Raw genomic sequence first — 57,671 nt, 5'->3', positions numbered from 1 at the left:
CAGCGGCTTGAGATCGGAGAACCGGCGGTCCCCGATGCCGTTGACGTCACGCAGCTGCTCGACGGAGGTGAAACCGCCGTGCCGGCCGCGGTAGTCGATGATGTGCCGGGCGAGCACCGGCCCCACACCGGGCAGGGCGTCCAGCTGCTCGGCGGTGGCGGCGCTGAGGCTGACCGGACCGCTCGCCGCGGCGGTTGACTGGACCCCGGTGGCCGGTTGCGGGGCGGCACGGCCCACGACGATCTGCTCCCCGTCGGCCAGCAGGCGGGCCAGGTTCAGGGCGCTGGTGTCCGTACCGGGCAGCGCTCCCCCGGCGGCGTCCACGGCGTCCGCCACGCGGGCCCCCGCGGGCAGCCGGCGCAACCCCGGCCTCCTGACCTTGCCGGCGACGTCCACGACCAGCACCGGCTTCGCCCCGGGCGCGGGGCTCGGCGCCCGTGGCCCGGCCGCCGCGGAAGCCCGCGCGGCGACGGGGGCCTCGGCCGCGGCGGGCAGCGCCGCGGCGACCGGCGGCACCGCCACGGTGCGCGGCCGGCCGGTCCAGAAGTGGTGCACCGCGAAGGCGAGGGCGACGAGGAGGACGAGGGCCAGGGCGGCCGCCGTCTTCGCCTCGATGCCGCAGCGGACGGAGAGCCAGGTGGGGAGGCGCTCGGTGAGCGCCAGGCGCCAGGCGCCCGCGGCGCGGCGCCCCGGCGGATCCGGCGCCCCCGGCGCAGCCGCTCGTTCCGGCACGGCCAACCGCTCCGGCCCATCCGGTCGTTCCGGTGGATCCGGAGCCGCCGCGCCCGCCCCACCCCGTGGCGCGGGACGGGTCGGCGGACGGTCGAAGAGGGCGGCGGCCCGTTCCCGGACCGCGCCGGCGGCGGGCCCGGGTGCGGGCACGCGTGCGGACGGGTGCCTGCGGTGGCGAGGAGTTGCGGTGGTCGATCCCATGTCAGGGACGGTAGGCGGACCGGCGCCAACGAGATGATCTTGCTCAAGTCCTGTGGATCGTCCAGAGGTTGTGGATAACCCCGTCACTCGAAGGAGGTCACAGCGGGGAGACGACCGCCCCCAGCAGCCCGGGCCCCGTGTGGGCGCCGATCACCGCCCCGACCTCGCTGAGGACGAGGGTGTTGAGCCCGGGGACCCGCGCCCGCAGCCGCTCCGCCAGGGCGGACGCGCGGTCCGCGGCGGCCAGGTGGTGGACGGCGATGTCCACCGGACGGGTGCCCGCCCGTTCGACGACGATCTCCTCGAGCCGCGCCAGCGCCTTGGAGGCCGTACGCACCTTCTCCAGCAGCTGGATGCGGCCCTCGTCCAGCTGCAGCAGCGGCTTCACCGCGAGCGCCGACCCGAGCAGCGCCTGCGCCGCGCCGATGCGTCCGCCCCGGCGCAGGTAGTCCAGGGTGTCCACGTAGAAGTACGCCGACGTGTCCGACGCCCGCTTCTCCGCCGCCGCCACGATCTCGTCCGCGGAGCCGCCCGCCTCCGCCGCCTCGGCGGCGCTCAGCACCGGGAACCCGAGGGCCATGGCGACCATCGCGGTGTCCACGACGCGCACCGGGACGGGCGCGTCCGCCCCCGCGAGCAGCGCGGCGTCGTAGGTGCCGGAGAACTCCGCCGACAGGTGCAGGGAGACGATCTCGGTCGCGCCCGCCTCCGCCACCGTGCGGTAGGCGGCGGCGAATTCCTCGGGGCTCGGCCGCGACGTGGTGACGGGCTTGCGGCGTTGCAGGGCGCGGGCGACCGCGGGCGCCGACACCTCGGTGCCCTCTTCCAGCGCTTCGTCGCCGATCACCACCGCCAGGGGGACCACGGTGATCCGGTGCCGGGTCAGGGCCTCCTGCGGCAGGTAGGCCGTGGAATCGGTGACGATAGCGACATGGGACGACATGTGCGGGAGGTTACCCGCGCCGAAGGCCGGGCGACAGTACGGCTCCGTCGAGGTGAACCCCGGTGAACGTCCCCGCGGCCCGTCCCGGCCCCGCCCGGCCCCTCACAGCGCCTTGGGCGGCTGTCCGGTGCCCGGCTCGGGCATCCGCCCGCGCCGCGTCCCCGGCTGAGTGCGCGGTTCCGGTTCCGGCTCCGGCAGCGCCGAGGGCGCCCAGTGCCGCAACGCCCCGGCCTCCAGGTCGATGTCGCGGCCCAGCGCCGCGAGGTCGTCGTCGGCGAAGCGACGGGCCCGGTCCTGGGCGGCCCAGCGCAGCGAATCCGCGGAGTGGGTGATGCGCCGCGTGCGCTCCTCCAGCTCGCCGATCCGGGCCGCGATGCGGGTGCGGTCGGGCTCGCGCTCCAGCAGCCGCAGCTCCGCGTCGAGCTCCCGGGCGTGGGAGCTCAGCCTGGCGAGCAGCGCCACGGCCTCGCTCAGCGACGGGTCGACGGCGGCCTGCCCCTCCAGTGCCGCTTCCGTGCTCGTGACGGACGTACGCAGCGCCAGGCGCAGCTCGGCGAGCTTCCCGGCGGGCCCGGGCCTGCTGTACCGGCGGGCCTTCAGGCCGGTGTCCTCGACCACGCGGCGGGCCTCGATGCTGGTGCGCTCCACCCCGCGCTTGACCGCCCGCGCCGTCTTGACCGCGGCGACGACACCGAGCGCCACGAAGGAGGCGAAGAGCAGCAGGATCACGGCGACGGCGACATCCACGGCGGCTCCTCTGCCCGGTCGGCCCGGTCCGTCCGACCGGCCCGATCTGCTCGATCGGTTGTATGCCCACCGTAAACGGACGGGGGCGGGCGAGGGTTCCGGGAGAACCCCCACCCGCCCCTTACACCGAGTGCGCCGACCTGCTCCGGCCTGCTCCGGCCTGCTCCGGCCTGCTCCGGCCTGCTCCGGCCTGCTCCGGCCTGCTCCGGCCTGCTCCGGCCGGACGATCAGCCGCGCATCAGGCGCTCAGGCCATCACGCGGGGACGATGTTCACCAGCTTCGGCGCCCGCACGATCACCTTGCGGACCCCTGCGCCGTCCAGCGCGGCCACGACCGCAGGGTCGGCCAGGGCCTGGGCCTCCAGGTCGGCGTCGGAGATCGTCGGCGGCACCTCCAGACGGGCCTTGATCTTGCCCTTGATCTGGACGACGCAGGTGACGGTCTCGTCCACCACGTACGCCGGGTCGGCCACCGGCAGGTCCTCGTGCGCCAGGGAGCCCTCGTGCCCCAGCCGCCGCCACAGCTCCTCGGCGATGTGCGGGGCCAGCGGCGCGATCAGCAGCACCAGCGGCTCGGCGACCGAGCGCGGCACCGGACCGCCCGCCTTGGTCAGGTGGTTGTTCAGCTCGGTGATCTTGGCGATGGCGGTGTTGAAGCGCAGGCCCTCCAGGTCCTGGCGGACGCCGTCGATCGCCTTGTGCAGGGCGCGCAGGGTGTCCTCGTCCGGCTCGGCGCCGGTCACCGTGACCTCGCCGGTCGTCTCGTCCACGACGTTGCGCCACAGCCGCTGCAGCAGCCGGTACTGGCCGACGACCGCGCGGGTGTCCCAGGGCCGGGAGACGTCCAGCGGGCCCATCGCCATCTCGTACAGGCGCAGGGTGTCGGCGCCGTACTCGGCGGCGATCTCGTCCGGGGTGACGGCGTTCTTCAGGGACTTGCCCATCTTGCCCAGCTCGCGCTTGACCTGCTCGCCGCCGTACCACCAGCCGCCGTCGCGCTCCTCGACCTCGGCCGCCGGGACGGGGAAGCCGCGGCCGTCGCGGTAGACGTAGGCCTGGATCATGCCCTGGTTGAACAGCTTGTGGAACGGCTCCACCGACGACACGTGGCCCAGGTCGAACAGCACCTTGGACCAGAAGCGCGCGTACAGCAGGTGCAGCACCGCGTGCTCGGCGCCACCGACGTACAGGTCGACGCCGCCGTGCGGCTGACCCTCGCGCGGCCCCATCCAGTACTGCTCGATCTCGGGGTCGACCAGCTTCAGGTCGTTGTGCGGGTCCAGGTAGCGCAGCTCGTACCAGCAGGAACCGGCCCAGTTGGGCATGGTGTTGGTCTCGCGGCGGTAGCGGCGCACGCCGCGGCCGTCACCCAGGTCCAGCTCGACGTGGACCCACTCCGCGTTGCGGGACAGCGGGGTCTCCGGCTCGGTGTCCGCGTCGTCCGGTTCGAAGGTGCGCGGGGAGTAGTCCTCGACCTCGGGCAGTTCCAGCGGCAGCATCGACTCGGGCAGGGCGTGGGCGACGCCGTCCTCGTCGTAGACGATCGGGAAGGGCTCGCCCCAGTACCGCTGGCGGCTGAACAGCCAGTCGCGCAGGCGGAAGTTGATGGTGCCCTCGCCGATGCCGCGCTGCTCCAGGTACGCGATGACCTTGCGCTTGGCGTCGGCGACCTCCAGGCCGTTCAGGTCGATCTCGTCATTGGCGGAGTTGATCGCCGGGCCCTGGCCGGTGTACGCCTCGCCCTCCCAGCCCTCGGGCGGCCGGACGGTGCGGATGATGGGCAGCTCGAAGACGGTGGCGAACTCCCAGTCGCGCTCGTCCTGCCCGGGGACGGCCATGATGGCGCCGGTGCCGTAGCCCATCAGGACGTAGTCGGCGACGAAGACCGGGACGCGGGTGCCGGTCAGCGGGTTCACGGCGTACGCGCCGCTGAAGACGCCGGTCTTGTTCTTGCCTTCGGTCTGCCGCTCGACGTCCGACTTGGACTGGGCCTGCTTGCGGTACTCCGCGACGGCCTCGGCCGGGGTGGCCGCGCCGCCGGTCCAGGCGTCCTTGGTGCCCTCCGGCCAGGCGGCCGGCACCACGGTGTCGACCAGCGGGTGCTCGGGGGCCAGCACCATGTAGGTGGCGCCGAACAGGGTGTCCGGACGCGTGGTGAAGACGGTGATCGGGCTCTCGCCGTGGCCCTCGACCGCGAAGTCGACCTTGGCGCCCTCGGAGCGCCCGATCCAGTTGCGCTGCTGCAGCTTGATCGCCTCGGGCCAGTCCAGGGCGTCCAGGTCGGCCAGCAGGCGGTCCGCGTAGGCGGTGATGCGCATCATCCACTGGCGCAGCTTGGCCTTGAAGACGGGGAAGTTCCCGCGCTCGGAGCGGCCGTCGGCGGTGACCTCCTCGTTGGCCAGCACGGTGCCCAGGCCGGGGCACCAGTTGACCGGGGACTCCGAGGCGTACGCCAGGCGGTAATCGCCCAGGACGGCGTCACGCTCGGCGGGGCTCAGCTCGGCCCACGCCCGCCCCCCGGGTGTCTGCCGCTCGCCCTTCTCGAACTGCTCGACCAGCTCGCCGATGGGGCGGGCGCGGTCGGCCTGGGGGTCGTACCAGGAGTTGAAGATCTGCAGGAAGATCCACTGGGTCCACTTGTAGTAGTCCGGGTCGATCGTGGCGAACGACCGGCGCTTGTCGTGGCCCAGGCCCAGCCGGCGCAGCTGGGACTTCATGTTGTTCATGGCCGCCTCGGTGGTGACCCGAGGGTGCTCGCCGGTCTGCACGGCGTGCTGCTCGGCGGGCAGGCCGAAGGCGTCGAAGCCCAGGGTGTGCAGCACGTTGTGCCCGGTCATCCGCTGGAAGCGGGCGAAGACGTCGGTGGCGATGTAGCCCAGGGGGTGGCCGACGTGCAGTCCCGCACCCGAGGGATACGGGAACATGTCCATGATGAACTTCTTGGGCTTGGCCAGCTCGCCGTCCCCGGCCAGGTCACCGGTGGGGTTCGGGGCGGCGAAGGTCTGGTGCTCGTCCCAGAAGTCCTGCCAGCGGCTCTCGATGTCGGCGGCCAGGGCGGCCGTGTAGCGGTGGGGCGCAGCCGCCTCCGCGGCGGGGGTGGTCTCGCTCATCGTCCTTCGTACTCCATCGCTGTCATGACGGCCTGCGGCCCGGCCGCCGTACGGACATCTGCCTGCTCACTGCGGAAACGAAAAAGCCCCTCGCACAGGAGGGGCGCCGCACTGACATCGATCGTGGTCAGCGCGGCTTGCTAAGCAGAAGGCGTACGGCACGCATGCGGTCAGGGTACCCCAGAGCGGGAAGGGCCCGCACCGAGGTTCCCCCCGGTGCGGGCCCTTCCGTGCCGTTTCCGGACCTGATCAGCGGTGGTGCGGCCGGTACGAGTCGAGGTAGCCGCGTGCCGGGGTGCCGACGCCGGTCACGTCGTCGTAGCCGACGACCGCGGACAGCGAGCTGTCCTTGCCGAGGCTGCGGAGCGAGGTGATCGTGCCGTCCGCCGCGTCGAAGCCGTTGGCGTAGTCCACGCGGACGACCGCGAGGTCCTTGCCGCGGCCCAGCGGGTGGTCGGTCACGTCGTGGTACGCGCCGGTGCCGTAGCGGTCGTAGATCAGCGGGTTGGCGAAGCCGATCGGCACGCCGTGCCGGGCCTGCTGCGCCAGCGCCTGGACGCCCGCGATCACCGGTGCGGCGAGCGAGGTGCCGCCGATCCGGTACTCGCCGTACTGGAAGGACCCGTCCGGGAAGGCCTGGGTCTGGCCGACCAGGAAGCCGGTGTTCGGGTCGGCGACGGCCGAGATGTCCGGCTCGACGCGCTGCTTGACCGTGCCGCCGTTGGCCAGCGCGAGCGAGTTGGGAACCACGCCGCGCTGGTAGAAGGGCTGCGCGTAGAGCTTGCTGGTGCCGCCGCCGGCGCCGGAGGTGTAGGCGCCGGGGAAGGCCGTCCAGCTCGAGCCGTCCTCGGCCAGCGTGGCCTTCAGGGTGCCCCAGCCGGTCTCCCACTGGTACTTGTCGCCCTTGCCGACGGCGAGCGAGGTGCCGCCGACGGAGGTGACCCAGGGGGAGTTCGCCGGGGTGTCGACCTGCTTCGCGCCGTGCGCCGCGACGTTGTCGCCCGCGTCGCCGGAGGAGAAGTAGAAGCCGATGCCCTCGACCGCGCCGATCTGGAAGATCTGGTCGTACGCGGCGGCGATGTCCGGGGTCTCGTTGCTCTCGATGTCGCCCCAGGAGTTGGAGACGATGTCGGCGAGCCGGTGGTCGACGATCTTGCCGAGCGCGTCGAGCAGGTCGTCGTCGGTGCAGGAGGAGGCGCCGACGTAGGTGATGTCGGCGGCCGGGGCGACCGCGTGCACCGCCTCGACGTCCAGGGTCTCCTCGCCGTACCAGCCGGAGGCGTCGCACTCGTCGGGGCTCGTGTAGCGGTAGTCGGCCGGCAGCACCTGGGAGAGCTGGCCGCGCTTGTAGGCCGCGTCGCCGTTGCGGGCGGCGTACTTCTTGGCGTCGGCGACGATCGTCGGGGACGCGAACGCGTCGGTGATGGCGACGGTGACGCCCTTGCCGTTGTACGAGCCCGCGCCGTAGGCGGCGCGCAACTGCTTGCCCGTGTAGCCCTTGACGGCGTACGGGGCGCGCGTGCCGTAGGCGACCGGCAGCTTCTTGTTCGTGTTCGACCCGTAGTAGGTGGAGAAGGGGCCGGAGTTCTTGAAGACGGCGCCGGGCGGCGGCAGCGTGTCCTGGTGCTGCGCGCGCCGCGGGGAGTTGTCCAGGCCGGTGACGGTGAGCACCGCGCCGCCCAGGGAGGCGGGGACGGAGGCGGTCCCGGTCGGGGCGTGGTAGGTCTTGGCGCCCTTCGCGTAGTTGTGGAGCTGGGTGCCGAACGCCTGCTCCGCGTCGGCGACGTCGCCGGTCACGGTCAGGTAGTGCTCGTCGACGCCGGTGACCTTCAGCCCGGAGGACTCCAGCCACTGCCGCGTCTGCGCGATCTGCTGCGCGGAGGCGCCGAAGCGGGCCTTGGCCTGCTTCGCCGAGAGGAACGTGCCGTACGAGGCGGAACCGGGGTCGGACACGGCCTGGGCGTAGGCGGCCAGGCCCTGGGCGTCACGGCCGGCCAGGTACACCCGGAGGGTGACCTTGGCCGAGTCGGCGGTGGCGCCCTTGTCGGCCTTGGCGGTGGCCCAGGCCGGCTTGCTTCCGGCGAGGCTGTGACGTCCGTGCGGTGCGTCGGCCTGGGCGGTGGGTATGCCCATCGCCAGCGCACCGGCGACCAGAGGCAGTGTCGCTGCCAGGGCCAGGCCGGCCCGCCTTCTCGAGCGGGTTGAGCTCATGAAACCCCCTGCTGTGTGAAGTTCGCGCGGAGTGGCGGCGCGCCGGAGACGGCAGCGCGCGTGGACCGCCACGCCACTCTCGCGGTGAACAGCTCATGCCAGGGACATGTGTTCGCCAAGAAGGACTCAAGGAAGGCCCACGAAAGGGCAATTGGGACGGCAATCCGATCCGGAATGCGGACATATGGTGCCGGAGAGCGGACGCTCCGGTGAAGGACCGATCATCCTTGCCGAACGGAGCCCGAACAAACCAACGTTAGCAGTTCGTAATGATCCTCATCCCGGGTTGTCGAAAGACGATCGTTCAGGCCACCCGTACGAGTTAGCGTCTGCCGCATGCGCACCAACCGACAGTCCCCGGACGGTCGCCGGACCCCCCCGATACCGGCGAGCGACATCCTGTCCGGGGCCCTTCGCGCCGCACGGTCGCCCCGCGCCTGGGCGATCGCCGGCACCGCCGCCGCCCTGCTCGTCCTCGCCGTCACCGCGGGTCCGTACCTGCGGGCGTTCCTGGACTTCGGCGCCGGCGTCCTCACCCTCGTCTCCCTGAGCTGCACCGTCATCTGGGGCCTGGTGTCCACCGACACCGTCTTCCTCGGCCCCCGCGAACGCCTGCTCACCCAGGGCATCCACCGCGGTCTGGGCGTCGCCGCTATCGGATTCCTGGTCCTGCACGTGACGACGAAGGTCGTCGAGGTGCGGGTCACCACCGCCGGCGCCTTCCTCCCCCTCGGCGTGACCGGCCGGGACGGCCTCATCGCCCTCGGCGTGCTCGCCGCCTACCTGATGATCCTGGCCGCCGCCACGGGCGCCATGCGCAGCGTCTTCGCCGCCAACCGGCACCCCGTGCGGTGGCGCATCCTGCACAGCACCGCCTACGCGTCCTGGTGCATGGCGCTGATCCACGGCCTGCAGTCCGGCCGCTCCGCCAAGTCCTGGATCATCGTCGCCTACGGGATCTGCCTGGTGGGTGTCGCCATCGGGCTGATCTACCGGCTCCGCAGGACCCGTGGCGAGGCGCTCTTCCCCGAGACGCGGGAGCGCTCGGCCTCCTTCCGCAAGCTCGGCGGCGAACGGGCCGCGTCCCGGGGCGGTTCCGGCCGCCGGCGTGCCGTGCCCCGGGAGGAGAACGGGCCCAGCCTGGCCAGCGCCTACAGCGAACCGCTGCCGCCGCTGCCCAACTTCCCCACCGCCCAGCAGTACACGGCTGTTCCTCCCCCGGCCCCGGACCGTACCCTCGGCATGGATCCCGCGGCCGCCACGATGCAACTGCCGCAGGTGCCCGCCGACCCCCAGGCGACGTACCAGCAGCAACCGCAGGTGCCGTACCAGCAGCAACCCCAGCAGACCGGCTGGGACGGCACTCCCGCATGGGGCACCCCGGTGCCGGACGGCAGGCAGGGCGCGGATCCGCTGGGAGCCGACAGGCTCCAGCCGATCGCCTGGCAGCAGTCCACGCCCGGACCCTATGAAGGACAACGATGAGCGTTCCCGCCATACCGGACCGGTCACCCGCCCCTCGCCCGGGGGCGGGTGATGTGCTCCCCGACGTGCGTACCGTCGGGCTGCCCCGGATCACCGCGGGGTTCGACGAGGTGGAGCGCCTGGACCGGGTGACCCACCTCAATGTGCACGGTTCCATGCCGAGCATGACCGAGGGCGAACTGCTCGACCTCGCCGAGCTGATGGGCCTGCGCGGCCGTGGCGGGGCGGGCTTCCCCTTCTACAAGAAGCTCAAGGCCGTCGGTGAGGCCGCACGCCGGCGCGGCTCGCCGACCGCGGTGATGGTCAACGGCTGCGAGGGCGAACCGGCCTGCCGTAAGGACGCCGTCATCCTGCGCCGCGCCCCGCACCTCATGCTGGACGGGGCCCTGCTGTGCGCCGAGATCCTCGGCGCCCGCGAACTGGTCATCAGCGTCACGCGCGACACCAACGAGCAGTCCGTGCGCGACGCCCTGGCCGAGCGGGGCCTGGGCACCAAACGGGGCCGCCAGCTGAGGGCCCGGATCGTGCGCATGCCGGAGCGCTTCGTGTCGGGCGAGTCCTCGGGCATCATCTCGGCGGCCAACGGCGGCCTCCCCCTGCCGCCCGGCAAGAAGGTGAGCGCGAGCGAGTCCGGCCTCGGCGGCATGCCGACGCTCTTCTCCAACACCGAGACCTTCACCCAACTGGCCATCGGCGCCCGCATGGGGGCGATCCGCTTCGGCTCCGCGGGCGCCCCGGGCGAGCCCGGTACGGCCATGCTGACGGTGTCCGGCTCGGTGCCCCGGCAGACGGTCGTGGAGACCCCGACGGGTGTGCCGATGTCGTACATCCTGCAGATGTGCGGCGGGAACCCGGGGCAGGGCGTGCTCGTCGGCGGCTACCACGGCAACTGGATCGACCCCAGCGTCGCCTCGATGGTGACCATCGCCCGCGAGAGCCTGGAGGCCCACAAGGCCACCCTGGGCGCGGGCGCCCTGCTCCCGCTGGACCCGGGACTGTGCCCGCTGGGCGAGTCGCTGCGGGTCGCGCAGTGGCTGGCCGCCGAGACGGCCGGGCAGTGCGGGCCGTGCCGCCTCGGGCTGCCTCGTATGGCCGGACTGCTGCAGGACGTGCTCAACGGCGGCGGGCAGGCCGCGCTGGAGCAACTGCGGCAGACCGCGGTCGCGGTGAAGGGGCGCGGGGTGTGCAAGCACCCCGACGGCTCGATGCGCTTCGTGATGTCCACCATCAACGCCTTCACCGACGACCTCGCCGCCCACGTCCTCGGCGGCGGCTGCGGCCGCCCCACCGTGGGCGTGCTGCCGCTGCTGAAGTCCGACCCGCCGGCGCCGCGGGGTGGCGCCCCCGTCGGCGCCGCCGCGCAGACCAGCAACAAGCGGCTGAACGTCGACTGGACGCTGTGCAAGGGCCACGGCCTGTGCGCCGGCGTCCTCCCGGAGATCGTACGGCTGGACCGGGACGGCTACCCCGACATCGCCGGCACGCCCGTCCCGCCGCACCTGGACGCGGCCGCTCAGCGCGCGGTGGCCCGCTGCCCCGCACTGGCGCTGCGCATGGAGGAGGGCGGCCGCCGCTGACCCCGGCCACACGCGGGAGGGCCCGGCGCCGTCGCGGTGCCGGGCCCCTCCGGCGTACGGACCGCGGTGCGCCGGGGCATACGAAGAACCCGCCCGGTCGTGACGACCGGACGGGCAGTGTCCGCGGTGGGAAGTGGAGCTACGGGGATTCGAACCCCGGACCTCTTGCATGCCATGCAAGCGCTCTACCAACTGAGCTATAGCCCCGCGATGCCGTTCTCCCGGGTTCCCCCGGCGACCTGGGATACATTACACGGCCCCGGGGCAGGTACGCCAAATCGATTCCTGGCCCGCGGGCACGGCGCCCGGTACTGTCGGCTGACCCCGCCCCGGAAGAATCTGGAGAAGGCCGCAGTGACCGCGACGCAGCCGATCGCCGACACCGCGGCGCGCAGCTCCCGGGTCGGCAGGCCCACCCTCGTCGCGGCGCTGGTGTGCCTGGTGTCCTTCGCGGCGTTCTGGGCCGCCCAACGCGCGGCACACGTCTCGATGATCGACCTCACCGTCTACCGGGCCGAGGGCTGGTCGGTGCGGGGCGGGGACGACCTGTACGCGATGCGGGTCACCCACGCGCAGCTGCCCAACACCTATCCGCCGTTCGCCGCGCTGCTCTTCACGTCCCTGACACTGCTGGGCCCGGGTGCCGCGCGGATCGCGGCGACCGCGGTCAACCTCGGCCTGCTGGTCGTCCTAGCCCATCTGTCGCTCCGGCTGGCCGGGCTGCCGCGGCGGCTGCCCGCGGCGGCAGCCGCACTGGGCGTCGCGGCGGGCGCGGTGTGGTGCGAGCCGGTCTGGACGACGCTGCGGTACGGCCAGATCAACCTGCTGCTCGCGGTGCTCGTGCTGGGGGACCTCGCCGGGCGCAGGGGCCGGGTCGCGGGCATCGGCATCGGCATCGCAGCGGGCATCAAGCTGACACCGCTGCTGTTCGTGGCCTTCCTGGCCGTCGGCGGGGCGGTGATCGCCTGGCGGCGGCGGGAGCGCTGGAACACCTGGCTGCGGACGGCCGCCGTGGCGTCCGTCACCTTCGCCGCGACCATCGGCCTTTCCGCGCTCGTCCTGCCGCGCGACTCCCGGCGCTTCTGGACGGAGGTCGTCCTCTCCGCCGACCGCGCCGGCAACGGCGAGGACACGGCCAACCAGTCGCTGCGGGGCGTCCTCGCCCGCGCCCTGCACACCGGCGATCCCGGCACCTGGTGGCTCGTCGCGGCACTCCTCGTGGGCGCCGTGGGCGTGGCCGTCGCCACCGCCCACCTGGCGGCCGGGGAACTCGCCTGGGCGGTCCTGTCCTGCGCCGTCACGGCACTGCTGGTCAGCCCCGTCTCCTGGTCGCACCACTGGGTGTGGGCGGTCCCCCTGGTCGTCCTGCTGGCAGGCCAGGCCCTGCGGCGGAGCCGTCCCGCACGCTGGTGGGCCGGCGCCGCCGCGTACGCCGTCCTCTTCTGCTCGTACGCGCTCTGGCTCGCCCCTCACGGCGACGGCGTCTCGCGTCCCGAACTCCACCAGTCCTCCGGGCAGATGGCCCTCTCGGCGGTCTACCCGGCCGCCGGGGCCGCGTTCTTGTGCCTGTCGGCGGCCGTCGCCGTCGCCCGGCGCCGCCCTCGCGCACCGCGCAGGACCCCCGTGGCGGCGGCCTGAGCGGCGCTCAGGCCCTCCGCCGCCGCAACACCGCCACGAGCGCTCCGGCCGCCGCGGTGGCCGCCAGGGCGGCGGAGGTGACCGCGACGGCGTGCGCCGAGGAGTGGGCGGCGCTCAGCCGGCCCAGGAACAGCGTGCCGAAGGAGGCCACCCCGATCAGCTGACCGAGCTGGGTGACGGTGGCCAGCAGGCCACTGGCGTCCGCGGCGTCCTCGGGACGGACCTGCCCCAGGGCGAGGGTCAGGGTGGGGCTGAAGGAGGCGCCCAGCCCCAGGCCGACACCGAACAGGGCCACCAGGAAGGCCGGTTCGTGCTGCTGCCCGTCGCGCAGCAGCAGGCCGATCGCCGCGAAGGACGCGCCGGCCACGATCAGTCCGCCCGGCGCCAGCCAGGCGTGGGCACGCGCGGGCAGCCGGCGCCAGGTGAGCCCGGTGCCGCCGAAGGAGACGGCCGCGGCGCTGAAGGTGAGCCCGGTGTGCAGGGCGCTGAGGCCCAGCCCGCTCTGCAGGTGGAGCGCGATGGCGAAGAGGAACCCGGCGTTGAGGGCCATGGCGACCCCGATGACGGCGACGGAACGGAGCATGCCGGGTGCCCGCAGGACCCGCGAGGAGACCAGCGGCGCGCCACCGCGCCGGGCGAGCCGGGTCTCCAGCACGGCGAAGACCACGCACAGCACGACGCTGAGGCCGAGGCAGACCCAGCCCCACGCCGGCCAGCCCTCCTCCTGCCCCAGCACCAGGGGCACGGTGAGCAGGGTCACGGCCGCGCCGAGGGTGACCAGCCCGGGCAGGTCGAGACCGCGGCGGCGCTCGGCGGCGCCCTCGGGGTCGCGCGGGACGACCCGCGGGACCAGGACGAGCAGGACGAGCCCGATGGGGACGTTCACCAGGAAGGCCGGGCGCCACCCGGTGCCGAACAGGTCGGCGCTGACCAGCAGCCCGCCCAGGGACTGCCCGGCGGCGGCACCGGTGGCCAGGACGGCCGCGTAGACGCCGAGGGCACGCACCCGCCGTTCGCCGGAGAAGTTGCGCTGGATGAGGCTGAGCACCTGCGGGATCATCAGGGCGGACCCGGCCCCCTGCACCAGTCGGAACGCGGTCAACTGCCCCGTCGACCCGGCGAGTCCGCAGGCCAGGGAGGCGGCGGTGAAGACGGTGAGCCCGGCCAGGAACGCCCTGCGGTGGCCCCACAGGTCACCGGTCCTGGCACCGGTGATGAGCAGGACGGCGTAGGAGATGGTGTAGCCGGCCACGATCATCTGCAGCCCGGCACCCGAGGCGTGCAGGTCGGTGCGGATGGTGGGCGCGGCCACGTTGACGATGAAGACGTCCAGCAGGGCCATGAACTGACCGGTGAGCAGGACGCCGAGCAGCTGTCCGGCACGCGGTCCGCGGCGGCCCGGAGGGCCGGCCGGGGCACGGCGTGCGGTAACGGTGGGATTCGCCATGGTCCGAGGCTGCGGGCGGTCCCGTACCGGTAACGAGAGCCCCCGGATCCTGGTACCGACAGCACCTGGCAGCCCAGCGTGGACGGGCGGACGATGGGCGCATGGCCGTACCGTCCCCGCGCCGCACCGAGCTCGCCGCCTTCCTGCGCAGCCGCCGCGCGCGCATCCGGCCGGAGGACGTCGGCATGCCGCCCGGCCTGCGCCGCCGTACGCCCGGGCTGCGGCGGGAGGAGGTCGCGCAGCTCGCCGGGGTGGGGGTGACCTGGTACACGTGGCTGGAGCAGGGCCGGCCGATCAACGCCAGCGTGCAGGTGCTGGACGCGGTGGCGCGCATCCTGCGGCTGGACGTGGCCGAGCGCAAGCACCTGTACCGGCTGGCGGGCGTGCCCTTCGTCCGCGAGCCGGTCTCCGACGCCGAGGCGGTGGGCGAGGAGGTGGAGGGCATCGTCGACGCCCTCGACCCGCTCCCGGCGGTGGTCTACAACGCCCGTTACGACGTGCTGGCCTGCAACTCCGGTTACCGGCGGCTCTTCCCCCAGGTGCGGATCGCCTCCCGCGCCGACCGCAACGTGCTGCTGCGCCTGTTCACCGGCCCGCCGTGCTGCTCGGCGTACGTCAACCGGGACGCCGAGCTGCCCCGGATGGTCGCGCAGCTGCGCGCCTCGTACGGCCGGCACGTGGGCGAACCGGCCTGGGAGTCCTTCGTCGGGCGGCTGGTCCGGGAGAGCGCGGAGTTCGCGCAGATGTGGGCGAGCGGGGACGTGGCGGCTCCGGGACAGCGGATCAAGGTGATCCATCACGCCTCGGTCGGCAGGATCCGGCTGACCTCGACCTCGCTGGCGGTCCAGGCGATGCCGGAGCACCGGATCGTGGTCTACACGCCGGCCGACGAGGAGAGCCGGGAGCTGACGGCGCGGCTGCGGGAGCTGGACGACCCGCTGGTGGGCTGCCCCCGGCACGCGCGCCCGCTCTCGGCGCTCGCCGCGGAACAGGAGCCGGCCGCGGAACGGACCGGGTGAAACGCGAGGATCCCGCCTCCCCTGGGGGAGACGGGATCCGATACCGCTGTGGAGCTACGGGGATTCGAACCCCGGACCTCTTGCATGCCATGCAAGCGCTCTACCAACTGAGCTATAGCCCCGCTGTCCTCGGGCTTTCCGCCCGGCGAACGAGAAGAAGCTTAGCCGGTCAGGGCCGGATTCCTGAAATCGGCTGCGCCCCGGCCCCGCCCCGGCTCCCGGCCCCGTCAGTCGTCGTCGCCGAGCACCGGCTCGGGCAGGGTCCCGGCGTTGTGCTCCAGCAGCCGCCAGCCGCGGGCGCCCTCGCCGAGGACCGACCAGCAGGTGTTGGACAGCCCGCCGAGCGCCTCCCAGCTGCGCGGGTCCAGCCCGAGGAGCCGGCCGATGGTGGTGCGGATGGCGCCGCCGTGGCTGACGACGACCAGCACACCGCCGTCGGGCAGCTTGTCGGCCGCCGCGAGCACCACCGGGGCGGCCCGGTCGGCGACCTCGGTCTCCAGCTCGCCGCCGCCGCGCCGCACGGGCTCGCCGCGCTTCCAGGCCGCGTACTCCTCGCCGTAGCGCTCGGTGATCTCGTCGTGGGTCAGGCCCTGCCACACGCCCGCGTAGGTCTCCCGCAGGCCCTCGTCGTACGAGATGTCCAGCTCCGTGACCGCGGCCAGTTCGGCGGCGGTGTCGGCGGCGCGCTGCAGGTCGGAGGAGATGATCGCGTCCGGCTGCAGCGCGGCCAGCAACCGGGCGGCGCGCTTGGCCTGCGCGACGCCGGTCGAGGTCAGCGGGATGTCCGTGGAGCCCTGGAAGCGGCCCTCCACGTTCCAGGAGGTCTGTCCGTGCCGCCAGAAGACGACGCGGCGGCCGCGACCCCGCGTGTGGCCGTTCAGATCAGCTCTCCGTCCTCGTCGGCGGCCGCGGTGGCGCGGGCGTGCTCCTCGGCCTTGCCACGGGTGGCGACGGCGTCCTTGGGGAGCTCGAGCTCGGGGCAGTCCTTCCAGAGCCGCTCCAGCGCGTAGAAGACCCGCTCCTCCGAGTGCTGGACGTGCACCACGATGTCGACGTAGTCGAGCAGGACCCAGCGCCCCTCGCGCTCCCCCTCACGGCGCACCGGCTTGACGCCGAGCTCCTCCTGCAGCCGCTCCTCGACCTCGTCGACGATGGCCTTCACCTGGCGGTCGTTGGGCGCGGAGGCCAGCAGGAACGCGTCGGTGATGGAGAGGACGTCGCTGACGTCGTAGGCGATGATGTCGTGCGCGAGCTTGTCGGCGGCCGCCTGGGCGGCGGTCTGAATGAGCTCGATGGAGCGGTCCGTGGCGGTCACAGGTAAGGCTTTCCGGTCGGGGACGTCGTACGTCCAGGGTCTCACGGACCGCGCTCGGTCCCCGACCGGTTATGGACCGCGCCGGGTCAGTTCTTCTCCGGCGGGCTGTAGTCCTGGCCCAGGACCACCGTGATGTCGGCGTTGGAGGCCACGCCGCCCTTCTTGGCGGCCTTGGCGGACAGGCCCAGCGTCTTGGCCAGCTCCTCCGCGTTCGTCTTCTGGTCGGCGTCGGCGTACAGGACCTGCGAGGTGGCCCGGGTGTCCGCGGTGGCGCCGGAGACGAAGGTGTAGCCGCCGCCGACGATCTGCACCTGGGCCTCGCCGGTGTTGGCGGCGACGCCGGTCGCGTTGCGCAGGGTGACCCGGGGGATGCCGTCGGAGTCGGTGTTGGTGACGGTGCCGCCGAGCACCTTCTTGACCACGTCCTCGGTGGCCTTCTCGCTCAGCGTGCCGTCGGGCTCCACCGGCAGCGCCTCGGTGGTGTAGTCACCGCCCTTGGCCTCCTCCGACAGGGCCGCCAGGCTGCTGCCGAGGTCCTTCTCGGTCAGCGGGGGCTCGATGACCTGGTTGAGCCCCTCGACGGTCTTGGTCGCCAGGTCCGGGTCGCTGTACATCTTCTTCAGCACGGCCTGGACGACCTGCCCGAAGCGGGCCAGCTGCTTGTCGGGCCCCTCGCCCGGTCCCCGGTAGACGGCGTACGCGACGGCGGCCTGGCCGCCCAGCTCCTGCTGCTTGCCGGGCTTGACGAGGGTCTTGCCGTCCTGCTTCTTGCCTGCCTTCACCGTGGCGTCGGTGTCGACGAGGACTCCGCCGAGGGACTCGACGAGGTTGTCCAGGTACGGGGTGTCCAGCCGCCAGGTGCCGCTGATCTTGGTGCCGAGCAGACCTTCCAGCGCCTCACGGGTGGGGGCGGAACCGTTCTCCACGACGGACTTGCCGAGCGTGGTGCTGCCGCCGTCGTCGCTGCTCACGGCGAGCGAGTTCGGCAGCAGGACGGTGGTGCCCTTCTTGGTGGTCGAGTTGCTGACCAGCAGCGCGGTCGAGGTCGCCTCGCTGCCGACCGGGCGCAGGTGCAGCACGATGACGTCGCGCTTCTGGCCGCCCGCGGCCTGCTGGGCGGTCCCGGAGTCCCCGCCGAGGCCGGGGATCTTGCCGGCCTTCCACAGGTAGCCGACGCCGCCGACGGCGGCCAGCACCAGGACGACGACCGCGGCGACCACGCGGTTGCGGCCGCGGCGCCTGGCCTCCTCGCGCCGCTCGGTGCGGGACTCGGTGAACTTCAGCCAGTCGATGACCTCTTCCGACTCCTCGGTCTCCTCGTCGACGAAGGAGAACTGGCCGGTGTGGTAGTCGGCTTCGGCCGCGGCGGAGCGGCCGGCGGCGGGCCGGGCCGGCGGCTCCTCGAAGGCGGGCTGCCGCTGGGCCGGAGGGGCCTGCGGCGGGGTCTGCGGGGGTGCCGGCGGCTGCTGTCCGTACTGCTGCTGCTCGTGGTACGGCTCCTGGTACTGCGGCTGCTGCGGGATCCACCCCTGGTACTGCTGCGTCTGCTGGGGCTGTTGGGGGTGCTGGGGTTGCTGCTGCGGCGGCTGCGGTTGCTGGTACTGCTGCTGCTCCTGCGGGTAGTACGGCTGCCCGGAGTACCCCTGCTGGTCCTGGTAGGACTGCTGCCGGCCGGTCTGCTCACCGGTCTGCTGGGCGTACGGGTCGTACTGGCCGTACTCGTTGCCGTAACCGTTTGCGTAGTCGCCTTGCTGCTGTGCGTAGGGGTCTTCTCCGTAGGGATCCTGACCGCCCCGCTCGGGTGTTCCCTCGGCGTATTGCCATCGGGGGTAGTCGTTCACTGGGGACCCCTCCAGTTGCCGATCAGCCGCTGATCACTTACCGGTACAGCCTGCGTTTGTCGATGTAGCGGACGACGCCGTCGGGCACGAGGTACCAGACCGGCTCCCCCTTGGCGACCCGCTGACGGCAGTCGGTCGAGGAGATCGCCAGGGCGGGCACCTCCACCAGGGAGACCCCGCCGGCCGGGAAGCCGGGGTCGGACAGGGTGTGCCCGGGGCGGGTGACGCCGATGAAGTGCGCCAGCGAGAACAGCTCCTCGGCCTTGCGCCAGGAGAAGATCTGGGCCAGCGCGTCCGCACCCGTGATGAAGAACAGCTCCGCCTCGGGGTGCTCGGCCCGCAGGTCGCGGAGCGTGTCGATGGTGTACGTGCGGCCACCGCGCTCGATGTCGCTGCGGCTGACCGAGAACTGCGGGTTCGACGCGGTGGCGATCACCGTCATCAGGTAGCGGTCCTCGGCCGCCGACACCTTCTGCTCGCTCTTCTGCCAGGGCCGGCCGGTGGGCACGAAGACCACTTCGTCCAGCTGGAAAAGGTGCGCCACCTCGCTGGCCGCCACGAGGTGACCGTGGTGGATGGGATCGAACGTCCCACCCATCACACCGATTCGCTCCTTCATGCGGATAGACCCTACCCGCATCGCCTGATCGAGCTCAGCGGTCGCGGTTGAAGCGGGTGGTGATGAAGAGCAGCAGCAGCAGCGCGAACAGCGCGCCACCGCCCGTGAGGTAGGGGCTCAGGCTCTCGTGGTTGCCGCCGCCCTCGCCCTCGGCGAGCGTGGTCAGAACGGCGGCGGTCGCGTAGGAGGTCATTCGGCTGTCCCTTGGTGGCTTCGGGGTCTGTCGACGGGCGGAGGACTCGGCAACATCGTACGGGCGGCCGGGGTGGAACTTCGCGGTGGCTCCGCGCGTCCTCACTAGGTACCCAACGGCCGAACAGGGGGGCGGGGACATATGTCCGGTCCGAACGATTCGAGTGGTGCGAACGGCGGCACGAGCGGCGGTGAGCGGCTGCCCGGACGCAACCGGCGGCGCTTCGAGGGCATCTCCTCGCGCGCGTACGAGCACCCGGCGGACCGTTCCGCGCTGGTGGCACTGCGCAAGCTGAGCGGCTTCGACACCGTCTTCAAGGCGCTCAGCGGCCTGCTGCCGGAGCGCTCGCTGCGGCTGCTGTTCCTCTCGGACTCGGTGCGCGTCGGCGACCAGCAGTTCGCGCACCTCAACGACATGCTGCGGGACGCCTGCTACATCCTCGACCTGCCCAAGGTCCCGGCGATGTACGTCACCCAGGACCCGCAGCCCAACGCGATGTGCATCGGGCTGGACGAGCCCATCATCGTCGTGACCACCGGGCTGGTGGAGCTGCTGGACGAGGAGGAGATGCGGGCCGTCGTGGGCCACGAGGTCGGCCACGCGCTGTCCGGCCACTCCGTCTACCGCACGATCCTGCTCTTCCTGACCAGCCTGGCGCTGCGGGTGGCGTGGATACCGCTCGGCAACCTCGCGATCATGGCGATCGTCACCGCACTGCGCGAGTGGTTCCGCAAGTCGGAGCTCTCCGCGGACCGTGCCGGACTCCTGGTCGGCCAGGACCTGCAGGCCTCGATGCGCGGCCTGATGAAGATCGCCGGCGGCAACCACCTGCACGAGATGAACGTGGACGCCTTCCTGAAGCAGGCCGAGGAGTACGAGGAGTCCGGCGACCTGCGCGACTCCGTGCTGAAGATCCTCAACGTCCTGCCGCGCAGCCACCCGTTCACCACGGTGCGGGCCGCGGAGCTGAAGAAGTGGGCGGCGAGCCGCGACCACCAGCGCATCATGGACGGCCACTACCCGCGGCGCAGCGAGGACAAGGACACCTCGGTCTACGACTCGTTCAAGGAATCCGCGAGCCACTACGCCGAAACGGTGAAGACGAGCAAGGACCCGCTCATGAAGCTGCTCTCCGACATCGGGGCGGGGGCCGGCGACGTCGGCGGCCGGCTGCGCGACCGCTTCACCGGGACGCCGGGCTCGGGCTCCGGCCCGTCGGGGCGCCCGCCGAAGGACTCGCAGGACCCGCCGCCGGAGGGCTGATCCCCGGTCCGGCCGCCGGGGCCGGGGCCAGCACCCCGCACACCGAGCCGATCTCGTGGCGGTGGTCGTAGGGGTCGACCCCGGGCTCCACCGGCGGCCGCTGCCCGGCCAGCAGCGGCAGGAAGTGCGCCACGGGGGCGGTCACGCAGGACAGCGGCCCGGCCTCGACGGCGGCCCGCAGCAGTTCCACGTGCTTGTCGCGCAGGTCCGCGCGGTCGAAGCGCAGCCGCAGCTCACGCCGCACGGTGAACAGCGAGGCCTGGCCGCTGCCCCCGGTGGCGGCCTGCACGACGTAGACCAGGGTGTGGTCCGTGACGACCTCCAGGGCCTCCTCCCCCGCCTCGGACACGGTCATGGTGCCGCGCACCTTGACCTCGTCGTCGGCGAGGGCGACGCGGGCGGGGTCGAAGCGCACCAGCCAGCCGGTCGCCGCGTGGCGCCCGTCGTCGGCGGGCCGCTCCAGGCTCCGGTCGAACTGGTCGAGCTGCCCGGGGTCCAGCATGGTGCGCACCGTGCGGATGTCCCCGCCGGTCAGCGCGTCGGGATCGGCGGAGGAGGCGACCAGGTAGTCCTTGGCGGAGACCAGGGCCTGCATGACCTGGCTCTCGCTGAAGTGCGCGGTGCGGCGCGCCGGCGGCAGGGCGTACCCGGTCCCGCCGGCCCGGTAGTGCTCGGCGCGCTGCCCGGCGAACGGCCGGGACCGGTCCACGGCGGCCACCGCGGCCGTGGGGGCGAGCGGCAGCAGGGTGATCTGCAGCGACTGCGCCACGGGAGGGGCGGGCTGGTCGTAGGGATTGCGTATGCCCAGGTAGACGGCGGTGCCGAAGGCCACGGCGATCAGGAGGACGAGGACCAGGGCCTGGCGCGGGGCGCCGCCACGGGCCCAGAGCCGACGGGTGCGCACCGAGCGGGCCGATCCGTCCAGCCGCTCCCGCGCGGAGAACTCCTGTATCCGGGCAGCGCGGACGAACGATTCGTCGAAGACGACGGATCGGTACTCGTCCTCACCACCTCCCGGGGAGCCCTCGGGGTTCCCCTCCGGTGGGTCTCCAGGCCCGGCCATACAACAAGCGTAGGTCTGTCAGGGCCCTTTAAAACGTCCTGGTACGAGACAAGTTCGCCAGGCGCTCAGGGGGTGTGGCTGACCGCCACCGGGGGTAGCGACGGGGCTCCGATCCGGCCCGTCGGGGAGGGCGGTACGGAGGGCTGGCGGGCCCCTCCGGCGCCCCGGTAGACCGCCGCGAAGGTCAGGGCGACGACACCGATGCCCATCACCACGGCGAGCACCCACGCCACGGTCCGGTGCCAGCGGCCGTGCCCCCGGTACGGGCGGCGCTGGGCGTAGAGGTCCTCGTACTCCTCGTCCTCCGCGGAGTGCTCGGTCTCCTCCTGGTCGTACGGACCGCTGCCGTCCTCCGCGCCCAGCACACGCGGGCGGGACGCCTCTGCCTCGGCCTGTGCCGTGGCGGCGGCGAGCATGCGCTCGTGGGCGCTCGGTTCGTGGAAGGCAGCCGCCCGTATGAAGGCCTCATCGAGCACCACGGACGCGAATTCGTCATCCGCGCCACCGTGGTCCTCGCCGTCCGGGAACGGCTTGCCCCCCAGTTCGTCCGGCACCCGTCCAGAATAGGGCCGATGACGCGGATTGGGCAGGCCGCTCGGAAACTCCGTCCGTCCGCCGGGGCCGGTCAGCCGCGGACGTGGCCGTCCCCGGTGTAGACGTACTTGGTCGAGGTCAGCTCCGGAAGGCCCATCGGCCCCCGGGCGTGCAGCTTCTGGGTGGAGATGCCGATCTCCGCGCCGAAGCCGAACTGCCCGCCGTCGGTGAACCGGGTCGAGGCGTTGACGGCGACGGCCGCGGAATCCACCAACCGGGTGAAGCGCCGGGCGGCCGGCTGCGAGGTGGTGACGATGGCCTCGGTGTGCCCGGAGGACCACAGACGGATGTGCTGCACGGCTGCGTCCAGCGAGTCCACCACGGCTGCGGCGATGTCGAGGCTCAGGTACTCCGTCTCCCAGTCCTCGGCGGTGGCCGGGACGACGGTGGCCTTGGTGCCGCTCTTCTCGGCCAGTTCCCGCACCCGCTCGTCGGCGTGCACGGTGACCCCGGCCCCGGCCAGCGCGTCCAGGGCGCGCGGCAGGAAGTCGGCGGCGATGTCCCGGTGCACCAGCAGCGTCTCGGCGGCGTTGCACACGCTCGGGCGCTGCGCCTTGGAGTTGAGCAGGACCGCGACGGCCGTGTCGAGGTCGGCCTGCGCGTCCACGTACACATGGCAGTTGCCGGTGCCGGTCTCGATCACCGGGACGATGGACTCCTCGACCACCGTCTTGATGAGGGAGGCGCCGCCGCGCGGGATGAGCACGTCGACCATGCCGCGGGCGCGCATCAGCTCGCGCACCGACTCCCGGCTCTCCCCCGGCACCAACTGGACGGCGTCGGCGGGCAGTCCGGCGCCGCCGACCGCGTCGCGCACCACCGTCACCAGCGCGGAGTTGGAGTGGCACGCGGAGGAGGAGCCGCGCAGCAGCACCGCGTTGCCGGACTTCAGGCACAGCGAGGCCGCGTCCACGGTGACGTTGGGCCGGGCCTCGTAGATGATGCCGACCACGCCCAGCGGCACGCGGATCTGGCGCAGGTCCAGCCCGTTGGGCAGCGTGGAGCCGCGCACCACCTCGCCGACCGGGTCGGGCAGGCCGGCCACGTCCCGCACGTCGGAGGCGATGGCGCGGACCCGCTCGGGGGTCAGCGTCAGCCGGTCCACGATCGCCTCGCCGGTGCCCGCCTCACGGGCGCGGGCGACGTCCTTGGCGTTGGCCTCGACGATCTCCCGCGTGCGGACGACCAGGGCGTCGGCGATGGCCAGCAGCGCGTCGTCCTTCACCGAGCGCGGCAGCGGCGCGAGGTCTTCGGCGGCCGCACGGGCGCGGTAGGCGGCCTGCAGCACCGGGCTCTTCGGCCACGGCGAGGGCAGGGAGGCGGCGAGGTCGTCGTTGCTGTGGCTGCGGCTGCTCATAGCGGCCAGGGTACGGCGTGGGCGCCGGCCGGCGGGACGGCTTTCCGGCCGGTGAGACCGTGCCGCGCACGGCGGCCCGGCCGGTGCGGCTCAGTAGGGGTGCACGCCGAGGGGCGCCGCCGGGGGCGGTCCGTAACCCTCCGCGAGGCGCTGGTGGTAGGTGTCCCGGTCGATGACCTCCAGGCCCACCGTCTCCCAGGGCGGCAGGTTGGCGGAGGAACGGTGCTCGCCCCACAGCCGCAGCGCGATCGCGGCGGCGTCGTGCAGGTCGCGGGCCTCCTCCCAGTACCGGATCTCGGCGTGGTCGGCCGCGTACCGGCTGGTCAGCAGGAAGGGGTGGTCGTTCGCGAGCTGCTCCAGCGCGCGCCGCACCTCGGCAAGCGGGGCCTCGGGCCCGCAGACGCTGAGCGTCACGTGCCAGAGCCGGGACACGGGGCGCTCCCGCGCGGGCGGGGCGGTGTCGTCGCTCGTCACGCTGACCAGTGTCCGCTCCGCCGTCCCTCGGGACGACGATGCCCCTGGGCGCCCTCGTCTCACCGGCGGCCTCCCTGTCGTCCCTGTCGTCGCGTCCCTGGCCGGATTCCGTGCTCCGCCCTCAAAGTCCAGCAGCCCGGAAGCGGGCGCGGGGCGGTTTTCACGAAGTAACCACGAAGGAGGTCCGCCTCAGTGGTGCAGGAGTACGAGGTCGTCCCGGTGCACGACCTCGCGCTCGTAGGCGGGGCCGAGCTCCCGCGCCAGTTCACGGGTGGAGCGCCCGAGCAGCCGGGGCAGCTCCTTGGCATCGAAGTTCACCAGGCCCCGCGCGACGGCGTGGCCGGAGGTGTCGCGCAGTTCGACCGGGTCGCCGGCGGTGAAGTGGCCCTCGACCGCCGCGATGCCGGCCGGAAGCAGCGAGGTGCGGCGCTTGACGACCGCCTGCACGGCGCCGTCGTCCAGGATCAGCGCGCCAAGCGGGGTGGAGGCGTGGGCCAGCCACAGCAGCCGGTCGGCGGAGCGCTTGCCCGTGGCGTGGAAGAGGGTGCCGGTCCGCCGTCCGGCCAGGGCGTCCGCGGCCTGCGAGGCGGAGGTGAGGACGACCGGGATGCCGGCGCCGGCGGCGATCCGGGCGGCCTCGACCTTGGTGACCATGCCCCCGGTGCCGACGCCGGCCTTGCCCGCGCTGCCGATGGAGACGCCCTCCAGGTCCCGCGGCCCGTGGACCTCCTCGATGCGCGAGGTGCCCGGGAGGGCGGGGTCGCCGTCGTAGAGCCCGTCGACGTCGGAGAGCAGGACGAGCAGGTCGGCACGGACCAGGTGGGCGACGAGGGCGGCGAGGCGGTCGTTGTCGCCGAAGCGGATCTCGTCGGTGGCCACCGTGTCGTTCTCGTTCACGATCGGCAGGGCGCCCATGGCGAGCAGCTTGTCCAGCGTGCGGTAGGCGTTGCGGTAGTGCGCCCGGCGGCTCATGTCGTCGGAGGTGAGCAGCACCTGCCCGACCCGTACGCCGTACCGGGCGAAGGAGGCCGTGTACCGGGCGACGAGCAGGCCCTGGCCGACGCTGGCGGCGGCCTGCTGCCGCGCCAGGTCCCGGGGCCGCCGGGTGAGCCCGAGCGGTGCCAGGCCGGCGGCGATGGCGCCGGAGGAGACCAGGACGACCTCCTTGGCTGCCGCGCCCTCCTGGGTCCCGCGCGCCTTAGCCAGCACGTCCACGAGGGCGTCCACCCGGTCGGCGTCCAGGCCGCCGGCCGCCGTCGTCAGCGACGACGACCCGACCTTGACCACGACCCGCCGGGCCTCCGCCACGTCCTGCCTCGCGCTCGCCACGTCCGTCCCTTCCCTCTCCCTGCTTCGCAATCTACGGCAGTGGGGCGACCGGGCGCTGCCGCCTTCCACCCACCGGACGGCGACTGGGACAACGCGTACGGGGCAGACGCGCCGTGAAGCCCGCGCCCGAACACCCCTTGACGAGATATGAAATTCATATAAGGGACTCTTCACTCCGTAAGTAAAAAAGTCACAAGAGAACCACCTCAATGGGAACGATTTGCCTGCGGATTCGAACACGGGGCAGCGTGCACGGGTACGGCGAACCGGCACCCCGGGCGGCCCAGCGCACGCTCGCGCGTCCGGGCGGTTCCGCCGGGCCGCCGAACGTACGACGATGGGAAGTTGCCGCTGTGAAACGTGCCGTGGGGAAACGGCCGGGAGTCCACCACTTCGGCCTCCTTCTGGCCCAGATGTGCGCCCTGATCGCGCAGGTGGTGGGCGTGGCCCTGCCCAACGGGGCCCTGATGGCGGGCGCCGCCCTCGCCGGTTGCGCCGCCGACGTCTGCCTGCACGCCGGCAAGCGCCCGCCGCCCAAGGCACTCGGGCTGCTCCAGGCGGAGGCGGTCACCCGGCAGTCCCTGCGCGACCTGCTGCTGATCGTCGGACTGCTGCGCCTGGACCAACGGGAGTCCGTGCTGTTCCACCTCGTGTGCCTCGGCGGCCTGTTGTACGTCCACGGCGCGCACATCGCCCTCCAGGGCGGGGCGGCGCTGGTGCAACGCGCACGCCGGCTCCCCGTCGTCACACGCAACATCGACACGTCCGAACTGCCGCTGCCCGCCCCGCCACCGCCCCTGATCACCCGTCAGCCGGGCCTGCGGCTGCTGCTGGTGGGGAGCCCGGCGACCTTCGGGCTGAGCGTGGCCGCGGCGACCGGGGCCACGGCGTACGCCGCCGACGGCGTCGCCCTGTCCGCGCTGCTGGCCACCGTGGCGCTGGCCCTGCTCGCCCGGTCCTTCATGCCCGGCAGGCGGCCACCGGGCGCGGACGAGGTCCTCGAGTGGTTCGACCGCTGGCTCGAGCGCTACCAGCCCACGGTCGGCATGTACTTCTCCGGGGGCGCGAGTTCCGCTTACCAGGCGAACATGTGGCTGGCCCCCCTGGCCGAGCTCGACGGGCGGCCGGTGATCCTGCTGCGCGAGCGCGGGATGGTGCCGCGCATCGGCCCGACCGATCTCCCCATCGTGTGCCTGCCGAAGGTCGCCGACCTCATGCGGCTCGGCGACTCCAGCCTCAAGGTGCTGCTCCACCCGGCCAACGCGCCCAAGACCTCACAGGTGCTGCGCATCCCGTCGATCATGCACGCCTTCGTCAACCACGGCGAGAGCGACAAGCTGTCCAGCTGCAACCCGTACGCGAAGGCGTACGACGAGGTCTGGGTGGCGGGCCCCGCGGCCCGGGAGCGTTACGCGCTGGCCGAGGTGGGCGTGGCCGACGAGGACGTCGTGGAGGTCGGCCGTCCGCAACTGGCCGGGATCCGGCCACATTCGGGCCCACCGGCGCCCGGGAGCACCCTCACGGTGCTCTACGCGCCCACCTGGGAGGGGTGGACCGACGACCCCGGCAACACCTCGATCACGGTGGCCGGTGAGGCCATCGTCCGCCGGTTGCTCGCCGAGCCCGCCGTCCGCGTGCTCTACCGCCCGCACCCGCTCACCGGCAGCGTCGACCCGCGGGCCGGTGCCGCCCACCGGCGGATCGTCGAACTGATCGAGGACGCCAACCGCCGGCGCCGTACGGACTCCGCCCTCCCCGGGCAGCGCGACCTCCTCCGGCACAGCGAGCGCGAACTGGCCCGGCTGACCGCCGCCTGGTCGCTGCCCGACGCCGACGACCTGGAGCGCATGGCCGACCGCGGCACGACGGGGGACGAGAGCGTCGCAGGCGCCGTACGACGGGCGACCGCGGCCTGGGAGGCCGCGTACTGGGCGGCGCATCCCGCGGACGAGCACCTGGTGATCGTCGAGGAGCGTCCCGGCCTCTACTCCTGTTTCGACCACTGCGACCTCCTGATCACCGACGTGTCCAGCGTGATTTCCGAGTTCCTGGTGAGCGGCAAGCCCTACGCGGTGACGAACACCACCGACCGGAGCGAGGCGGGATTCCGCGCGTCCTTCCCCACCGTGCGGGCCGGGACGGTACTGACCCCTGACGCGGCGGGACTGGGCGAGCTGCTGGCCGTGGTGCGCGGCACGGCCGAGGACACGCTGGCCACCGCGCGCGCGAACCTGAAGGAACACCTGCTGGGCCCGGCGGCGCCGTCCTCCGCGGAGCGCTTCCAGGAGGCCGTGCACGCCCTGGCGGCCCGGGTGGACGAGCGGCGGGCCAGGACGGCGGCGCGGAGCGCCCCCCAGGCCGTCCCACGGCAGCGCGCCGGGGTCGCGTGACCGGCACCACGGACGCGGGAGGGGGGCTGCGACGGAACGAGATCGTTCCGTCGCAGCCCCCCTCCCGCGGTCTTGGGGACGGAACTCAGTGCCGGGGCTGCTCCGGGTGGCGCAGGCACCAGCCGGCCCAGGCGGAGGCGACCATCTCGCGCACCTCGTGGCGGGCCGTCCAGCCCAGCTCCTCCTCGATCCGCGAGGCGGAGGCGACGACCCGGGCGGGGTCGCCGGGGCGGCGCTCGATGACCTGCGCCGTCGCGTCGGTGCGGCCGGTGACCGAGCCGATGATGCCCACCATCTCGGCGACCGAGACGCCCTCGCCGCGGCCGATGTTCAGCACCAGGGCGGCGGTCGGGTCCTCCGCCAGCCGGCGCGCGGCGGCGACGTGGGCGGAGGCGATGTCCTCGACGTGGATGAAGTCGCGCACGCAGGTGCCGTCGGGGGTCTCGTAGTCGTCGCCGAAGATCAGCGGGGGCTTCCCCTGGGAGAGCCGTTCGAAGACCATCGGCACGAGGTTGAAGATCCCCGCGTCACCCAGCTCGGGCGTGGCCGCGCCGGCCACGTTGAAGTAGCGCAGGCAGGCGGTGGCGATGCCGTGGGCGGCACCCGTCGCCCGGACCATCCACTCGCCGACGAGCTTGGTCTCCCCGTACGGGCTCATGGGCGCGCACGGGGTCTCCTCGGTCACCAGGTCGACGTCGGGCATCCCGTAGACCGCGGCGGAGGACGAGAACAGGAAGCTGGTCACCCCGGCGCGCACCGCGGCGTCCAGGACGGTCTGCAGGCCCTGGACGTTCTCCCGGTAGTAGTGGAGCGGACGCTCCACCGACTCCCCGACCTGCTTCTTCGCCGCGATGTGCACGATCCCGCGCACCGAGTGATCGCGCAGCACCCGGTCCAGCAGCTCCGCGTCCAGCACAGAGCCCTTCTCCAGGTGCACCCCGGCGGGCAGCCGCTGCGGGTCGCCGGTGCTCAGGTCGTCCACGACGACGACCTGCTCGCCGCCGTCGACCATGGCCTTCACCACATGCGACCCTATGTATCCGGCACCGCCAGTAATCAACCACGTCATCCGACGCATCCTAACGGCTCTCCAACGGCGGCCCCGAACCCCCTGCGGGACGGGCCCCGCGGTACACTCCGCCGACTTTTTGTTTACTATCCATTCATCCACACAACCGTTTGCCGTCGCCCCGCGTCGTAGGAACGGTTGGAGCGGGCCCCACCGCGGGACACCGCTCGCCCGACGGCCCGCGCAGCATCGCGGACGCGTCCCAGCCTCAACCGATCCGCTGCCCCGGTTCGGTGCCTGATTCGCCTCGAAAGGGTTCTGGTCCATGGAAATACCGCCGCTCGCGGAAGTACGGCGCCTCACCGAGAAGAAGCGGGACGCCTGGTGGACCGTTTTCCTGGTCGACCCCGTGGCGACCCCGTTGGTGCGCTGGACGGCCAGGTGGACCCGACTCACCCCCAACCAGATCACCTGGGGCGCCCTCTTCCTCGGCCTGGGAGCCGCGGCCTGCTTCGCGCTCGCCGACTGGAAGTACCTGATCATCGGCGCCGTGCTGTACCACTTCAGCTTCATCCTGGACTGCATGGACGGGAAGCTGGCCCGGCTCACCGGCAAGGGCTCCGAGTTCGGCGGCTGGCTCGATTACATCTTCGACCGCATCCGCGTGGTGTGCTGCGCCGCGGCCCTCATGGGCGGCCAGTTCTACCGCACGGACAACCCCGTCTACATGTGGCTCGCCCTCGCGGTGATCTTCCTCGACGCGCTGCGGTACCTCGACGCGCTGCAGATCTTCAAGGTGCGGCACGGCATGCGCAAGAAGATCCAGAAGCGCCTGCAGGAGCTCGACTCCGCCAAGCCGCACGCCTTCATGGAGGACCTGCTGCGCGAGCGCTCGGAGGACGAGACGCAGGCCGAGGCGGAGGCCAGGAACGAGGCCGAGGCCGAGACGGAGGCGGACGCGTCCGTGCGGACCGTCCCCGCGCAGTGGACCGGTCCTGACGCCGCCCGGCCGGCCGCCACGGTCGCGGCGGACGCCGCCACCCCGGCCGACCAGGCTTCGGACGCCGCGCCCGGACGGGTCATCGACCTTCAGGTGACGTTCAAGGACCGTTTCGGCCCCTACGCGGCCTTCCGCGACTTCCTGATCCGACACCGGGTCCGGCCGCACCTGATCAGCGGCATCGAGTTCCAGATGGCGGTCTTCATCATCGCGCCGCTGACCGGTGCCATCATCGGGACCACGATCGCCGCGGCCGCGCTGCTGCTGATCTTCGAGTTCGCCATCATCTACAAGCTGCTGCTCTCCACGCGCGACTTCGAGCGCGTGATGGCCGACCTCGACGAGGAGGCCCGCTCGTACCACGAGAGCGACAGCGCGACGCCTCTGCAGACGTCCATGAGCTGAACCGCTCGCCGGCCGGTCCCCCGGCCGGCAGTGCACGGACAAGGGCCGGCCCCCTCGGTGAGGGGGCCGGCCCTTGTCCTTCGCGGTCGCGGCTCAGGAGTCGAACGGGTCGAAACCCTCGAACTCCTTCTGGACGTCGTCCCGTTCGGCGTCCCGGTCCTTGCGGCGCTGCGCGGCCGGCCGGGGCTCGTCGAAGCGGTGGTCCTCGCCGCGGCGTCCGAGCATCTCCGCGCCGGCCGCGACGGACGGCTCCCAGTCGAAGACCACGGCGTCGTCCTCGGCGCCGATGACGACCTCGTCGCCCTCACGGGCGCCGGCCTTGACCAGCTGCTCCTCGACACCGAGGCGGGCGAGCCGGTCGGCGAGGTAGCCGACGGCCTCGTCGTTGGCGAAGTCGGTCTGGCGCACCCAGCGTTCGGGCTTCTCACCGCGGACGCGGTAGAAGCCGTCCTCGGCGGTGACGGTGAAGCCGGCGTCGTCCACGGCCTTGGGCCGGATGACGATACGGGTGGCCTCCTGGACCGGCTGGGCGGCGCGCGCCTCGGCAACGATGCCGGCGAGGGCGTAGGACAGCTCGTTGAGGCCCTTGTGGGCCACCGCCGACACCTCGAAGACCCGGTAGCCGCGCGCCTCGAGGTCGGGGCGGACCATGTCGGCGAGGTCCTGGCCGTCGGGGATGTCGACCTTGTTGAGGACGACGATCCGCGGACGGTCCTCGAGACCGCCGTACGCCCGCAGTTCCGCCTCGATCACGTCGAGGTCGCTCAGCGGGTCGCGCTCGGACTCCAGGGTGGCGGTGTCCAGGACGTGCACCAGGACGCTGCAGCGCTCGACGTGCCGCAGGAACTCCAGGCCCAGGCCGCGTCCCTCGCTGGCGCCCGGGATGAGCCCGGGGACGTCGGCGACGGTGAAGACGGTCGAACCGGCCGTGACCACGCCCAGGTTGGGGACGAGCGTGGTGAAGGGGTAGTCCGCGATCTTCGGCTTGGCCGCCGAGAGCACGGAGATGAGCGAGGACTTGCCCGCGCTCGGGTAACCGACCAGCGCCACGTCGGCGACCGTCTTCAGCTCCAGGACGAGGTCCCGGCTCTGCCCGGGCTCACCCAGCAGCGCGAACCCCGGCGCCTTGCGGCGCGCCGAGGCCAGCGCCGCGTTGCCGAGGCCGCCGCGGCCGCCCTGGCCGGCGATGAAGGTGGTCCCGTGGCCGACGAGGTCCGCGAGCACGTTGCCGTGCCCGTCCATGACGACGGTGCCGTCCGGGACGGGCAGGACCAGGTCCGTGCCCTCCTTGCCGGAACGGTTGCCGCCCTCGCCGGGCTTGCCGTTGGTGGCCTTGCGGTGCGGGTGGTGGTGGTACTCGATGAGCGTGGTGACCGACTGGTCGACGACCAGCGTCACATCGCCGCCACGGCCGCCGTTGCCGCCGTCCGGGCCGCCCAGCGGCTTGAACTTCTCCCGGTGCACGGAGGCGCAGCCATGGCCCCCGTTACCCGCGGCGACGTGCAGCTCGACGCGGTCCACGAAGGTGGTCATGCGGATGTTCCTCCAGATGCGTACGGGAATGTCTGTGGGTTAACGCGCCGAGGGCGGACCTGCTTCCCGGTCCGGGAAACAGGGTCCGCCCTCGGTGAAGTCGTATCGCGGCCGATCAGGCGACCGGGACGATGTTCACGACCTTGCGACCACGGCTGGTGCCGAACTCGACCGCACCGGCGGCGAGGGCGAACAGCGTGTCGTCCTTGCCACGGCCGACGCCCGAGCCGGGGTGGAAGTGGGTGCCGCGCTGGCGGACGATGATCTCACCGGCGTTCACGACCTGGCCGCCGAAGCGCTTGACGCCGAGCCGCTGGGCGTTGGAGTCGCGACCGTTCCGGGTGGACGATGCGCCCTTCTTGTGTGCCATCTCTCCTCAGTCCCTTACTTCGCAGCGGCGGGGATGCCGGTGATCTTCAGGGCCGTGTACTGCTGACGGTGACCCTGACGACGGCGGTAGCCGGTCTTGTTCTTGTACCGCAGGATGTCGATCTTCTGGCCCTTGTGGTGGTCCACGATCTCGGCCTGGACCTTGATCCCGGCCAGCACCCACGGGTCGCTGGTGACGGCGTCGCCGTCGACGACGAGGAGCGTCGAGAGCTCGACCGCGTCGCCAACCTTGCCAGTGGAAATCTTGTCAACCTCGACGATGTCGCCGACGGCCACCTTGTGCTGGCGGCCACCGCTGCGCACGATTGCGTACACGCGGAACTCACTCTCTCGCTCGGATCGTCACTCCTGACGCCAGCCGTCCCTGCGGTGCTGGGGGGCCTCTGCCGGCCGTGGCCGGTAGGAAGATGCTCAGGAATGGGCGTCAAAACGCCGAAGGTCAAGGTTACGGGGCGTCCCCGATGGGGTCAAACCGGGGCCTGCCCGACCCCGCACGCGCCGCGGGCCGTCCCCCGGTGGGGAACGGCCCGCGGACGGTGACGCGGGGTCAGGACGCCTCGGTGGGCGCCTCGGCCGTGGCCTTGGCGGCGGCCTTCTTCGCCGTCGTCTTCTTGGCCACCGTCTTCTTGGTGGCGGTCTTCTTGGCGACCGTCTTCTTCGCGGCGGCCTTCTTCGCCGGTGCCTTCTTCGCGGCCGTCTTGCGCGCGGCCCGCTTCTTCGGCTCCGCCTGCCCGGCCTCGGCGGCCTCCGTCCCAGCCTCGGCCGCCGGGGTCTCCTCCGGCTGCGCCTCGGTGCCGGGGACGACCACGACCGCGGCCTCCTCGCCGGCGGACGGCGCGCCCGCGGGGGCGGACACCCTGCGCGTGGCGCGACGGCGCACCGGCGCGGCCGGCGCCTGGACCTCCGCCACCGGCTCCGGCTCGGGGGCCGGGGCCGGAACGGCCGGCTCCGCCGCGGGGACGACCACGGTGGCGGCCTCACCGGCGGGGGCGCTCGGCGCGGTGGCCTTGCGGGTCGCCCGGCGCCGGCCGCGGACCGGTGCGGCGGGCTCCTGCGCCGTCTCGGCGGTGCCCACGACGGCGGGCGCCTCGGGGGCGGTGGCCGTCGCGGCCTCCGCCGCCTGGGGCTCGGTGACCGGGGCGGCCGACGGGACGACGGTGACGATCTCGGCCGTGGCGTCCGGCGAGCTCACGGGGGCGGTGACCCGCCGCGAGGCGCGCCGCCGGGAACGCCGGCCCGCCGCCGCCTCGGCCTCGGCCGGGCTGCCGTACCAGTCCTCGTCCCCGCCGACGGCGGGCACCAGCTCGGCCTCGGTGACCGCGACCGGCTCCAGCTCGGGAGCCTCCTCCGCGGCCTCCTCGGCCTCGGTGAGGGCGGCGGTCTCCGCGACCGCCGGCTCCTCCGCCGCGCCGCCACGACGGCGCTTGCGCTTGCCGCCGCCACCGGCCGCCGTGGCCTGGTCCATGTGGACGATGACGCCGCGGCCGTTGCAGTGCACGCAGGTCTCGGAGAAGGACTCCAGCAGGCCCTGGCCGACCCGCTTGCGGGTCATCTGGACCAGGCCCAGCGAGGTGACCTCGGCCACCTGGTGCTTGGTGCGGTCCCGGCCCAGGCACTCCAGCAGCCGGCGCATGACGAGGTCGCGGTTGGACTCCAGCACCATGTCGATGAAGTCGATCACGATGATGCCGCCCAGGTCGCGCAGCCGCAGCTGGCGCACGATCTCCTCGGCCGCCTCCAGGTTGTTCCTGGTGACCGTCTCCTCCAGGTTGCCGCCCTGGCCGGTGAACTTGCCGGTGTTGACGTCGATGACGACCATCGCCTCGGTCCGGTCGATCACCAGCGAGCCGCCGCTCGGCAGCCAGACCTTGCGGTCCAGCGCCTTCAGCAGCTGCTCGTCGATCCGGTACGTGGCGAAGACGTCGACCTCGGAGGTCCAGCGGCCCAGCCGCTCGGCCAGGTCCGGCGCGACGTGCGAGACGTAGCCGTGGATGGTCTCCCAGGCGGTGTCACCGCTGACGATGACCTTGCCGAAGTCCTCGTTGAAGATGTCGCGGACGACCCGGACGGTCATGTCCGGCTCGCCGTAGAGCAGCGACGGGGCGTTGCCGCTCTTGGCCTTCTTCTGGATGTCCTCCCACTGCGACTGCAGCCGCTCGACGTCACGGCGCAGCTCGTCCTCGCTCGCACCCTCGGCGGCGGTGCGCACGATGACGCCCGCGTCCTCGGGAACGATCTTCTTGAGGATCTGCTTCAGCCGGGCGCGCTCGGTGTCGGGCAGCTTGCGGCTGATGCCGGTCATCGAGCCCTCGGGCACGTAGACCAGGTAGCGGCCGGGCAGCGAGACCTGGCTGGTCAGGCGGGCGCCCTTGTGGCCGATCGGGTCCTTCGTGACCTGGACCAGCACCGACTGGCCGGACTTGAGGGCCGCCTCGATGCGCCGCGGGCCGTTGCCCATGCCCAGCGCCTCGAAGTTGACCTCACCGGCGTACAGCACCGCGTTGCGGCCCTTGCCGATGTCGACGAACGCGGCCTCCATGGACGGCAGCACGTTCTGGACCTTGCCCAGGTAGACGTTGCCGACGTACGAGGTGGCCTGCTCCTTGTTGACGTAGTGCTCGACGAGGACGCCGTCCTCCAGCACGCCGATCTGCGTCCGGTCGCCGTTCTCACGGACGACCATGACGCGCTCGACCGCCTCACGGCGGGCCAGGAACTCGGCCTCGGTGATGATCGGCACACGCCGGCGGCCCTGCTCGCGGCCCTCGCGGCGCCGCTGCTTCTTGGCCTCCAGACGGGTGGAGCCCTTGATGGACTGCACCTCGTCGACCGGCTCCGCCGGCTTGCGCGGCTCACGGATCTTGACGACCGTGCGCTCCGGAGCGTCCTCGCCCAGGCTCTCCTCGGCCGTCCCCTCGCCACCACGGCGACGGCGACGACGACGGCGGCGGCTGGTGCTGCTGCTCTCGGCCGACTCCTCGTCCTCCTCGGACTCGTCCCCGGCGTCCTCGCCCTCCTCGTCCTCGCCGACCGCGCCCTCCTCGCCGTCGAGGGCCTCGCCGCGACGACGGCGGCGGCCACCGCGGCGGCGACGGCGGGACGGCCGCTCGCCGCCCTCACCCTCGTGCTCGTCGGCCTCGTGCTCGTCGGCCTCGTCCTCCGCCTCGTCCTCCTGCGCGGGGGCGGGCTCCTCGGGGGCGTGCTCGGTCACGACCGCCTCCGCGGCCTCCACGGGCTCCCCGCGCCGGCGGCGGCGACGACGGCGCCCACCGGTCTCGGCGGCGTACTCGTCCGCCTCGGGCTCCTCCTGCTCCTCGCGCTCCTCGCGCTCGGCGGGCTGCTCCGCCTGCACCACACCGGGGGCCTGGAACACCGGAGCCTGGAACACGGCCATGGGCGGCCGTACGACCCGGCGGCGGCCCCGCGCGGGGGCGGGCTCCGCCTCGGGCTCGACCTCAGGGGCGGCCTCGGCCTCGGGGACCGCGGCGGGCTCGGCGCCCTGCGCCTCCTGGACCTCGATGACGATCGTGTCCGCGGGGACGCCGAACGCCTCCGCGACGGCCGCGACCGCGGCGACGCGGGCCTCCTCGACGGTGTCGCCGTAGCCGCGGATCTCGTAGGCGTCCTCGACCTCGACGGCCCAGCCGGAACCGTCCGGGACGGCCTTGGCGGTGTAGGTGCGCTGCTCAGGGGCGGCGCCCTCGGCGGCCTCGTCCCCGGCCTGGGCCGCTGCCTCGTCACGCGGCGCGAGAGCGCCCGGCTTCAGACGGCGGGAGCCGTCGTCGGCGGCGAGGAAGGAGGCGGCCGGAGCGGTACGCCGCCGCGAACGGGTCGTCCTGGACTTCTCGGCCTGGGGCTTCTCGGCCCTGCCCCGCTTCGGCTTCTCCGCGGGCTCCTCCTGCAGGGCCTTCGCGGGCGCGTCGGCGGCGGCCACGTCCTCGGCCGGGGCCGGCTCGGGGCTGGTCACCTTGCGCGTGGCACGGCGCCGGCCACGGGCCGGAGCCACAGGCTGCTCGGCCTGCTCCGCCCCGGGGGCGGCCTCGGCGTGCAGCGGCAGGTCGGCCTGGAGCTCCTTGGCCTGCGTGTCGGCGGCGGCCGTGGGGCCGGCCGTCTCCTCGCCGCCCGCGACCGGCTCGGGGCTGGTCACCTTGCGCGTGGCACGGCGCCGGGTACGCGCCGGAGCCGCAGGCTGCTCGGCCTGCTCGGCCCCGGAGGTCTCGGTGGCAGGGGCCTCCACGGCAGGGGTCACCGCGGCGGGGGCCTCAGGGGCGGCCGCAGGAGCGGTGGCCTTCCGCGTCGCGCGGCGACGGGCCGGGGCGGGGGCGGCCTCGGCCGCCTCCTCCGCGGACCCGGCCGGCTGCGGCTCCGGGGCGGAGGACTTGCGGGTCGCCCGGCGCCGGGTGCGCACGGGGGCGGGTTCGGCCTCGGAATCGGCGGATGGGGCCTCGGCCGGTATGGCCGGCGGCTCGGCGGCCCCCGCGGGGGCGCCGGACGTCAGGTCCTGACCGGCCTCACCGGCCGCGGGCGGTCCCGCGGGGCGGCTGGCCGCGCGGCGACGGCGGCGCGGAGCGACCGTCGCCTCCGTGTCGGTGCCGCCGGAGGCGGCTTCGGTGGCGCCGTTCTCGGGCGCCTCGTTCGGCTCGTTGGTCTCGAGCATGCGGGCATTTCTCCCGTCGCGTTCCCGGGCGCCGCGTCCTGGTCCGGTACGCGGCGGCCCGCGTCTCAGCGGGGCCGCCGCCCGGGGGCGCGGGCGCCACACGGGAACTGTCGTGTAGCTCGTCGGCACCGCACTGACGGACCGACGAAAGTCTCGTCTGATGTGTGCTGCCGGACCCGGGTTTCCCCGGATGCGTCGGCCGCACGACGACGACGGTCCTAGGCGGATCCCTCCGGCGCCGCCGCGACATCGCGGTCAGGCGCGAGCGGATCGTTCACCGTGCCGGTCTCCTCATCGAGCGGCCCCTGCGCCAGCCTGGTCACCGCAGCGGGGACCGGCGGCGCGAGGTCGGCCACCGCGCGGAGGCCGGACAGGACGTCGTCGGGTCGTACAGCAGGTGTCACATGCCGAACAACCAGCCGCAGTATCGCACAAGCTCCTGGTGTCGGCCTATCGGCATCCCGTTCGAGAATGCCGTCCTGGGCCCCGGCCACCTGCGGATCGACCGCTTCGAGCCGGGTCACGGCCTCGCGCGCGTCGAAAGTCCGCACGCCGTTCTTCGTCATCCGCTGGACCTCGACGGTCCCGGCGGCGAGGAACGCGGCCACGGCCCGCTCGGCCTCGGCGTGCTCCACACCGTCCAGCCGCAGCTGCCACACGGACGCCTCCAGCCGCTCGGCGAGCCCCGACGTGCGGGCCTCGACGGCCTCGACCACGTCGAGGCCGGCCGGCAGTGACTCGTCCAGCAGCAGGCGCAGCTTCTCCGGCTCACGTGCCTCCGCGAGCGCGATCTCCAGGTACTCGGCCTCGCTTCCGACGCCGGTGGGTGCGGCGTTGGCGTACGACACCTTGGGGTGCGGGGTGAAACCCGCCGAGTAGGCCATGGGCACCCCGGCGCGGCGCAGAGCCCGCTCGAATGCGCGCTGGAAGTCGCGGTGGCTGGTGAACCGGAGGCGGCCGCGCTTGGTGTAGCGCAGTCGAATGCGCTGCACCGCGGGTGCGGGCGGCGGGCCTTCGGGCTGTCGCTTGCCCAGTGTCGTTCAGTCCTTCGTACGTCTGGTCACCCCGGACGGGGTTGCTTGTGCCTTCCAGATTACTGGGGGTTCCGGCCTTCCGGTTCCGGACGGCTCGCCGGGGCCGTCCGGACCGGGCCCGTCCACGCGGTCCTGGACGCGCCGAGGGGCGCGCCGGGTGACCGTCCGCACCCCGCGCGCCCCTCGGGCCGCTTCCGCTCAGCGCTCCATGAACGCGAAGAGCTCCTCCCAGCGGTCGGTGATCCGCTCCGGCGAGTACCGCTGGACGTTGACCCGTGCCCGCTCGCCCATGGTGTCTCGCAGGTCCTGGTCAAGGATCATCCGCACGAGCTGACGCGCCAGCTCGGAGACGTTGCCCGGCGCGGCGAGCAGGCCGTCGACCTCGTCCTGCACGATCTCGTGGACGCCGGGGGCGCAGTCGAAGGCCACGCACGGCAGCCCGCAGGCCATCGCCTCCATCAGCGCCAGCGGGAAACCCTCGCCGCGGGAGGACTGGACGAACAGCGAGGCGCCGTGGAGCGCCCCGACGACGTCGTCGGTCTGCCCCATCCACTCGACGCTGTCGTCCAGACCCAGTGCGGTGCACTGCGCGCGCAGCTCGGCCTCCAGCTCGCCGGTGCCGTACAGCCGCAGCCTCCAGCCGGGCACCTGCGGAGCCGCTTCCGCCCAGGCGTCGAGCAGCATGTCGATGCCCTTCTGGTCGTCGAGCCGCCCGACGCTGGCGACGACCTTCTCGGTCCGCGGGGAGGACGACCCGGGCATCATCGGCAACGGGTTGGGCATGAACCCGACGTTGTTCAGGCCCCGCCGGATCCAGCGGTCGGCGTCCTCCTGCGTCAGCAGCAGCAGGCGGTCGGCCTCGGCGTAGTACTCCTCCACACGCCGGAACCGGGAGGACATGCGGGAGTACTCGTACGACTCGTGGCTCATGCCGATCACCGTGTGCCCGGCGGTGTCCGCGAGCCGGACCCATTCCATGGCCCACACCTGGGTGACGATGATCACCGCACCGGGACGGGCGGCGCGGAACAGCTCGGACAGCCGGTCCACGGCCTTGCGGACCTCGGCCTTCCGCCGGGCGTCCCGCCACAGGCCCACGACGTCGAGCACTCCGAGGGGCCGTCCCTTGCGGCGCTTCGGCCTCGGCCGGACGGCGTGCAGGGTCTCCGTCCCGAAGCCCGGGTCCTGACCGAGGTCCATCGGGTTGCGCGCCGGCGCGATGCCGATGACGCGCACCTGGTGGTCACGGCCTGCCAGCAACCGCGCCATCTGGGTCTGCCAGCGGGCCACGCCGCCGAGTTCGTCGACCTCGTTGGCGACGAAGAATATGTCCCGGCCCGTCATCGGGGCTCCCCTTTCGCACCGAAGAAGCGGTCGACGATCCGAGCCGCGGCGTCGCCCTGGTCGTACTCCCCGTAGGCCTCCACGAACTCCTTGAGCCGTGCCGAGTACGCCGACGCGGTGCCGTCCAGGTCGGCGAGGGCCGCGAACAGCCCGTCGGCGTCCCGCACCACCGGGCCGGGCGCCTGCTCGAGGAGGTCGAAGTAGGTGCCGCGCGCGTCCTTGGCGTACTCCTCCCAGTCGTAGGCGAAGAACACCATCGGCCGTTGCAGCAGCGCGTAGTCGAACATCACCGACGAGTAGTCGGTGACCAGTGCGTCGGCCAGCAGGTAGAGCGGCGTGATGTCGTGCTCGTCGGAGACGTTGACAACCCGGTTCCCGACGGACGGCGGGAGGGTCACCTGGTTCAGGTAGTGGGTGCGCACCAGTAGGGTGCAGCGGTCGCCGAGTTCGTCGACGAAACGCTGCAGGTCGAAGGCGAACTCGAAGGGCGCGACCTTGCCGTTCTCCTGCGCCCGGAAGGTCGGCGCGTAGAGGACCACCGGCAGGTCCTTGCGGATGCCGAGCCGTTCGGCGAGCGCCTGCACCGCCGGGTCGGGGGTGGTGGCGTTGCGGCCGCGGACGAGGGCGTCGTTGCGCGGGTAGCCCGTGCGCAGCCACTTCTCCTCCGGCACCCGGTAGGCCCTGGCCAGGGTGCGCGCGTCGTGTTCGCTGCGCAGGACGAAGTGGTCGAAGCGGTCCAGCGAGCGCTGGTAGGCCTCGCGCTCGGCCTCGGGCTTCATGCGGTACACGGCCTCGTCGAAGCCCATGCGCTTGAGCGCGGAGCCGTGCCAGGTCTGGATGTAGGTGGTACCGCGGCGCTTGCCGAGCTTCAGGGGCATGCCCTGGTTGTCGATCCAGTACTCCGCCTGGGCCAGGGCCCGCAGGTGCCGGTACGACCAGCGGCGCACCAGCCGGGCGTCCGCCGGGAAGTCCTCCGGCCGGTCCGCGTAGGACCACACCGGCCGGAACTTCACGTTGCGCCGCCGCAGTTCCTCGTAGATCGCACGGGGGCTGTCGCTGTACTGCTTGCCGAGTTGGCTCTCGAAGACCACCGTGCCCTTGCGCACCGGGAGGACGCGCAGCATCCGGTGGTACATGCGCACCTTGACCGGGCCGGAGTTCAGGCTCTTGCGCAGGCCGGCGACCATGCGGTAGCCCGCCTTGGCGGGCCTGCCCACGAACCCGTCGAGGTTGCGGTGCATGAGCGCCATGGCCCGCTGGGCCGCCTTGCCCTGCTGGGAGAGCACGAAGGCGAGGTGGTGCTTGGTCGACACCTCCGGTTCGAGGTGGTCGGCGACGAGCCGGGTCAGCCGGGGCCGGATGCGTATCGTGCCCTGCTCCGGGAGCTCGGTGTCCCCCACCGTGATCCGGCTGAGGGTGCTCACGCCGTCCACGGTCAGCTTCAGGCGCACGTTCCACACCGGGTCCACCACGCCGACCGGGCGCAGCTTGCGGCTCAGCGGGGCCTCGGCCTCCCACGCGATGACGTCGCCCTCGTGACGGACGGCGCCGACGGGGAAGCGCAGGGGCCGCGCGCCGCTGTTGCGCGGCAGGAACTCCAGGGTCGCCTTGAGCTTGCTGTCCGGGGTGATCCGGCCGAGCGGGTTGACCACCGTTCCGGACATCGCGACCGTGCCCGACTGCTCGGTGTACGACGTGAGCCGGTTGCGGAGCTTCATCTTCGCCAGCGGGCGCCCGTGGTAACCGAGGTCGGTGACGTCGAGGATCCGGCGGCCCCGCGGGTCGTCGAGGTGCTCGGCGCACCAGTAGATCCTGCCGTCCCGCTCGACCAGCGGTGCGGACAGCTTCTGACGGTTGATCAGCGTGTCGATCGCGGGCATGAGGTTGGCCCAGTCGCCCTGCACCAGGAGGTAGGAGCAGATCCGCTGGATCGAGTTGGTCTCCGCGTACGCCTCGTCGGGGAAGCCCCGCAGGTAGTCGCGGGCTATCTCGGTGAACTGGTTCCGGTACTCCTCGCCCAGGAACGGCAGTTCGCGGAGGTAGAGCACCATGTCGTGCTTGAGGAACTTGCGGTCCTTGTGCTGCTTGAGCTCGTCGAGCCCGTGCGCCGCGAGGACGGCGTCGATGCGCCGGTGGATCTCGACCCGGTCGGAGAAGTTCCTGATCTCGTCGCGCCGGTTGCTGATCGACTTGACCTCCGACTTCTGGACGACGTTCCAGAAGTAGACCCGGTTGGGTATGAGGGTGATCCGCTTCGCGGTGATGTAGGCCTGGGCCGAGAAGAGCAGGTCCTCGTAGTGGATGCCCCGGGGGAACCGCAGGTCGTTCTCGAGCAGGAAGTCGCGCCGGTAGCACTTGTTGGTCGACAGCGTGTCGTAGAGGAGTTCCGGCACCTCCTCGATGGACTCGACGGTGCGGGTCGACCGGTACAGCGCGGGGTACCAGTCGGTCTCCTTGCCGTCCCGGCTGTCGACGTACACCCGCACGCAGACCCCGGAGACCAAGTCGGAGCCGGTGCGCTCGGCGGCCTCGAACATGTTCCGGCAGGCGTCGGACTCGAGGGTGTCGTCGCTGTCGAGGAACATCACGTACCTGCCCCGCGCCACAGCGATGCCCTGGTTGCGCGGCTCACCGCAGCCGCCGCTGTTCTCCGGCAACCGGAGGGCGCGCACGCGGCCGGGATGGGCGGCCTCGAGGGACCGTGCGACCTCGAACGACCCGTCCGTCGAGCAGTCGTCGGCGATGATCACCTCGACCGTGCGGAGGCTCTGGTCGAGCACCGACCGGACCGCCACGGGCAACCGCTCCGCGTCGTTGTAGACGATGACGACAACGCTTACGTCCGGCGCGGTCTCCGCCGCTTCGGAGGACAAACTTGGCACGGCCACCTCTAGTCGGGGTACAGGGTCACCACGGGAAGAACCGCGCACGCGTCCACCGGGCGCGGCAAAACAGACGGATTTGCGGTCGTCCGGAGCCACGCTCGGCTACACGATGACCGCGAGGTGCACGGGAACCGTCTCTCCCATGAATGCAGGCTACAAAAAGGGTATCCCATGGCCAGAGCCCACCGGCGGGCATGAGGTGGGCGTCACGCCGCGCCCGGACCCCACCGGAACGAAGAACTCCGAGGCCCCGCCGCCGGCCCCGGGCAGGGGACGGCGGCGGGGCCTGGGGCAAACGTGATCAGGAATTGACCACCGTGAGGGGAAGCAGCTTCTTCCCCGTCGGGCCGATCTGGATGTGGGTGTCCATCTGGGGACACACCCCGCAATCGAAGCACGGCGTCCAGCGGCAGTCGTCGACCTCGGTCTCGTCGAGGGCGTCCTGCCAGTCCTCCCAGAGCCAGTCCTTGTCCAGGCCGGAATCCAGGTGGTCCCAGGGCAGGACCTCCTCGTAGGTGCGCTCCCGGGTGGTGTACCAGTCGAGGTCGACGCCCTGCTCCGGGAGCGCCTTCTCGCACATGCGGGCCCAGCGGTCGTAGGAGAAGTGCTCGCGCCAGCCGTCGAAGCGGCCGCCGTCCTCGTAGACGGCGCGGATGACGGCGCCGACGCGGCGGTCGCCGCGGGAGAGCAGGCCCTCGATGATGCCGGGCTTGCCGTCGTGGTAGCGGAAGCCGATGTTGCGGCCGTACTTGCGGTCGCCGCGGATGGCGTCGCGCAGCTTCTCCAGGCGGGCGTCGGTCTCCTCGACGCCGAGCTGCGGGGCCCACTGGAACGGGGTGTGCGGCTTGGGCACGAACCCGCCGATCGACACGGTGCAGCGGATGTCGTTCTGGCCGGTGACCTCGCGGCCCTTCTGGATGACGTTCTTCGCCATGTCGGCGATCTGCAGGACGTCCTCGTCGGTCTCGGTGGGCAGCCCGCACATGAAGTACAGCTTCACCTGGCGCCAGCCGTTGCCGTAGGCGGTGGCGACGGTGCGGATCAGGTCCTCCTCCGAGACCATCTTGTTGATGACCTTGCGGATGCGCTCGGAGCCGCCCTCGGGGGCGAAGGTGAGACCGGACCGGCGGCCGTTGCGGGTCAGCTCGTTGGCCAGGTCGATGTTGAAGGCGTCGACGCGGGTGGAGGGGAGGGACAGGCCGATCTTGTCCTCCTCGTACCGGTCGGCGAGGCCCTTGGCCACCTCGGCGATCTCGGTGTGGTCGGCGGAGGAGAGCGACAGCAGGCCGACCTCCTCGAATCCGGTGGCCTTCAGGCCCTTGTCGACCATCTCGCCGATGCCGGTGATGCTGCGCTCCCGCACCGGGCGGGTGATCATGCCGGCCTGGCAGAAGCGGCAGCCGCGGGTGCAGCCGCGGAAGATCTCCACGGACATGCGCTCGTGGACCGTCTCCGCGAGCGGGACCAGCGGCTGCTTGGGGTACGGCCACTCGTCGAGGTCCATGACGGTGTGCTTGGACACCCGCCACGGCACGCCGGAGCGGTTGGGGACGACGCGGGCGATCCGGCCGTCGGCCAGGTACTCCACGTCGTAGAACTTCGGCACGTACACCCCGCCGGTGCGGGCCAGCCGGAACAGCAGCTCGTCGCGGCCGCCGGGGCGCCCCTCGGCCTTCCAGGCGCGGATCACGTCGGTGATCTCCAGGACGGCCTGCTCGCCGTCGCCGATCACGGCGGCGTCCAGGAAGTCCGCGATGGGCTCCGGGTTGAAGGCCGCGTGGCCGCCGGCGAGCACGATCGGGTCGTCCTCGGTCCGGTCCCGGGCCTCCAGCGGGATGCCCGCGAGGTCCAGGGCCGTGAGCATGTTGGTGTAACCGAGCTCCGTGGAGAAGCTGAGGCCGAAGACGTCGAAGGCTCTGACCGGGCGGTGGGCGTCCACGGTGAACTGCGGCACGCCGTGTTCGCGCATCAGCGCCTCGAGGTCCGGCCACACGCTGTAGGTGCGCTCGGCGAGGACCCCCTCGCGCTCGTTCAGCACCTCGTAGAGGATCATGACGCCCTGGTTGGGCAGCCCGACCTCGTAGGCGTCCGGGTACATCAGGGACCAACGGACGTCGCACTCGTCCCAGGGCTTGACGGTGGAGTTCAGTTCCCCGCCGACGTACTGGATCGGCTTCTGCACATGCGGCAGCAGGGCCTCGAGCTGGGGGAAGACCGACTCGACAGGCATCAGAGGTGTCTTTCGTGAGCTGGCAAGGGTGACCATTCAGCGTAACGCGTCACAGAGGGCTTCCAGGCCGCGTCCGCGCGGCGCCCGGCCCGGGCGCTCCGGGACGCGGCGGCGCGGTGGTGGCCGTCCCGGGCCCGGCTCAGCCGGCCAGCGTGCCGCGGTCGGCCCGGGGCCACTCCTGCGGGAGCTGCCGCTCGGCGGCGGCGGCGCGGTCGCGTTCGAGCTGGTAGAGCACGCCGTAGGCGAAGGTGTCCTCGCCGGCCTCGCGGGCGTCCGAGGTGAGGCGGAGGACGGCGTCGCGGCAGATGACGCTGTCCTGGTGCTCGCCGAGGAGCTGCTGGACGGCCTTCATGCGCTTGGTGTGCTTCTTGGCGGGCTTGCGCAGCGCCGGGACGGCCTGGGCCGCCTCACTGCTGTAGCGGGCCCGCTTGGCGGCCTTGCGGGCGTCGTGGAGGACGAGGTCGCGCTCGTGGCCTGGTTCCATCTCCAGGGCCGACTCGACACGGGTGCGCAGCCGTCGGTGGTCGCGGCGCACGGCCTTGGGGACGGCGTCGGTCGCCGGGGCCGCGGCCGCGTCGAGCAGGGGCGGGTCGGCGAGCAGTGACTCCAGGGTGTCCAGGAGCCGGAAGTAGCGCCTGCCGCCGAGTTCGCGCAGGAGTTCCTTGCGGGCGCCCTCGTGGACGGGGGCGTCGCCGCCGATGCGCGCGGTGAGGACCTCCGTCACGAGTTCCTCCGGCAGTTCGGCCTCGCGGTCGCGGAGGCGCTCGGCGAGGACCTCGCGGTCGCGTTCCAGGCCCAGCACCCCGGCGAGCCACTTCAGCTCGTCGCCGACGGGGTCGGTCGCCTCGCGGTCGAGTTCGCGGCGGAAGGACTTGAAGGCGCTGCGCAGCCGCCGGGTGGAGACCCGCATCTGGTGGACGGAGTCCGGTTCGTCGCGGCGGACCTCCGGGTCCCAGCCGGTGATCGCGGCGACCTGCTGGTGCACGTAGGCCAGGGCGACGTCCCCGGCGGTGTCGGTGGAGGGCGGCGGCTGCGGCGGCCCGGGTGCGTCGGCCAGGCGCTTTCCGAGGGCGCGGGCGAGCTTCGAGGGGGACTTCGAGCGCCGCAGGCCCGCCGCACGGAGCCGCTTCTCGACGGCGTCGAGGAGGGCGGTGTCGCCGTCGATGAGTTCGGTCTCGACCTCGGTCCAGGCGGTCTCCGAACCGTCGCCGTGGTCGATGAGGGTGGCCCGGACGTGGTCGTGGGCGATCTCCACCAGGGGTGCGCCCCCGGCGTCGACGAGGTGCACCCGCTTGCGGGTGTTGCGCAGCCGGACGACCGGGACGAGCTCGCGGTCGCGGACGATCGCGGCGACCTCGGCGAGCAGCGACTTGGGGACCCTGGGGCCGCCCTTGCGGCCCTGCTTGCCGAGCGGCGCGTGCACCTCGGTGCGGGTGTCGGCCTGTGAGCTCGGCAGTTTCAGGTGCCAGCCAGCGTCGTCGCCGCCGGTGCGGCGCCGCAGCGTGATCTTGTGGGTGGCCAGCCGCAGGTCGGAGGTGTCGACGTAGACGGCGTCCAGCTCGGCCGGTTCCAGGACGCGCACCGCCGCGACCCCGGGCAGACCTTCGAGATCGGGCTCACCGGTCTGCTCGGCGGCCTCGTACTTGCGCTCGGTCTCCGCGACACGCTTCCCCATGTCAGGAACCTAATCGCGGGTTCGCCCGGCCGCAATGGTGCGTTCACCCGGTGGAAGGGGTCAGGCCGACATGGGCCGCTTCATGTGGATGGCCTGCAGCAGCCCGATGGCGATCCAGACCGCGAACATCGACGATCCGCCGTACGAGACGAACGGCAGCGGCAGACCCGCCACGGGCATGATGCCGAGGGTCATGCCGATGTTCTCGAAGGACTGGAAGGCGAACCAGGCGACGATGCCGGCCGCGATGATCGTGCCGTACAGGTCGGTGGCGTTCCGGGCGACGCGGCAGCCGCGCCACATGATCACGCCCAGCAGCACGATGATCAGGGCCGCCCCGACGAAGCCGAGCTCCTCCCCCGCCACGGTGAAGACGAAGTCGGTCTGCTGCTCGGGCACGAACTGCCCGGTGGTCTGGCTGCCGTCGAACAGGCCCTTGCCGAGCAGCCCGCCGGAGCCGATGGCGATGCGCGCCTGGTTGGTGTTGTAGCCGACGCCCGCGGGGTCGAGGGCGGGGTTGGCGAAGGCGGCGAAGCGGTCGATCTGGTACTGGTCCAGGACGCCGAGCTGCCAGACCGCGATGGCGCCGCCGGCGCCCGCCGCGATCAGGCCGAGGACCCAGCGGTTGGAGGCGCCGGAGGCCAGCAGCACGCCGAGCACGATGACCGCCATCACCATGACCGAGCCGAGGTCGGGCATCAGCATGACGATCGCCATCGGCAGTATGGCGAAGCCGAGCGACTGGGCGACCGTGCGGTGGTCGGGGAAGAGCCGGTCGCCCGCGTCGACGCGGGCGGACAGCATCATCGCCATGCCCAGGATGATGGTGATCTTGGTGAACTCGGACGGCTGCAGGGAGAAGCCGCCGCCCAGCACGATCCAGGCGTGCGCGCCGTTGACCGTGGACCCCAGCGGGGTGAGGACCGCGGTCACCAGCAGCACCGAGATGGCGTAGAGCACCGGCACCGCGCCCCGCAGCCGCCGGTGGCCCAGCGCCACCGTGCCGGCGGCGAGGGCGAAGCCGATGGCGGTGTTGAGGATGTGCCGCAGCAGGAAGTAGTACGGGTCCCCGTGGGTGAGCTCGGTGCGGTTGCGCGTCGCGGAGAACACCAGCGCCGTGCCGATCAGGGACAGCGCGAGGGCGGCGCCGAGCAGCAGCCAGTCCATCCGGCGCAGTATCGAGTCCCGGGCCAGGAGCTTGCCCAGGGTGCCGCGTTCCGGGGTGAAGCGACGCGTCGCGTAGCCGTGCGCGCTCATGACCAGTACCTCCTGCCCAGCAGGAGCTTCTCGGTGCGCTCCGGGGGCAGCGCGGCGGCGGCCAGCGCCGTGTCCCGCGGCGCGGAGGGCACCTGCGGCACGTCGGCCCAGGAGGCCTTGGTGATCTTGATGGTGCCGTCGGAATCGATCTTCGGCAGCTTGCTCAAGGGGTGCGGGAGCAGCGCCTTCTTGTTGTCGATCGACCCGTCCTCCTGGACGCCGTACATCGCCTCGTAGATCTTGCGGACGGCCGGACCGGAACCACCGGAACCGGTACCACCCTGGGAGATCGTCATGACGATCGCGTAGTCCTTGCTGTACGTCGTGAACCACGACGTGGTCTGCTTGCCGGCGACCTCCGCGGTACCGGTCTTGGCGTGCAGCGGGATCTTGTCCTGCGGCCAGCCGCCGAACCGCCACGCGGCCGTACCGTGCGTGACGACGCCCTCCAGGGCCTCGTTGATGTACTTCAGCGTGTTCTTGGTGGCCGGCGCGTGCCCGTTCACCTTCGGCTTGATCCGGGTGACCTTCTTGCCGTCGGCGCTGATGATCGCCTTGCCGATGGTGGGCTGGTAGAGCGTGCCGCCGTTGGAGATGGCCGAGTAGATGTTGGCCATCTGGATCGGGGTGACGAGCGTGTCGCCCTGGCCGATGGCGTAGTTGACCGAGTCACCGGCGCGCATCACGTAGCCGTCGACGCAGTTCTCGCGCGCGATCTGGCTCGCGTAGTCCTGCTTGTCGCTCTTGGCGACCTTGCACCAGTAGTTCTTGTTGGCCTCGTAGTAGTCCCGCTTCCACTGCCGGTCCGGGATCCGGCCGGTCACCTCGGAGGGCAGGTCGATGCCGGTCACCGAGCCGAGGCCGTACTCCTTGGCGGTCTTGTAGAACCAGTCCTTGGGGTGCTTCTTGGGCTTGGTGCCGCCGTCCTTCAGCCACTGGTCGTACGACAGGCCGTAGAAGACGGTGTCGCAGGAGATCTCCAGGGCGTGCGCGAGGGTGATGGAGCCCGCGCTCTCCCCTTCGAAGTTGTTGAAGACCCGGCCGCCGATGGTCATCGACGACGGGCAGGGGTAGCGCCCGTTGATGTCGTAGCCGGCCTTCACGGCGGCCGAGGTGGAGATCGCCTTGAAGGTCGAGCCGGGGGCCGACTGACCCTGTATGGCCCTGTTGAGCAGCGGGAAGTTGGACTTCTTGCCCGTCAGCTTGGCGTAGTCCTTGGCGGAGATGCCGCCGACCCAGACGTTCGGGTCGTAGGTGGGCGCGCTGGCCATCGCGATGACCTGGCCGGTGTGCACGTCCATGACGACGACCGCGCCGGAGTCCGCCTTGTAGAGGCTACCGGTGACCTTGTCGAAGGTCTTCCGGGCGACCTTCATCGCCTCGTCGAGCTCCTTCTCGGCGACCCTCTGGACGCGGGCGTCGATGCTGGTGACCAGGTGGCTGCCGGGCTCCGCGGCGGTCTCGCCCGCCTTGCCGATGACCCGGCCGAGGTTGTCCACCTCGTAGCGGGTGACGCCGGCCTTGCCGCGCAGCTCGCTGTCGTAGGTGCGCTCCAGGCCCGAACGGCCGATCTGGTCCGAGCGCAGCAGGGACTGGCCCTTCTTCTCCGCGGCGGTCAGCTCGTCGTCCGTGACGGGCGAGAGGTAGCCGAGGACCTGGGAGGTGTTGGACCCGAAGGGGGAGGTGTAGCGGCGCACCGCGGTGGGCTCGGCGGTGATGCCGGGGAAGTCCTCACGGCGCTCCATGATCTGCAGCGCCTGCTGGGTGGTGGCCTCGTCGGTGATCGGGATCGGCTGGTACGGCGAGCCGTTCCAGCACGGCTTGGGGGTCTGCGAGTCGCAGAGCCGGACCTTGCCCAGGACCTCTTCCGGCTTCATGTGCAGCACGTCGGCGAGCCGGGTCAGCACCGCCTTGCCGTCGTCCTTCTGCTTCAGCAGGTCGGTGCGGCTCGCGGAGACCACCAGCCGGGTCTCGTTGTCGGCGAGCGCCACGCCCTTGTCGTCCAGGATCGACCCGCGGACGGCGGGCGCGACGACCTCCTGGACGTTGTTGCTGTTGGCCTGCGCCGTGTACTCCTGGCCGTTGCGGATCTGCAGGAACCACAGCCGCCCGCCGAGGGTGAACAGCAGGGACAGGACGAGGATCTGCAGGACCACCAGCCGGATCGTGACCCGCGGCGTCCGCCCCGTCTCAGGGATGTTGCTCACGCCGCCACTCCCGCTTCTCCGCCCGCTCGGCACGACACCGCGCGCTTCGTCGTCGGCCGCGGCCCGGCGGCCTCGCGTGCGTCGCTCACAAGCGCCGCCCTCCCTTGGCGACGCTCCCCACCCTGCCCAGAAGGCTCGAACGCTGGCCGCCGATGCGTGCGCCGAAGCCGGGGCCGGAGGCGTCCTCCCCGAGCGGGTCGCCCTGGTACCGGCGGGCCAGTGCCATGATCCACGGCACGGTGAACGGCGCGAGCAGCAGGTCGTACAGGGCGGCGGTGAACAGCAGCTTGCCCAGGCCGACGTGCTGGGCCGCGGTGTCGCCCACGAGGGCGCCCACGGCCGCGTACAGCACCGTGGAGCCGACGGCGGCGCCCACCACGACCAGCATCGGCCGGGTGGCCGACCGCAGCTGACCGCCGTCGGGCTTGACCAGGCCCGCGATGTAGCCGACGACGCACAGCACCAGGGCGTAGCGGCCGGCGGCGTGGTCGGCGGGCGGGGCGAGGTCGGCGAGCAGGCCGGCGCCGAAGCCGATGAGGCAGCCGGCCACGTGGCCGTACGTCAGTGCGAGGCCGAGGACGACGAGCAGCAGCAGGTCGGGGACGGCGCCGGGCAGGTGGAGGCGGGCCAGGACGCAGACCTGGACGACCATGCCGGCGACGACGAGGCCGGTGGCGAGCAGCGCGCGCTTCATCGGACCTCCTCCTGTCCGTAGAGCGAGGACTGAGAGGGGCTCACACTGGGCGTCGCCGTGACGGTGACCGTCGGGACCGGCTTCGGCCCGGCGGGCAGCACCGCGTCACGCGGGTCCTTGCGCGGGCCCTGGACGACGACGCCGACGATGTCGAGCTTGGTGAAGCCGACGAACGGGGTGACCTCGACCGTGCGGGTGAGGCCGCCGCCCGCGGGGTCGACCTTGGCGACCGTGCCGACCGGCACGCCGGGGACGAAGGGCTTGTCCGCCTGCGAGCCGAAGGTGACCAGCCGGGAGCCCTTCTTCACGTGGGCCTTGCCGTTGAGGAGCTGCACCCGCATCGGCCGGTTGCCCTGGCCGGTGGCGAAGCCGAGCTCCGAGGACTTCTCCAGCCGGGTGCCGACCGTGAAGTCCGGGTCGCAGGCGAGCAGGACGGTCGAGGTGGAGGGGCCGACGGTGGTGACCCGGCCGACCAGGCCGTCACCGTTGACGACCGTCATGTCGCGCTGGATGCCGTCGTTGGCGCCGGAGTCGATGGTGACCGTCCAGGAGAAGCCCTGGGCGGCTCCTATCGCGATGACCTGCGCGCCCTTGACCCGGTACTGACCGGCTCCGGCGAGCTTGAGCAGCTTGTCGAGTTCGCGGGCCCGCTCGCGCGTGACGTCCTTGCTGCCGAGCTGCTGCTTCAGCTCGGCGTTCTCCCGCTCCAGTTCGCTGATGCGGCTGCTGCGGTCGCCGGAGTCGCGTACCGCGTCCACCGCGTTGTCCACCGGGTCGACCGCGGCCGCGACCCCGTCCTCGACGGGGCCGAAGACGGCGGCCGCGGCGGACCGGGCGCCGTCGAGCGGTGAGTCCTCACCGCCGCGGATGTCGACGGTGATCAGCGCGAAAGCGATCGCCACCAGCAGTACCAGCAGAAGCCGGCTCTCTCGTGTGTCCCTCACGGGGGCCAGTCCGTGCCTTCCTCGTCAGAGCGTGTGAGCCCGTGGGCCCGATGGGCCGTGCCGGGAGGTAGAACGATCCGGCGTACGGGCGGGACTTCACCCGTACGACGGATCGTGAGGACTCATCTGCGCGGCTGTGCGTCCAGGACCTGCTGCAGCGCCTCGAACTCCTCGACGCACTTGCCGGCGCCGAGGGCCACGCAGTCCAGCGGGGACTCGGCGATATGGATCGGCATGCCGGTCTCGTGGCGCAGCCGTTCGTCCAGGCCGCGCAGCATCGCACCGCCGCCGGCCAGGACGATGCCGCGGTCCATGATGTCGCCGGACAGCTCGGGCGGGCACTTGTCGAGGGTCGTCTTGACCGCGTCGACGATGGCGTTGACCGGCTCCTCGATCGCCTTGCGCACCTCGGCTGCGGAGATGACCACCGTCTTGGGCAGGCCGGAGACCAGGTCGCGGCCGCGGATCTCGGTGTGCTCCTCGTTCTCGACCGCGAAGGCCGAGCCGATGGTGAGCTTGATCGATTCCGCGGTGCGCTCGCCCAGCAGGAGGCTGTACTCCTTCTTGATGTGCTGGATGATGGCGTTGTCCAGCTCGTCGCCCGCCACCCGGATGGACTGCGCGGTGACGATGCCGCCGAGCGAGATGACGGCGACCTCGGTGGTGCCGCCGCCGATGTCGACGACCATGTTGCCGGTCGCCTCGTGGACCGGGAGCCCGGCGCCGATCGCGGCGGCCATGGGCTCCTCGATGATGTGCACCTGGCGCGCGCCGGCCTGGGTGGCCGCCTCGATGACGGCGCGGCGCTCGACGCCGGTGATGCCGGAGGGCACGCAGACCACGACGCGGGGGCGCGCAAGGTAACGGCGCTTGTGGATCTTGAGGATGAAGTAGCGCAGCATGCGCTCGGTGATCTCGAAGTCCGCGATCACCCCGTCCTTGAGAGGACGGACCGCGACGATGTTGCCGGGGGTCCGGCCGATCATCTTCTTCGCTTCGGAGCCGACCGCCAGGATGCCGCCCGTATTGGTGTTGATGGCGACGACGGATGGCTCGTTGAGGACGATCCCGCGACCCCTGACGTACACCAGCGTGTTGGCGGTGCCGAGGTCGACAGCCATGTCACGGCCGATGAACGACATGTTGTTCGCCATGAGGATACGTCTGGCCTTCCCGAGCTGGAGCGATGTGGGGGTGAGCACGGCGGATGCGCTGCTGTGCGCTGAGCCGGAGGTGCGGAGATTCCATGGTAGTCGCGCCCGACAGGGCACGGGGTCAGGGTTCCGCCGCCATTGTCATCAGAACACACAGCTGTCCTCTGCAATGGTGACGCCGTGTCGGCGGAATTGGTTCCCCCGAACCCCCGGCATATGCCTGCGGGCGGCCGGGAAATTTCCGGCCGCCCGTTGAGCTGATCGGGCGTCAGCAGTGAATTCGGGGCGAATCGTCGCGGAGGATCAGGCCAGGCCGGGGAAGAAGATCTTGATCTCGCGCTCGGCGGACTCCTCGGAGTCCGAGGCGTGGATCAGGTTCTCCCGGACGATCGTGCCGAAGTCGCCGCGGATCGAACCGGGGTCGGCGGCGATCGGGTCGGTCGGGCCGGCCAGCGTGCGCAGTCCCTCGATGACCCGCTCGCCCTCGACGACGAGGGCGACGGCAGGGCCGGAGGCCATGAACTCCACCAGCGGCTCGTAGAAGGGACGGCCGACGTGCTCGGCGTAGTGCTGTTCGAGGATCGCGCGGTCGAGCGTGCGCAGTTCCAGCGCGGTGATGCTCCAGCCCGCCTTGCGCTCGATGCGGCCGAGGATCTCGCCGACCAGGCCGCGACGTACGGCGTCCGGCTTGAGAAGGACGAGGGTGCGCTGGGACACGGTGTGACTCCTATGTGCGGGGTGCGGGTACGACGACATTACCGGGGATCCCCACGGCCCACGGCACCCCCTGGGTCCAGGGCACGAGGCGTGCGATCAGGCCGGCTGCGCGGCCCGCGCCGCCTTGGCCTCGTCGACCTTCCGGCCGAAGTGGACGGCGGCCCACCACAGGGCGGCGAAGACCGCGCCGAGGAAGAACATCACCGGGACGGCGAAGCCGCTCACGATCAGCCCGGCCTGCAGCAGCCAGCCGACGGCCAGCCCGCCGCGGCGCCCGAGCATGCCGCACAGCAGCACGCACAGGGCCATGGCGATGCCGCTGACCGTCCATACCGTGCCGGCCGTCAGCTCCGGCTGCTTCATCGCCACCAGACCGGCGAAGCCGATCACGAAGAACTCACCGATCAGGGTGCTCGCGCACAGGGTCCGCATCCGCTTGGTTCCGCTTCCCGCTCGTCACTTCCGGCCCAGCAGCAGCCGGGCCTCTCCCACGGTGATCACCGAACCGGTGATCAGCACCCCGGCGCCGGAGTACTCCCCCTGATCCTCGGCGAGCGTCACGGCCGCCTCGATCGCGTCGTCCAGCCGCGGCTCGACCTGCACACGCTCGTCGCCGAAGACCTCGACCGCGAGCGCGGCCAGCTCGTCCACGTCCATGGCGCGGTGGGTGGAGTTCTGGGTCACCACGACCTCGGTGAAGACCGGCTCGAAGGCCTCCAGCAACCCCCGTACGTCCTTGTCGCCGCTCGGCCCGACCACGCCCACCAGGTGGGTGAAACCGAAGGCCTCACCCAGCGCGGCGGCCGCCGCCCGGGCCCCCGCCGGGTTGTGCGCCGCGTCCAGCACCACGGCGGGGCTGCGGCGCACGACCTCCAGCCGGCCCGGCGAGGTGACGCCCGCGAAGGCGGTGCGGACGGTGTCGACGTCCAGGGTGCGGGCGTGCAGGGTGCCGATGCCGAAGAAGGCCTCCACCGCGGCGAGCGCCACCGCCGCGTTGTGGGCCTGGTGCTCACCGTGCAGCGGCAGGAAGACCTGCTCGTACTCCCCGCCCAGACCGCGCAGGGTCAGCATCTGCCCGCCGACGGCCACCTCGCGGTGCGTGACGCCGAACTCCATGCCCTCCCGGGCGACCGTCGCGTCCACCTCGACGGCCCGCTTCAGCAGCACCTGGGCCGCCTCCACGGGCTGCTGGGCCAGCACAGCGGTGGCGTCCTTCTTGACGATCCCGCTCTTCTCCACCGCGATCTCGCCGGCCGTCTCGCCCAGGCGGTCGGTGTGGTCCAGGTCGATCGGGGTCACGACGGCGACCGTGCCGTCCACCACGTTGGTCGCGTCCCAGCTGCCGCCCATGCCGACCTCGACGACGGCCACGTCCACCGGGGCGTCGGCGAAGGCGGCGTACGCCATGCCGGTCAGCACCTCGAAGAACGACATCCGGTACGGCTGCGAGGCGTCCACCATCTCCACGTACGGCTCGAGGTCGCGGTACGTCTCGATGAAGCTCTCCGGCGCGATGGGACGGCCGTCGAGGCTGATCCGCTCGGTGACGGACTGCACGTGCGGGCTGGTGTAGCGGCCGGTGCGCAGGTCGAAGGCGAGCAGCAGCTGCTCGATCATGCGGGCGGTGCTGGTCTTGCCGTTGGTGCCGGTGATGTGGATCGAGGGGTAGGAGCGCTGCGGCTCGCCCAGGATGTCCATCAGCGCGGTCATCCGGTCCAGGGACGGCTCCAGCTTCGTCTCCGGCCAGCGGCCGGCCAGCTCCGCCTCGACCTCGCGGAGGGCCTTGTCGACCTCCGGGTCGGCGGGGCGGGCCGGGACGCCGTCGTCCTGCGGCACCGGTCCTCCGGCCCGGAGGGTACGGCTGCCCGCCTCGATCACCGCCAGGTCGGCCTCGCGGCCGGGGTCGATGTCGGCTTCGTCCTCGTCGCCGCCCAGACCCATCGCGGCCAGCGGGTCGGAAAGGGGCTCGTCGTTCTCGGGGCGCGGGTTGCTCACGACCACATTGTACGAAGCGGCCAGGTAGATCCGGGGTGTGGGCAGGCGTTTCCGCCTGCCCACCCCGGGTGCGTCAGCCCTGCGGCAGCGAGGACAGCTGCGCGGTGATGCGGGCCATGTCCGCCTCGGCCGCCGCCAGGCGGGTGCGGATCTTGGCGACGACGGGCTCCGGTGCCTTCGCGAGGAACGCCTCGTTGCCCAGCTTCGCCGTGGCCTGCGCCTTCTCCTTCTCGGCGGCGGCCAGGTCCTTCGCGAGCCGCTTCCGCTCGGCGTCGACGTCGATCGCCCCGGAGAGGTCCAGCGCGACCGTCGCGCCCGCGACCGGGAGGGTCGCCGTCGCGGTGAAGCCCTCGCCCTCCGGCTGCAGGCGCAGCAGCTGGCGGACCGCCGCCTCGTGGGCCTCCAGGCCGGTGGAGCCGAGGTCGAGCCGGGCCGGGACCTTCTGGCCCGGCTGCAGGCCCTGGTCGGCGCGGAACCGCCGGACCTCGGTGACCAGCGACTGCACCGCCGCGATCTCCTTCTCGGCGGCCGCGTCGCGGAAGCCGGAGTCGGCCGGCCAGTCGGCGATGACGACCGACTCGCGCCCGGTGAGCGTGGTCCACAGCGTCTCGGTCACGAAGGGGACCACCGGGTGGAGCAGCCGCAGTAGCTTGTCCAGGACCTCGCCCAGCACGCGCCGGGAGACCTCCGCCGGGCGGCCGCCCGCCAGGAAGGTGGTCTTGGACAGCTCGACGTACCAGTCGAAGACCTCGTCCCACGCGAAGTGGAACAGGACGTCGCTGAGCTTGGCGAACTGGTAGTCGTCGTAGAGCGCGTCGGCCTCGGCGACCGTGGCGTTCAGCCGGGACAGGATCCAGCGGTCGGTGGCCGACATCTCCTCGGGCACGGGCAGGTCGCCCTCGACCGTGGCGCCGTTCATCAGCGCGAAGCGCGTGGCGTTCCAGATCTTGTTGGTGAAGTTGCGGGAGCCCTGGACCCAGTCCTCGCCGATCGGCACGTCGGTGCCGGGGTTGGCACCGCGCGCGAGCGTGAAGCGCAGCGCGTCGGAGCCGTAGGTGTCCATCCAGTCCAGCGGGTTGACCGCGTTGCCGAAGGACTTCGACATCTTCTTGCCGAACTGGTCGCGGACCATGCCGTGCAGGGCGATGGTGTGGAACGGCGGGGTGCCGTCCATCGCGTAGAGACCGAACATCATCATCCGGGCGACCCAGAAGAAGAGGATGTCGTACCCGGTGACCAGGACGGAGTTCGGATAGAACTTCGCGAGGCTCTCGGTCTCCTCGGGCCAGCCGAGCGTGGAGAACGGCCACAGACCGGAGGAGAACCAGGTGTCGAGGACATCGGTCTCCTGGGTCCAGCCCTCGCCGCCCGGGGGCTCCTCGTCGGGACCGACGCAGACGATCTCGCCGTCCGGTCCGTACCAGACGGGGATGCGGTGACCCCACCACAGCTGGCGCGAGATGCACCAGTCGTGGAGGTTGTCGACCCAGTCGAAGTACCTCTTCTCCATCTCCTGGGGGTGGATCTTGACCTTGCCGTCGCGGACGGCGTCACCTGCGGCCTTCGCCAGCGGGCCGACCTTGACCCACCACTGCATGGACAACCGCGGCTCGATGGTGGTCTTGCAGCGCGAGCAGTGGCCGACGGAGTGGACGTACGGGCGCTTCTCGGCGACGATCCGGCCCTCGGCGCGCAGCGCGGCGACGATGGCGGAGCGGGCCTCCAGCCGGTCCAGTCCCTGGAAGGGACCGTGCGCGGTGATGACCGCGCGCTCGTCCATGACGGCGAGGTTCGGCAGACCGTGGCGCTGGCCGATCTCGAAGTCGTTCGGGTCGTGCGCGGGCGTGACCTTGACGGCCCCCGTGCCGAACTGCGGGTCGACGTGCTCGTCGGCGACGACCGGGATGCGGCGGCCGGTCAGCGGCAGCTCGATCTCGCGGCCGACGAGGTGCCGGTAGCGCTCGTCCTCCGGGTGGACGGCCACGGCGGTGTCGCCGAGCATCGTCTCGGCGCGGGTCGTCGCGACGACGATGGAGTCCTCGCCCTCGCCGTAGCGGATCGAGACCAGCTCGCCGTCGTCGTCCTGGTACTCGACCTCGATGTCCGAGATGGCCGTCAGACAGCGCGGGCACCAGTTGATGATGCGCTCGGCACGGTAGATGAGCTCGTCGTCGAAGAGCTTCTTGAAGATGGTCTGGACGGCCTTGGACAGGCCCTCGTCCATGGTGAAGCGCTCACGCGACCAGGCCACGCCGTCACCGAGGCGCCGCATCTGCCCGGAGATCTGCCCGCCGGACTCCGCCTTCCACTGCCAGACGCGCTCGATGAACGCCTCGCGGCCGAGGTCGTGGCGGGACTTGCCCTCCTTGGCGAGCTCGCGCTCGACGACGTTCTGCGTGGCGATGCCGGCGTGGTCCATGCCGGGCTGCCACAGCGTCTCGTACCCCTGCATCCGCTTGCGGCGGGTGAGGGCGTCGATCAGCGTGTGCTCGAAGGCGTGGCCCAGGTGGAGGCTGCCGGTGACGTTCGGCGGCGGGATGACGATGGTGTACGGCTTCTTGTCGCTCTTGGCGTCGGCCTCGAAGTAACCGCGCTCTACCCAGCGCTCGTACAGGGGCCCCTCTACCTCGGCCGGCGCGTACTGGGTCGGCAGTTCGGGGGTCGCGCTGTTCGGTCCGCTCTCGGCGGCCTGCTGAGTGTTGTCGGTCACGGCGCTCAGTTTACGGGCGGGGCGGGCCCCGTTACGAATCCGCCGGTGCCCGGGCGCGAGACGCGGGGACGGGCCCCCGAGGACGCGCGCCCGCCGCGGGGCCCGGCGGGGGCCCTCGCGGTCCGGTTCCGGGGGCGCGTGGTGCCGGGAGCCGGGAGACCCCCGCCGGTCCCCGGGGATGGGCCACCGCCTCCGAACCACCGGCGGACGAGCGACTCCTGACGGGAAACCGGCAGACCGGACGGGTCGGCGGTACCCGTCCGCACCGGTGGTCAGGGTGATC

The 57,671-nt window shown here is 72.2% G+C and carries 42 protein-coding genes and 2 tRNA genes (1 of these 44 running past the window's edge); 7 read left to right on the top strand and 37 right to left on the bottom strand.

From position 1 onward, the window contains the following. The 5 genes from PV410_RS06905 to PV410_RS06885 all read right to left on the bottom strand — a co-directional run. Positions 1-732 carry the 5' portion of a ComEA family DNA-binding protein gene (locus PV410_RS06905; RefSeq protein WP_500322971.1) on the bottom strand. Its footprint begins 12 nt before the window's first position, so the window shows 732 of its 744 coding nt (coding positions 1-732); its start codon is at positions 730-732; its stop codon lies off the left edge, out of view. Between the two features lie 298 nt (positions 733-1,030). Next, positions 1,031-1,876: a DegV family protein gene (locus PV410_RS06900; protein ID WP_500322969.1), complete on the bottom strand. Its 846-nt coding sequence runs from the start codon at positions 1,874-1,876 to the stop codon at positions 1,031-1,033. Positions 1,877-1,978: 102 nt separating this feature from the next. Next, entirely contained in the window at positions 1,979-2,623 is a 645-nt protein-coding gene (locus tag PV410_RS06895) for a hypothetical protein (protein ID WP_500322967.1), read from the bottom strand. Between the two features lie 254 nt (positions 2,624-2,877). After that, complete coding sequence (gene leuS / locus PV410_RS06890) at positions 2,878-5,733, bottom strand: leucine--tRNA ligase (RefSeq protein ID WP_500322966.1); 2,856 nt, start codon at positions 5,731-5,733, stop codon at positions 2,878-2,880. A gap of 249 nt (positions 5,734-5,982) precedes the next feature. Next, positions 5,983-7,944 (bottom strand): S53 family peptidase, encoded by a 1,962-nt coding sequence (locus PV410_RS06885; RefSeq protein ID WP_500322964.1) that lies wholly within the window; start codon positions 7,942-7,944, stop codon positions 5,983-5,985. 336 nt (positions 7,945-8,280) lie between these two features. Between PV410_RS06885 and PV410_RS06880 the strand changes: the two genes are divergently transcribed. Then, positions 8,281-9,429, top strand: coding sequence for a hypothetical protein (locus tag PV410_RS06880; RefSeq protein ID WP_500322963.1), 1,149 nt, complete (start codon positions 8,281-8,283; stop codon positions 9,427-9,429). Beyond that, complete coding sequence (locus PV410_RS06875) at positions 9,426-11,006, top strand: NADH-ubiquinone oxidoreductase-F iron-sulfur binding region domain-containing protein (RefSeq protein ID WP_500322961.1); 1,581 nt, start codon at positions 9,426-9,428, stop codon at positions 11,004-11,006. Before PV410_RS06880 ends, PV410_RS06875 begins: the two co-directional genes overlap by 4 nt. 134 nt (positions 11,007-11,140) lie before the next feature. Here the strand turns inward: PV410_RS06875 and PV410_RS06870 are convergent. Next, a tRNA-Ala gene (locus PV410_RS06870) sits at positions 11,141-11,213 on the bottom strand. 147 nt (positions 11,214-11,360) lie between these two features. On the opposite strand from PV410_RS06870, the gene PV410_RS06865 reads away from it, so the two are divergent. Beyond that, entirely contained in the window at positions 11,361-12,644 is a 1,284-nt protein-coding gene (locus tag PV410_RS06865; RefSeq protein ID WP_500322959.1) for a glycosyltransferase 87 family protein, read from the top strand. Positions 12,645-12,651: 7 nt separating this feature from the next. Here PV410_RS06865 and PV410_RS06860 read toward each other — a convergent pair whose 3' ends face one another. Next, positions 12,652-14,091 carry an MFS transporter gene (locus tag PV410_RS06860; RefSeq protein WP_500322957.1) on the bottom strand — a complete coding sequence of 480 codons (1,440 nt, stop codon included), beginning with the start codon at positions 14,089-14,091 and terminating at the stop codon, positions 12,652-12,654. Positions 14,092-14,192: 101 nt separating this feature from the next. Between PV410_RS06860 and PV410_RS06855 the strand changes: the two genes are divergently transcribed. Continuing rightward, complete coding sequence (locus tag PV410_RS06855) at positions 14,193-15,110, top strand: helix-turn-helix transcriptional regulator (protein ID WP_500322955.1); 918 nt, start codon at positions 14,193-14,195, stop codon at positions 15,108-15,110. 49 nt (positions 15,111-15,159) lie between these two features. On the opposite strand, the gene PV410_RS06850 is transcribed toward PV410_RS06855, so the two are convergent. From PV410_RS06850 to PV410_RS06825, 6 genes are all read right to left on the bottom strand, one after another. Further along, positions 15,160-15,232 (bottom strand) — tRNA-Ala (locus tag PV410_RS06850). A 105-nt stretch (positions 15,233-15,337) separates the two neighbouring features. Beyond that, on the bottom strand, positions 15,338-15,991 hold the full coding sequence (locus PV410_RS06845) for a histidine phosphatase family protein (RefSeq protein ID WP_500323059.1): 654 nt from the start codon (positions 15,989-15,991) through the stop codon (positions 15,338-15,340). Next, entirely contained in the window at positions 15,988-16,425 is a 438-nt protein-coding gene (gene rsfS / locus PV410_RS06840; protein ID WP_499511854.1) for an RsfS/YbeB/iojap family protein, read from the bottom strand. The genes PV410_RS06845 and rsfS overlap by 4 nt, the downstream gene beginning before the upstream one ends. A gap of 86 nt (positions 16,426-16,511) precedes the next feature. Next, the gene (locus PV410_RS06835; protein ID WP_500322953.1) at positions 16,512-18,266 is read right to left on the bottom strand and encodes an LCP family protein; all 1,755 of its coding nucleotides are present in this window, start codon (positions 18,264-18,266) and stop codon (positions 16,512-16,514) included. 37 nt (positions 18,267-18,303) lie between these two features. Next, entirely contained in the window at positions 18,304-18,885 is a 582-nt protein-coding gene (nadD, locus tag PV410_RS06830; RefSeq protein WP_499511856.1) for a nicotinate-nicotinamide nucleotide adenylyltransferase, read from the bottom strand. A gap of 34 nt (positions 18,886-18,919) precedes the next feature. Beyond that, positions 18,920-19,078, bottom strand: coding sequence for a hypothetical protein (locus PV410_RS06825; RefSeq protein WP_018556595.1), 159 nt, complete (start codon positions 19,076-19,078; stop codon positions 18,920-18,922). Between the two features lie 141 nt (positions 19,079-19,219). Between PV410_RS06825 and PV410_RS06820 the strand changes: the two genes are divergently transcribed. Next, positions 19,220-20,341 carry a M48 family metallopeptidase gene (locus PV410_RS06820; RefSeq protein ID WP_500322951.1) on the top strand — a complete coding sequence of 374 codons (1,122 nt, stop codon included), beginning with the start codon at positions 19,220-19,222 and terminating at the stop codon, positions 20,339-20,341. Here the strand turns inward: PV410_RS06820 and PV410_RS06815 are convergent. The 5 genes from PV410_RS06815 to proB form a co-directional block, all read right to left on the bottom strand. After that, the gene (locus PV410_RS06815) at positions 20,262-21,404 is read right to left on the bottom strand and encodes an SCO2583 family membrane protein (protein WP_500322950.1); all 1,143 of its coding nucleotides are present in this window, start codon (positions 21,402-21,404) and stop codon (positions 20,262-20,264) included. The two genes, PV410_RS06820 and PV410_RS06815, sit on opposite strands and share 80 nt — an antisense overlap. Before the next feature lie 65 nt (positions 21,405-21,469). Next, positions 21,470-21,958, bottom strand: coding sequence for an SCO2584 family spore wall biosynthesis protein (locus PV410_RS06810; RefSeq protein ID WP_500322949.1), 489 nt, complete (start codon positions 21,956-21,958; stop codon positions 21,470-21,472). Positions 21,959-22,029: 71 nt separating this feature from the next. Then, positions 22,030-23,355, bottom strand: a complete 1,326-nt coding sequence (locus PV410_RS06805; RefSeq protein WP_500322948.1) for a glutamate-5-semialdehyde dehydrogenase — start codon at positions 23,353-23,355, stop codon at positions 22,030-22,032. A gap of 90 nt (positions 23,356-23,445) precedes the next feature. Continuing rightward, the gene (locus PV410_RS06800; RefSeq protein ID WP_499511861.1) at positions 23,446-23,892 is read right to left on the bottom strand and encodes a DUF8830 family protein; all 447 of its coding nucleotides are present in this window, start codon (positions 23,890-23,892) and stop codon (positions 23,446-23,448) included. Between the two features lie 126 nt (positions 23,893-24,018). Continuing rightward, entirely contained in the window at positions 24,019-25,137 is a 1,119-nt protein-coding gene (gene proB, locus PV410_RS06795) for a glutamate 5-kinase (RefSeq protein ID WP_500323057.1), read from the bottom strand. Between the two features lie 386 nt (positions 25,138-25,523). Between proB and PV410_RS06790 the strand changes: the two genes are divergently transcribed. Beyond that, positions 25,524-27,548: a hypothetical protein gene (locus tag PV410_RS06790; protein ID WP_500322947.1), complete on the top strand. Its 2,025-nt coding sequence runs from the start codon at positions 25,524-25,526 to the stop codon at positions 27,546-27,548. An 85-nt stretch (positions 27,549-27,633) separates the two neighbouring features. On the opposite strand, the gene galE is transcribed toward PV410_RS06790, so the two are convergent. Further along, the gene (gene galE, locus PV410_RS06785) at positions 27,634-28,617 is read right to left on the bottom strand and encodes a UDP-glucose 4-epimerase GalE (RefSeq protein ID WP_500322946.1); all 984 of its coding nucleotides are present in this window, start codon (positions 28,615-28,617) and stop codon (positions 27,634-27,636) included. A gap of 265 nt (positions 28,618-28,882) precedes the next feature. Here galE and PV410_RS06780 point away from each other — a divergent pair, with 265 nt between their 5' ends. Beyond that, positions 28,883-29,962 (top strand): CDP-alcohol phosphatidyltransferase family protein, encoded by a 1,080-nt coding sequence (locus tag PV410_RS06780; protein WP_500322944.1) that lies wholly within the window; start codon positions 28,883-28,885, stop codon positions 29,960-29,962. Between the two features lie 93 nt (positions 29,963-30,055). On the opposite strand, the gene obgE is transcribed toward PV410_RS06780, so the two are convergent. The 18 genes from obgE to PV410_RS06690 all read right to left on the bottom strand — a co-directional run bounded on the left by obgE (position 30,056) and on the right by PV410_RS06690 (position 57,388). Continuing rightward, the gene (obgE, locus tag PV410_RS06775) at positions 30,056-31,495 is read right to left on the bottom strand and encodes a GTPase ObgE (protein ID WP_500322943.1); all 1,440 of its coding nucleotides are present in this window, start codon (positions 31,493-31,495) and stop codon (positions 30,056-30,058) included. A 115-nt stretch (positions 31,496-31,610) separates the two neighbouring features. Beyond that, positions 31,611-31,865 carry a 50S ribosomal protein L27 gene (rpmA, locus tag PV410_RS06770; RefSeq protein ID WP_449706282.1) on the bottom strand — a complete coding sequence of 85 codons (255 nt, stop codon included), beginning with the start codon at positions 31,863-31,865 and terminating at the stop codon, positions 31,611-31,613. Positions 31,866-31,879: 14 nt separating this feature from the next. Further along, positions 31,880-32,200 carry a 50S ribosomal protein L21 gene (gene rplU / locus PV410_RS06765; protein WP_018556584.1) on the bottom strand — a complete coding sequence of 107 codons (321 nt, stop codon included), beginning with the start codon at positions 32,198-32,200 and terminating at the stop codon, positions 31,880-31,882. 232 nt (positions 32,201-32,432) lie between these two features. Further along, a complete protein-coding gene (locus tag PV410_RS06760; RefSeq protein WP_500322942.1) occupies positions 32,433-36,542 on the bottom strand; it encodes an Rne/Rng family ribonuclease in 4,110 nt (1,369 codons plus the stop codon). A gap of 218 nt (positions 36,543-36,760) precedes the next feature. After that, the gene (locus PV410_RS06755) at positions 36,761-37,534 is read right to left on the bottom strand and encodes a TIGR03936 family radical SAM-associated protein (protein ID WP_499511869.1); all 774 of its coding nucleotides are present in this window, start codon (positions 37,532-37,534) and stop codon (positions 36,761-36,763) included. A gap of 240 nt (positions 37,535-37,774) precedes the next feature. Continuing rightward, complete coding sequence (locus tag PV410_RS06750; protein ID WP_500322941.1) at positions 37,775-38,920, bottom strand: glycosyltransferase; 1,146 nt, start codon at positions 38,918-38,920, stop codon at positions 37,775-37,777. Continuing rightward, positions 38,917-41,802: a bifunctional glycosyltransferase/CDP-glycerol:glycerophosphate glycerophosphotransferase gene (locus tag PV410_RS06745; protein WP_500322940.1), complete on the bottom strand. Its 2,886-nt coding sequence runs from the start codon at positions 41,800-41,802 to the stop codon at positions 38,917-38,919. The genes PV410_RS06750 and PV410_RS06745 overlap by 4 nt, the downstream gene beginning before the upstream one ends. Positions 41,803-42,106: 304 nt before the next feature. Beyond that, positions 42,107-44,035 (bottom strand): TIGR03960 family B12-binding radical SAM protein, encoded by a 1,929-nt coding sequence (locus PV410_RS06740; protein ID WP_500322939.1) that lies wholly within the window; start codon positions 44,033-44,035, stop codon positions 42,107-42,109. 139 nt (positions 44,036-44,174) lie between these two features. Continuing rightward, entirely contained in the window at positions 44,175-45,710 is a 1,536-nt protein-coding gene (locus tag PV410_RS06735; RefSeq protein ID WP_500322938.1) for a CYTH and CHAD domain-containing protein, read from the bottom strand. 60 nt (positions 45,711-45,770) lie between these two features. Continuing rightward, positions 45,771-46,967, bottom strand: coding sequence for a rod shape-determining protein RodA (gene rodA / locus PV410_RS06730; RefSeq protein WP_500322937.1), 1,197 nt, complete (start codon positions 46,965-46,967; stop codon positions 45,771-45,773). Further along, the gene (gene mrdA, locus PV410_RS06725; RefSeq protein WP_500322936.1) at positions 46,964-49,174 is read right to left on the bottom strand and encodes a penicillin-binding protein 2; all 2,211 of its coding nucleotides are present in this window, start codon (positions 49,172-49,174) and stop codon (positions 46,964-46,966) included. The genes rodA and mrdA overlap by 4 nt, the downstream gene beginning before the upstream one ends. A gap of 85 nt (positions 49,175-49,259) precedes the next feature. Beyond that, a complete protein-coding gene (gene mreD / locus PV410_RS06720; RefSeq protein ID WP_500322935.1) occupies positions 49,260-49,868 on the bottom strand; it encodes a rod shape-determining protein MreD in 609 nt (202 codons plus the stop codon). Beyond that, a complete protein-coding gene (mreC, locus tag PV410_RS06715) occupies positions 49,865-50,812 on the bottom strand; it encodes a rod shape-determining protein MreC (protein WP_500322934.1) in 948 nt (315 codons plus the stop codon). The genes mreD and mreC overlap by 4 nt, the downstream gene beginning before the upstream one ends. A 122-nt stretch (positions 50,813-50,934) precedes the next feature. Beyond that, on the bottom strand, positions 50,935-51,954 hold the full coding sequence (locus PV410_RS06710) for a rod shape-determining protein (protein ID WP_499516833.1): 1,020 nt from the start codon (positions 51,952-51,954) through the stop codon (positions 50,935-50,937). A 315-nt stretch (positions 51,955-52,269) separates the two neighbouring features. Next, complete coding sequence (gene ndk / locus PV410_RS06705; RefSeq protein WP_500322933.1) at positions 52,270-52,683, bottom strand: nucleoside-diphosphate kinase; 414 nt, start codon at positions 52,681-52,683, stop codon at positions 52,270-52,272. Positions 52,684-52,779: 96 nt separating this feature from the next. Next, a complete protein-coding gene (locus PV410_RS06700) occupies positions 52,780-53,115 on the bottom strand; it encodes a DUF4233 domain-containing protein (protein ID WP_499511878.1) in 336 nt (111 codons plus the stop codon). 24 nt (positions 53,116-53,139) lie between these two features. Further along, positions 53,140-54,624 carry a bifunctional tetrahydrofolate synthase/dihydrofolate synthase gene (gene folC, locus PV410_RS06695; protein ID WP_500323055.1) on the bottom strand — a complete coding sequence of 495 codons (1,485 nt, stop codon included), beginning with the start codon at positions 54,622-54,624 and terminating at the stop codon, positions 53,140-53,142. Positions 54,625-54,751: 127 nt separating this feature from the next. Beyond that, entirely contained in the window at positions 54,752-57,388 is a 2,637-nt protein-coding gene (locus PV410_RS06690) for a valine--tRNA ligase (protein ID WP_500322932.1), read from the bottom strand. Between the last annotated feature and the right edge of the window lie 283 nt (positions 57,389-57,671).

The organism is Streptomyces sp. PA03-5A (assembly GCF_033792725.1).
Taxonomy (GTDB): domain Bacteria; phylum Actinomycetota; class Actinomycetes; order Streptomycetales; family Streptomycetaceae; genus Actinacidiphila.
Note: the sequence above shows the minus strand (reverse complement) of the source record. Positions and strands in the feature narration are given on the sequence as shown.

Excerpts from the sequence above, each read along its gene's own strand:
- leuS (WP_500322966.1), bottom strand. The coding sequence starts at position 5,733 with ATGAGCGAGACCACCCCCGCCGCGGAGGCGGCTGCGCCCCACCGCTAC.
- PV410_RS06825 (WP_018556595.1), bottom strand. The coding sequence starts at position 19,078 with ATGACCTCCTACGCGACCGCCGCCGTTCTGACCACGCTCGCCGAGGGC.
- PV410_RS06900 (WP_500322969.1), bottom strand. The coding sequence starts at position 1,876 with ATGTCGTCCCATGTCGCTATCGTCACCGATTCCACGGCCTACCTGCCG.
- PV410_RS06700 (WP_499511878.1), bottom strand. The coding sequence starts at position 53,115 with ATGCGGACCCTGTGCGCGAGCACCCTGATCGGTGAGTTCTTCGTGATC.
- PV410_RS06860 (WP_500322957.1), bottom strand. The coding sequence starts at position 14,091 with ATGGCGAATCCCACCGTTACCGCACGCCGTGCCCCGGCCGGCCCTCCG.
- PV410_RS06820 (WP_500322951.1), top strand. The coding sequence starts at position 19,220 with ATGTCCGGTCCGAACGATTCGAGTGGTGCGAACGGCGGCACGAGCGGC.
- folC (WP_500323055.1), bottom strand. The coding sequence starts at position 54,624 with ATGGGTCTGGGCGGCGACGAGGACGAAGCCGACATCGACCCCGGCCGC.
- PV410_RS06855 (WP_500322955.1), top strand. The coding sequence starts at position 14,193 with ATGGCCGTACCGTCCCCGCGCCGCACCGAGCTCGCCGCCTTCCTGCGC.
- PV410_RS06880 (WP_500322963.1), top strand. The coding sequence starts at position 8,281 with ATGCGCACCAACCGACAGTCCCCGGACGGTCGCCGGACCCCCCCGATA.
- PV410_RS06805 (WP_500322948.1), bottom strand. The coding sequence starts at position 23,355 with ATGAGCAGCCGCAGCCACAGCAACGACGACCTCGCCGCCTCCCTGCCC.
- PV410_RS06815 (WP_500322950.1), bottom strand. The coding sequence starts at position 21,404 with ATGGCCGGGCCTGGAGACCCACCGGAGGGGAACCCCGAGGGCTCCCCG.
- rodA (WP_500322937.1), bottom strand. The coding sequence starts at position 46,967 with ATGAGCGCGCACGGCTACGCGACGCGTCGCTTCACCCCGGAACGCGGC.
- mreD (WP_500322935.1), bottom strand. The coding sequence starts at position 49,868 with ATGAAGCGCGCGCTGCTCGCCACCGGCCTCGTCGTCGCCGGCATGGTC.
- galE (WP_500322946.1), bottom strand. The coding sequence starts at position 28,617 with ATGACGTGGTTGATTACTGGCGGTGCCGGATACATAGGGTCGCATGTG.
- PV410_RS06885 (WP_500322964.1), bottom strand. The coding sequence starts at position 7,944 with ATGAGCTCAACCCGCTCGAGAAGGCGGGCCGGCCTGGCCCTGGCAGCG.
- PV410_RS06710 (WP_499516833.1), bottom strand. The coding sequence starts at position 51,954 with ATGTCGTTCATCGGCCGTGACATGGCTGTCGACCTCGGCACCGCCAAC.
- nadD (WP_499511856.1), bottom strand. The coding sequence starts at position 18,885 with ATGAAGGAGCGAATCGGTGTGATGGGTGGGACGTTCGATCCCATCCAC.
- PV410_RS06735 (WP_500322938.1), bottom strand. The coding sequence starts at position 45,710 with ATGGGGAAGCGTGTCGCGGAGACCGAGCGCAAGTACGAGGCCGCCGAG.
- rpmA (WP_449706282.1), bottom strand. The coding sequence starts at position 31,865 with ATGGCACACAAGAAGGGCGCATCGTCCACCCGGAACGGTCGCGACTCC.
- PV410_RS06875 (WP_500322961.1), top strand. The coding sequence starts at position 9,426 with ATGAGCGTTCCCGCCATACCGGACCGGTCACCCGCCCCTCGCCCGGGG.
- PV410_RS06740 (WP_500322939.1), bottom strand. The coding sequence starts at position 44,035 with ATGCCTGTCGAGTCGGTCTTCCCCCAGCTCGAGGCCCTGCTGCCGCAT.
- PV410_RS06760 (WP_500322942.1), bottom strand. The coding sequence starts at position 36,542 with ATGCTCGAGACCAACGAGCCGAACGAGGCGCCCGAGAACGGCGCCACC.
- PV410_RS06750 (WP_500322941.1), bottom strand. The coding sequence starts at position 38,920 with ATGACGGGCCGGGACATATTCTTCGTCGCCAACGAGGTCGACGAACTC.
- PV410_RS06780 (WP_500322944.1), top strand. The coding sequence starts at position 28,883 with ATGGAAATACCGCCGCTCGCGGAAGTACGGCGCCTCACCGAGAAGAAG.
- obgE (WP_500322943.1), bottom strand. The coding sequence starts at position 31,495 with ATGACCACCTTCGTGGACCGCGTCGAGCTGCACGTCGCCGCGGGTAAC.